Here is a 57,042-nt window from a genome sequence, read left to right as displayed (position 1 = left end):
TTCCTGGCGCTGACCAGGGGGCTGCCGGCGGCGGAAAAATCCTCAATTATCCGCCGGGCCATTGTGTCCGCGTTTATTCTTGGTCTGGTCCTGTTCTTTGCCGGCCCCCTGCTGTTCGACGCCATTGGTATTACCCTGAACTCTTTCCGCATCGGTGCCGGCTGCCTGCTGTTCCTGACCGCGGTCAGCCTCGTCAGCAGCGGCACCCGTAACCACGCGACCGGATTGCCGGAGGAAGACCGGGACGATGTAGCTGTCGTTCCCCTGGCCATCCCGGTGATGATCGGGCCGGCCACCATCGGTGCCATCATGGTCTACGGCGCCGAACTCAAGGCGGTGCCACAGGTCGCGGGCGGCTTGCTCGGTCTGGTATCGGGGTTGCTGATCCTTGGGGTCCTGCTGCATCTGTCCGGCTATCTGGAAAAGGCGCTGGGTAAGACCGGCCTGAATATCATGTCGAAGATCAGCGGCCTGATTCTGTCTGCCATGGCGGCGGAGATTGTGTTGACCGGCATCGCCGGCTTTATCGCGAGCACCCAGGCAGCCTAGAATAGTGGGCTGTCGTCCAACTCCGGCTGTCATTCATGTCCGCTAACACCATCGAACACAACCGAAAGCGCTTCAACTTCGAGGGCATCGACGCCATCTGGCTGTTCGGCTATGGCTCTCTGATCTATAAGGTGGATTTTCCGTTCCTGGAGAAACGTCCCGGCTCGATCAGGGGCTGGGCCCGTCGGTTCTGGCAGGCCTCCCATGACCACCGGGGAACCCCGGAAGCGCCCGGACGCGTGGTCACCCTGATCGAACAACCGGGTGCCGTCTGCAAGGGTATGGCTTACCGGGTGTCTCCCCACGTGTTCGAGTATCTGGATGTACGCGAAAAGAATGGCTACCTCCGGTTCTCCACCACTATGACCTTTGACGATGGCAGTCACGCTGAAGGGCTGGTTTATATTGCCACCGAGGATAACGAGGCCTTCCTCGGCGAGGCCCCGGATGTGGAAATCGCGCTGCAGATTGCTCGCGCGGAGGGGCCGAGCGGCCCCAATTCCGAGTATCTGTTGCGGCTGGCGGAGTCGCTGCGGGAGCTGGGTGCCGATTGCCCCCACACGTTTGCCCTGGAGTCCCACCTCCGTTCTGTCGACAACACCGACAGTTAAGCGTCAGTTTTGCGCGTCTCAGTGTAAAGCTTGTGCAAAGCCCGCTCCCGGGCGCTGACATTCCTCTCCCGTTCGATAACCTGAAACCAGGTAGCCCGGATATATCTCCGGGTTGTTGTCTGTCCAGTCTTGAACAGGATGGGAGAACAGCTATGAAAAAACTATTGATCAGCAGTCTTGTGGTGATTGCCCTTGGCTTCGCCGGGACGGCTGCCGCGGATAATTACCGGGGCCATGGCCTTCCGCCAGGGATCCAGAAGCAGCTGGATCGGGGCAAGGCGTTACCGCCCGGGCACCAGAAGAATCTGATGCGGGCCCATTATCGCAGGGACCACCATGAGCGGCGTCACAAGCACCGGGATCGCCGTTACCGGGATCGTGACCATCGTCACTATCATCGGCATGACCGCCACGATTATCGGGACAGGCACCGCCATTACCGGGATCGCCACGATCACTACCGCTACCGGGATGGTTACCGCACAAACCTGCGGTATGACGATCACTTGCCGCCGGAGCACCGGGTTGCCCGGATCATTCGCGACACTCATGCGCTAATCGAGGAGTCCCGTCGCTGAAGCGGGGGTGTTGTTCTTCTCCGGTCGCTCGCCGGGTGTCGGGGTTGAAGCCCCGTGCCGGTGAGCGGCGCCGGTGCTGCAATCCGATCAGGATCAGCGGAACCACGATCATCAGGCTGCCGGCCAGGAACCACAGGTCGGGCACTTCCCCGAACCAGATCCAGCCAATGGCGACAGCCCAGATCAGGCCCGTGTATTCGGCGCTGGTGACCTGGTTGGCGTCCACCTGGCGGTAGGCGAGCAGGACGGTGATGTTGTAGCCGAGGATGAACAGGGCGGAACCCAGGGCGCTGATCAGGATACTGGCATCCCAGGCAGCCCCTTCCCACCAGGCCAGCGCGCCCGCCGCCGGCAGAATCAGCAGGTAGTTCAGGAACAGTTTGTGGACGGTGGATTGCCCTTTGGGCAGCTGTCGCACCATGACCGCGTTGATGGCCAGGGCAAAGGCGGATCCCAGGGCGGCGATCGCGGCCCAGTTGAATTCCACCGGTCGCAGGATGACGACGATGCCGGCGAAGCCGCTGAAGACGGCAAAGACGCTCAGCGGGGTAAGCTGTTCTCGAAATACGATGACCGACAGCACCATGACCAGGATCGGTGCGGCGTAGAAGACGGCGTTGGCGGTGGCCAGGGGCAGGTTGCCCAGGGCGACGACCATGCACAGGATGCCCGCCAGGTGGATATGGGCGCGCAGGGTGTGGATGCCAAGGCCTGCGAACAGGTGCTCGCGGTTCAGCTGGCCGAGCAGGGGCAGCAGGAAAACCAGGGTCAGGACACAGCGCAGGAAGGCAAACTGGAAGATGGGGGTGCCCGGTTCCAGCAGTTTGATGAACACGTCCGAGGCGATGGCCATGGCATTGCCGATGACCAGCAGGAGAATCGCGCTGTTTACGGTTTTGCCTGACACGGGTGACTCCTCTCCTTAATCTTCAAGTTTGGTGCCCGGGACAGGTCGGTATGCCCCTCCGAAAACCGCTGCGAGTACGTCCATGTACGCTTGCTCTGCGCCATCCTTGGCTCCGAGCATTTTCGGAGGGGCATACCGACCTGTCCCTCAAGCTTCGGTGGTGAGTCTAATATCATGCTAATATCGGATAAAATGATCTTTATTGTTGAGCCATTAGAAATTTAGATAATGAAGCTGCCACCCCTGAAAGCGCTCCCCGTCTTTGAAGCTGTCGCCCGCCTCAACAGCTTTTCCCTTGCCGCCGAAGAACTGGCGGTCAGCCAGAGTGCCGTGAGCCACCAGATCAAACAGCTGGAAACCTACCTCGGTGAACAGTTGTTCTGGCGGAGCGGGCGGACGCTGACACTCACCGATGAGGGCCGGCAGTATCTGGATGCGGTCAGTTCCGCGCTGTTGCAGATCGAGCGGGCCAGCGAGCAATTGCTGGGGCACGAGGAGTCCCGGATCCGGCTGTCGGTGTTCAGTTCGTTTGCGGTACGTTGGCTGGTGCCCCGGTTACCGGATTTACAGCGGCTGCACCCACAGATCGATCTGGCGCTGGAGATGAGCAGTGAAAACCCGCAGTTGTCCGACCGGGTGGCGGACTGTTTCATTACCGTGCACAAGAATTCCGCGGCCTACAGCTATGAGCTGCTGTATGTGGAGCAGTTGTTCCCGGTGTGCAGCCAGGATTACTGGCAGAAGATCCGGCGGGAGCTCGGGCGGGAGGGTGCCGATGCGGACAACGAGGCGCTGACACCGGATGAGGTGTCGCGGTTTCCGCTGTTGTCGACCCACAGTATTTTTGAGAAACCGGCCGGGGACTGGGAGGTGTGGTTCAGGGCGGTGGATCGGGAAATTCCGGCGGGGGCCCGCATCCAGCATTTCAGTCACATGCTGCTGGCACTGGAGGCGGCCCGGTTCCATCAGGGTATCGCGCTGACCAACGATTACATGCTCAGTACCCGCAAGGATTCAGAAGATTTTGTCCGGCTACCCTGTCATCCGGTGATGACGGGGGATGAGTTCTATTTTGCCTGGAAGACCAGCCGGCGGCGGGAGCGGGGTATCCAGATTCTGCGGCGCTGGCTACTGGACGAGGCGATTCGGGGTGGCTTGAGGAGTAGTGGGGAGAACAGCCCGGAGGGCGGCTGAAGGAATGTTAAGGAACGCATCACGGTAACCGGTCGTCTTCGTAGTAGAGTGGGCAACAATGAGTCATTCACTTCCAACCAGGGATTCGATATGAAGCTGTTGTTGAAATCCGTTGTGCTTGTCAGTGCTATCCTGCCCGCGGCGGTGATGGCCCAGCCACCCCAAAGCAATGGGCTGCCTCCGGGCCTGGAGAAGAAGGTCGAGCGCGGTGAGCCGTTGCCCCCGGGTTGGCAGAAGAAGCTGGATTATCGTCGGGGGGACTACTTCGACCGGGACCTGCTGCACTACGGCCGGGTCTACGACATTGATGGCCGCCGTCAGCGGGTCGAGATCGAGGACACGGTCTACACCATCATCAAGGATACCCGCGAAATCGTGGATATCCTGAACGGCCGGCACTGACGTGCTGCGGCGTATGGCCTTGGGGCCATACGCCATGTTCCATTCCCGATCACTCCTGGGCTGACCGTTCCACCACTTTGCGCTTACCCTTGGCGCATCGGGACAGGGCCTTGAGTCCGTCACCATCGAATGCATCGACCCGGATGACGTCATACAGGGCGGTCAGTGCCTCCAGAAGTTTGTCGCACTCGTCTGCCTTGACGATGCCCTGTGCACAGGCCCAGTCCACCAGCTCCTTGCGCTCATGGCCCATCAGCAGGGCGATGTTGTCGAGCTCGTCCTCATCGCGGTTACGGATTGCCTCATGCAGACGGCCGCGCATGCCGGCGGTTTCGTTGGCCAGTTTGTAGGCGTTGAGCACACGGCCCAGCGGATCTTCGGGATCCATGCAGGTATAGGCGCCGCGGCTGATGCGCTGGCGCACGGGGGTGTCGTCCACAATGGCACGGGCGACTTTGGTGCCCAGGCTGTCATCCGGGCCGTTCAGGCCGGTAGCGCCGAGCGGGAACACCAGCAGGCGCAGGGGCCAGCGCAGGGCCGGGACCGGGAAGTTGATGATGGCTTCCCGCATGCTGCCCTGCAGATCCCGCATGCAGGTTCTCAGGCTCCATTCCACCAGTGGACGCTGGTCATCCGGGTACCCTTCCTCATGCCACTGTTTGATCACCGCTGTGGCGTAGTAGAGGTGCACCAGGCAGTCCGCCATCCGGCCGGACAGGCGCTGGCGCGCTTTCAGGCCACCACCCACGGTGAGCAGGGTGACGTCGGTCATCAACGCGAAGGCCGCGGAAAAACGCGCCAGTTGGCGGTAATGACGCTTGATTTCGCCATGGCGCGGCACCGATTCGATCAGCCCGCCGGTCAGTGCCAGCAGGAAGGCCCGCAGCGCGTTACGGGTGGTATGGGCCAGGTGGCGGTAGAAGATACGGTCGAATTTCTTCGCTGCCTTGTCCTCGTCCTCCATGCCCGCTGCTTCGATTTCCTCGACGATGAACGGGTGGCAGCGAATGGCGCCCTGGCCGAAGATCATCAGGCTGCGGGTGAGAATGTTGGCGCCTTCCACGGTGATGCCGATGGGCACCGCCTGGTAGGCCCGGGCCAGGAAGTTGCGGGGGCCGGTGATGACGCCGCGGCCGGCCACCACATCCATGGCGTGGTTGATGACTTCCCGCATCAGGTCGGTATTGCGGTATTTCAGCACTGCCGACGGCACGGACGGGCGCACGCCCCGATCCAGCATGCCGGAGGTCAGCAGGCGGGCGGCATCCATCATGTAGGTGTAGCCGGCGATGGGTTCGAGGGCTTCCTGTACACCCTCAAACTGGCTGATAGAGCGGCCAAACTGTTCCCGGGTGTAGGCGTAGGAGCCGGTCGCCAGGCTGGCCACCTTGCCGGCACCGGTACCCAGGGCCGGCAGCGAAATCGAGCGGCCGATGGACAGGCACTCCAGCAGCATGGTCCAGCCCTTGCCGAGCATGTCCTGGCCACCGATCACCTGTTCCATCGGGATAAACACGTCGGTCCCCCACGTGGGGCCGTTCATGAATACGGTATTCATGGGCAGGTGGCGGGCGCCGGCATTGACACCATCGGTGTCTTTGGGCACCAGAACGCAGGTGACGCCCACCTCGTCGTTTTCGCCCACCAGGTGCTCGGGATCGTAGACCTTGATGGCCAGGCCGATCAGGGTGGCGACCGGGGCCAGGGTGATGTAGCGCTTGTTCCAGGTCACCTTCAGGCCGAGGACTTCCTCGCCGTTCCACTGGCCTTTGCAGACGATGCCCTTATCGGGGATGGCACCGGCATCGGAGCCGGCCACCGGTGAGGTCAGGGCGAAGCAGGGAATTTCCTCGCCCTGGGCCAGGCGGGGCAGGTAATGCTGCTTCTGGTCGTCCGTGCCGTAGTGCATCAGCAGTTCGCCCGGGCCGAGCGAGTTGGGCACCATGACCGTGACCGCCGCCGAGACGCTGCGGGTGGAGATCTTCATGACGATCTCCGAGTGGGCCGTGTTGGAGAAGCCGAGCCCGCCGTCTTCTTTGGGAATGACCAGGCCAAAGAAGCCCTTTTCCCGGATGAACTTCCAGACCTTGTCCGGCAGGTCGTATTGCTCGTGGGTGATTTTCCAGTCGTCGAGCATGGCGCAGAGTTTTTCCACCGGGCCATCCAGGAAGGCCTGTTCCTCGCTGGTAAGGTGCGCCGGCCGGGCGTCCAGCAGTTTGTTCCAGTTCGGTTTGCCCGAGAAGAGTTCGCCGTCCCAGTCTACGGAGCCGGAGCTGAGTGCTTCCCGTTCGGTGTCGGACAGTTTGGGCAGCCGGCTGCGGACCCAGCCGAGCAGGGGCCGGCTGATCTTGTCCAGGCGCAGGTCGCCGGGGATGACCAGAATCAGCGCCAGAGCCAGGAAGATACCGCCGAAGACGATGCTGAGCAGGTGCCATTCATCCTGGAACAGACCGACAACCGTGGCAATGGCCATCACCGCCGCCGCCACGGTGCCTCCGATGCCAAGGTAGACCAGCACAAGGGCACTGATCAGTAATAGCAGAACACTCATGGGCAGACCTCCATATCATGAATGAAATCAACAAAATCTGACCTTAACCATCGGCCAAAGTCCCTGTACTTGCAAGGATCGGGATCAAGTCCCGATGAGAGAATCCGTGTCGGTCAGAGGCTGATGCCGGCAATCAGTAACGCCAGCGTTGACAGCAGGACTGCCACATTCGTTCCCAGCACGGCATTGAGGCGTTCCGGGCTGTTCAGAGCCGCGGGTAGCTGACGGGCGATCCAGAGACTGAAGGGGAGGGCTGCCAGGGCAAGGGCGGACCATGCCGGCAAGCAGCCCAGCAGCACGCCGGCCAGGACCGGCAGATAGCTGCCGAGCAGGAGCGCTGTCACCAGCCGGGCGGCTGCCCCGGGGCCAAGGGTAATGACCAGGTGACGCCGGCCGACCTTCTGATCGGCATCGGCATCGGGGATCTGGTTGATCAGCAGCAGTTCGCTCACCAGGCATTGGGCAACCAGGGTCACCAGGAGCGCGGAGGTATCGATCCGGCCACCCAGGGCGACAATGGCGCCGAGGACCATCACCGGCCCGAAACCGAGGCCGGGGGCCAGCAGGCAAAGGACAGGGCGGCGGGTAATCCAGCGGGTGTAGGTCAACACCAGCACGATACCGGTGGCGCCCAGCACCAGCATGGGCAGCCCCCGTTGCCACAGAAAATACAGGCCAATGGCCGTTACCAGGCCCAGGGTTCCCAGGGCAGCAGCGAGAACACCCTTCGCCGCAGAGGGTACTTCGGGCAGCGCACCACTGCCGCCGGAGAAAGGTGTTCTCCGGGTGATCAGATCCAGGCCGGAGACGAAGTCCTCATATTCGTTGAACAGATTGACGGCAGCGTGGGCGAGCAGGGCGCCGATGAAGACCAGCAGGGTATCCAGCAATGCTGGTGAGCCGCCTTGTTGCCAGGCGATGGCCACGCCAAGCCCGGCGCAAAGCGGTGCAAGAATAAGAAAGTTGGGGCGAAAGGCGCGAACCACCGCAGCCGCTTCGGACATGCTGTAGTTTCCTTATACGTAACCGGCGGCAAACACCAGTCCCAGCACAATCGGCATCACCACCAGGCTGCCGAGGTTACTCAGCAGGACCAGGGAGGCCACCGTGTGGGGTTCCTGCTGGTATTGTTCTGCCACCATATAGTTGAGCACCGCGGGGGGCAAGGCGGCGAACACCCACAGGGAGGCGGCTTGCAGGCCCGGCAGGTCGAGCACGGCAATCAGTGGCCAGGCCAGCAAAAGGCCGCTGGCTGGGCAGGCGATGGCCCCGAGCAAGCCCAGTTTCCAGTCGTTGAAATCGATGTCGAGCATGCGCACCCCCAGGGCGAACAGCATCAGCGGGATACACACCTCACCCAGCATGTTCATGCTCTCCAGCAGCGTGTCGGGCAGGGCAATGCCGCTCAGGTTGACGACCAGGCCGGCAACGCAGGCAAACACGATGGGCAGTTTCAGCCGCTGGATAATCGAGGTGTGGGGGTCGAGCATGTAGAGCCCGACGCTGAAATGCAGCAGCATTTCGACGATGAACAGCACGATGGCCGCCGGCAGGGCTGCATCCCCGAACGCCAGCAACAGTACCGGAATGCCCATGTTGCCGGAATTGTTGAACATCATCGGTGGCAGGAAGGTCTTCAGGTTCAGCTTGAGTACCTTGGCCAACGGGTAGAGCACGATGCCGGAACCGAGTACCACCACCGTCGCGCCCAGGGCCAGCTTGGCGTATTCCTGCAGGGGGGCCTGTTGGTCCGCCAGTACTGCAAATACCAGCAGGGGTACGAAAAGCTCCATGTTCAGCACGTTCAGGCCCTTGATATCGGGACTGCGGTAACGGCCGTAAAGCGCGCCACAGCCGGTGATCAGGAACACCGGCAACATCGTGGAAAGAATCTGGCCAAGCATTGGTGGGCTCCGGCAAACAGGGAAACTCGGATGGATAAACGGTTAGGTTCGCAAGTAAAGCAGGACTTGGCAAATGCTATTCCCGGGAATTCGACCAAAGGCCAAGGTTTGCCTGTCACCCTTGCTGTGGACACAATAGCCCTCTGTGTCCGTCCGATTTCCGACCCAGGAGAGCACCTGTGCCCCGTTTCGACCAACCCCTGTCCCGTGAAAACACCTGTTCGGTAAAGTTTGATGCCCGTAAGGCGGTCTTCGGCCGCGAAGATGTTGTCCCGGTCTGGGTGGCGGACATGGACTTTGCAGCTCCGGAGGCGGTGACCGAGGCACTGAAGAAACGGGCCGAGCATCCGGTCTACGGCTACACCCTGTTTCCCGACTCCCTGTACCAGTCCATGATCGACTGGTTCAGGCAGCGTCATGGCTGGGAGATCCGGCGGGAGTGGATCCTGATGGTGCCGGGGGTCGTCCCTTCCCTGCACGCGGCCTGTCTGGCTTATGCCGGGCCCGGCGAGGGTGTGATCATCCAGCCGCCGGTGTATCCGCCTTTCTTCAGTTCGGTGAAGCTGACCGGTAGGACGGTCGTGGAGAACCCACTGGTTGCGGACAGGACCACGGATGGCGGGATCCGCTACACCATGGACCTTGAGCATCTGGAGGCCTGTGCGGCGCGCCCGGAAAACCGGGTGCTGATGCTGTGTTCGCCGCATAATCCGGTGGGTCGGGTTTGGTCGGAGCACGAACTCAGGGCCGTGCTGGATATTGCGCGACGGCATGACCTCGTGGTGCTGAGCGACGAGATTCACTGTGACCTGGTGTTCCCCGACGCCCCTCGCCATCCGGTACTGGCCACCCTGGCTGAACCGGACGACGCCCTGATTACGGCAGTGGCGCCGAGCAAGAGCTTCAACATGCCTGGACTGGGCCTGTCGGCCCTGGTGATCCCCGACAAGTCCCGCCGTCAGGCCATGAAAGGCGTGTTTGCTCAGCTGCACCTGCCGCAGTGCAACCCCTTCAGTGTGGCCGGGTTTGAGGCGGGCTATCGGGAAGGTGGGCCCTGGCTGGACCGGTTGATGGATTACCTGCAGGAGAACCGCGATTTTGTGGTCGACGCGGTCGGCCGCTTGCCTGGCATCACGACCTTTGCGCCCGAAGGGACTTATCTGATGTGGCTGGATTGCCGGGAGCTCGGACTGGACGATGCCGGTCTGAGGCAATTTTTTGTTCAGGAGGCCGGTGTGGGCATGAATCCGGGTATCAGCTTCGGCGAGTCCGGCAGTGGCTTCATGCGCCTGAACATCGGCTGCCCGCGCCAGACTCTGGTCGAGGTGCTCGACCGCATCGGCCGGGCACTGGCCGCAGCCTCCGCCTAGTCGTAGTCGCCCGCCCTGTGAAAGGCGGGCCTCTTGACACGGGTCGCCAACAGCAAGCCCACCAGAATCAGGCCACCTCCAACGAGGTGGAACACCCCCAGCGACTCTCCCAGAAACAGGCCGGCCAGGATGGAGGCATAGACCGGTGTCAGGTACATGAAAATGGCGGCGCCACCGGGACCGATGGTATGGACGCCATGGTTCCAGAAGCCGTAGGCCAGAATTCCGGGGAAAATCGCGAAGTAGATCAGCGGCAGCACGGTCCCCCGGGACACTTCAAAGCCTCCGGCAAAGAACATCAGGTCCGTCAGGTAGAACGGCAGGATGATCAGCGTGCCGAGCAGCACCTGGGTGGTCAGGAAGGTCAGGGCGGGCAGGGGCACCGCCTGGCGGCGCAGCAGCACCGAGAACAGCCCCCAGCTGAACACGGCTGCGACCATGATCAGGTCGCCGGGCTGGGCTTGCAGGCCGGTGAGCACCGAGACCTGTCCCCGGGCGATCACCACCAGGATCCCGAGTACCGCCAGGAAGATCCCGAGGGCCTGGATGGGGCGGGTACGATCTCCCAGCATCAGCCAGGCGAGCAGCGCTACGAAAATGGGGATAGTGGCGTTGATCAGGGCAATGTTGGTGGCCGTGGTGGTGATCGCGGCGTAATACAGCAGCGAGTTGAACGCGGCCACACTGAACGTGGCCAGCGCCACCATGGAGCCCAGATGCTGGCGGATGACGCGGCGGTGTTTCAGGATGCCCGGCAGGCCAATTGGCAGCAGGATGCACAGGGCCAGGATCCAGCGCCAGAAGGACATGGACAATGGCGGAATGGCCTCGACCGTGCCTCGGGCGACCACGGCGTTGCCGGCCCAGAACAGAGGGGTCAGCACCAGACCGATATAGGCCAACACGGTGGATCTGGACAGAGACTGTGATGTTGCCAAGGGTACTACTCCCGTCGTTTCCCACGCCGTGGATGAAAAACGACTAGGATACTACTCTCCCGGCACTTCTGCCTCCGTACCAATGTGGTAGGCCGCGAAGCCCGCCATCACCACCTGATCCACGGCCATGCCGATGATCCGGCCATTGGCACTGGAGCGGATCGGATGCTGAGCGTTGGTGATCGGGTCGGCAACATATCCGAGTATTTCCCCCTCGGTGACCCTGTCTCCCAGCTTCACTTCGCTGAAGAGAATGCCGCCATGGGCCGCGCGGATCCAGTCGGAATCGTAATAGATCGGCTCCGGATCGCCCCAGACGAACATTCTGGAAATCATGCCCTGCTTTTCCATGAGGCTGGTGAGGCTGTTTACGCCGGCCTCGATCTGGTGCTCCTGGATGCGGTGGGATTCACCGGCTTCCATGGTCACGGTGGTAATGCCGGCTGCTACGGCTGCGCTGCGCAGCATGCCCGGCGACCCGCTGCTGTGGACCACGGCCATGCGGTCGAAGCCCTGGGTGAAAGTTGCCACATCCGGGTTGTTCATGTCGGCCCGGAGCTGGGGCAGGTTGGTGCGTTTCAGCGAACCGGTGTGTATATCCACCAGCATGTTGCAGCGGCGGATAATGTTCTCGAACAGGGAATGGGCAATCCGATCCGCCAGGCTGCCGTCCTCGCTGCCCGGGAAGTGCCGGTTCAGGTCCCTCCGGTCCGGGAGGTAGCGGCTGCCCTGCTGGAACCCCGGCAGGTTGACGATGGGGATGCCCACGACGCGTCCGTTGAGCTTGTCGGGATTGAGGTCATAGACGGTACGCCGGATGATCTCGATGCCATTGAGCTCATCCCCGTGGATCGCCCCGGTGAGGCAAAGAGTGGGGCCGGCATTGGCACCGTTGACCACCAGTACCGGCGTGGGCTGCGACAGCCCTGCGATCTGGATGCCGGGGGACCAGGCCAGTCGGGTCGAAGTGCCCGGTAGTACCTCGTTGCCGAGCAGCGTAAAGCTGGTGGCTTTCGCCGGCACTGGTGCAGCTTCGGTTTCCGGTTTGGGCTCTGCTTCCGCCTGCGGTTTATCGACGACCTCCTTGAGGTCGATATTGGGGGCAATCTTGCGCGCAGGCTGCTCTGCCGGGGTGGTCGAGGGGGCGGCTACGGTTTCGCTGTCAGATGGCTGTTCCGGTTCCTTGTCCGGAGCAGGAAGCTTCGACTGCAGAGGCTCGGAGCGTTCCACGTCCTCGACATCCTCGTCCTCAGCCAGTTCGGCCACAGGAATGGCCGTGGTCTCATTCTCACTCTCGGACGTTTCGGGATTGGTTGCCGCCAGGGCGGGTACCGTTGCAAGTACCAGCGCACTGGTCAGCAGCACTCGGAAACTCAGTTTTGCAGAGCCGTGATACACCATGGATCCTCAGGGTTGGTCAGATGGCGCACAAGGATATAGCCACTCGGGCCGCCGTGAATAGCGCGGTGACAAAGGTTTAATGCCCGTTTCATCAAACCCGGTCACACTGTGCCAGAGCGTGGCCGGCACAGGGGTTAATCAGGTGTGATCGTTACCGAACCACTGTCCTTCCTCTTCCCTGGCACGCCCATCGGCCTCCAGCTTCAACAGATGCGCAAGCGCCGAGCGAGCGGCCAGGCCATGAATCGCCGCCGGTACGTCATCATAGGCCCTGGCGGTAAGCTCTTTGAGGCCGCTTGGTGACAGCTCCCTGAGGGCCTTGGCGACCTTGTGTTCGCGGGAGAGGCGGTGAGTGATGAGAAAGTCGATCACCGCCTCGGGGCGGGCCATCAGGAAACCGTGGGCGGGCGCGATGTAACTCAATGGTTCCGTCAGCAGCTCATAGAGTGACTCGATGTACGCCTTCATGTCGCCGTCCGGCGGATTAATGACCACGGTGGAACCCTGCATGATGTGGTCTCCGGAAAACAACAGCTCCTGCTCCACCAACAGGTAACACAGGTGGTTCGAGGCATGGCCGGGGGTGTGCAGTACCTTGAGCAGGCCGGCCCCGGTGACAATCAGGTCTCCATGCTCCGGCTGATCGTCCGGTGCAAAGGACTGATCCTGGGAAGCACCGGTGGGCGCGGGCCAGCCGAACACACGGCAGCCGGTCTTCTGCTTCAGTGTTGCGGTGCCCGGTGAGTGGTCGATGTGTGTGTGGGTGACCACCACCTGATCGATCACGCCCCCGGTCAGCTCCAGAATCCGCTCGATATGGGCCGGATTGTCCGGACCCGGGTCCAGAACCGTAAACCGTTCGTGGCCGAGCAGATAGGTATTGGTACCCGGACCGGTCATCATCCCGGGGTTGGGGGCGGTCAGCCTCAGCACACCGGCGGCAACCTCCACCGCTTCCCCGGGCACGATCTCCGCCCGTGTCGACCCCTCACCTTCCGGATCCAGCTTGGCGGCTTCATCGTAGGCTGGTGAGCCGGGCTCCAGGGTGACGGGCTTGCCCTTCCGCACGGCCGGCCACGGTTGGCTCGGGTAGGGCTCCGGGGGATTGGCGTGGGCATAGCGCATAACCGCTTCGGTGGTGTCGAAATCGCTGAGCACCCGCAGCGTCCGAATGGTCGGCAGCCCCAGCAACCGCTTGCCGGTGCGATGTTCCTCCAGCGCCTGGGCCGGATCGATCCAGACATGATCGATGGTCTCCACCCCGTCGTGGGATGCTGCCTGTCCTTCCGGTGCCGTCGCCACAAAAAAACGGGTATCGAAACGCCTTGGGGGGCCGGGTGGTGTAATCCAGTGGCTGAGGTAAGCCATCCGGTCCAGAGGAATGGTCAAACCATGCCTGTGGCACAGATCCGCGAGTGAAACCTCCCCTTTGAACAGGGGTAGCCGCTCCTTTCTGACCGGATGATCCGCGTCGACAAGTGCTCCGTTTTCATCCAGGGCCAGCAGGATCCCGGCCTCCTCGAAACACTCCCGGACGGCCGCCAGCATATAATCCGCCCCGCCTTCATCCAGACTCATGATCTGACTGATCTCGGCATCGGCCGGACCGATGGCATGTTCACGGCCATGGAGTTCCTGAACGTCCACGGCGCCTCCGGGAAAGACGAAGTAGCCGGGCATGAAGGCGGCTTTCCACGTCCGTTGCAGGAGCAGAACCTGAAGCCCCTCGGATGTGTCTCGTAGCAGGATCAGTGTGGCGGCAGGGCGTATATCCATAGTGTTCCCGTTATGTACATTACGTCAGTGCGCGTCAGGGGGCTGGGTGGTGATCGGGGTGAGCTTTCCAAAACTGTGCGGAGCCAAGGATGGCGGAGCTCAAGCGCCACATGGACGTGCTCGAGCGGGTTTTGGAAAGCTCACCCCGATCGCCACTCGCTCCAAATGTCGATGCGCGGAGATAAGATAAAGAGCAAGATAACTGAATTTGCCACAGGGTGAACAGTAAAAGCCAAGAGCGTATGATTCGCGGCAACAGCAATCGCATCCTGACAGGTGACCACCGTGGCCAGAATCAAACTCTCCTTCCCGGACGAAGCCTTCGTCTTCGAAACCAGCTTGCCCGTCCGCATCACCGACATCAACGGCGCCAACCACCTGGGTAACGACGCCCTGATCTCCATGCTGTCCGAAGCCCGGGCCCAGTTCCTCGTGGAGTATGGCATTGAAGAAAGCGACCGCCAGGACATCGGCATCATCATCACCGACCTCGCCACCATGTACCAGTCCGAATCCTTCTACCCGGACATGCTGCGCTTCGAAGTCGGCCTGATGGACTTCAACAAGTACGGTGGCGACTTCGTATTCCGGGTCACCAAGGCGGACGGTGGCCAGCCGGTGGCTCTGGCCAAGTATGGTTTTGTCTTTTTCGACTACCAGCGCCGGGAAGTGGCACCCATGCCGGAAAGCTTCCGCGCGCGCTTCGCCGGCGGCGACTCGGGCGCTTCCTGAACCGGTTTTGTCAGCCAGCGCCCGCGATCAGGCGGGCGCCTCCTGCTGGCGGAGCTGCGTCATACCCTGACGGTACAGGAGATAGGCGGTGGTGCCGGCCAGCAGGTTGCCGATCAGTGCGCCGGACATCAGCCCGGTGAGCCCCGAGATCTGCGAGCCCAGCCACAACATCGGCAGGTACCAGGCAAACAGCCGCAGCGTGGAAATCAACAGCGCGCGCATGGGCAGACCGAGGGCATTGTTCACCGAAACCATCAGCATACAGACCCCTAGCCCGCTGTAGCTCAGCGGCACCCGCAGCAGATAGTTGACCAGGATATCCTGTACGTCCGCGTCCCGGGTAAACAGCGTCGAAATCAACCCGGAAGCGGCCAGCCAGATCAATGCCAGAGCCAGTTGCCAGACCACAATAAACCGGACTGCCATGCGTACCAGGCGGCGGATGGTTTCGAGGTCGCCGGCGCCGAGCAGGCGCCCGATCATCGGCGGCATGGACATGGTCAGGGCCAACACCACCACAATCGAAAAGAACTCCAGGCGGGTCCCCAGACCCCAGGCGGCCACCGCCGCTGACCCGAAACCGGCCACCAGTGCCGTGGCAAGCATGGCCGAGACCGGCGGCATGAGCTGGCTGACCATGGCCGGCGCCATGATGCTGCCGAGCTGCCGTAAGGCCTGGGCAAGTTTCAGCTGGAACAGATCAAAACGCAGCCATTGGCGGCGCACGAGAGTGGGATAGACCACCAGCGTACCCAGGCCGAAAGCGGTGATGGTGGCCCAGGCGGCGCCCGGCAGGCCCCAGCCGAAAACGAAGATGTAGAGCGGGTCCAGGGCGATGTTGATCAGACTGGTGGCAATCATCATGTAGCCCGGAAGCTTGGTATCACCATTGGAGCGGCAGACCGCGTAGCCAAAGTACAGCATGGCACCGGTCCAGGCGGATACCAGCCAGGGTGCCCAGTACTCCCGGATCACCGGCCGCAGGGTCGATTCCGCCCCCAGCAGATCCAGGATGACCGTCTGCAACAGCCACACGGACAGACACAGAACGAGGGCCAGACTGGCGCCGATGGTGACAACCAGCCCGCCGAGGCGCTGCGCACGGACCTCATCACCCTGACCGAGCGTACGGGAGATGATGGCCGTGGTGGCGATGCCGAGGCCCACATACATGCCGCTGACCAGCTGCTGCATGGGCACGGTGAAGCCCAGTGCCGCCAGCGGATCCCGCCCGAGCTGGCCGACGAAGGCACTGTCCGCGAGGTGGAAGGTCATCAGGGACAGGACGCCGAACAGCATGGGCCAGGTCATGTCGTAAAGCTGACGGCCGAGGCTGGCTTTTTCGGATGTCTGGTTCAAAACAGGCTGCGGTATCCGGAGTGGGTGAAAAGGCAGGAGAGTATAACGCAGATCGGCTGCCGAAGCCTGAGCGCCCCGGCAGCCGGTCGGGAGGGTATCAGAGGGCGTTCAGGGCAGCGTCGTAATCCGGCTCATTCTTGATCTCGTTCACCAGCTCGCTGTGAACCACCTTGTTGTTTTCGTCCAGAACCACCACGGCACGGGCACACAGGCCAGCCAGAGGACCGTCCTGGATGGCGACGCCATAGTCCTGCTGGAAGGCATAGTTGCGGAAGGTGGACAGGGTTTCGACGTCTTTCAGGCCTTCGGCGCCGCAGAAGCGGGAGGCAGCGAAGGGCAGGTCGGCGGAGATGACCAGCACCACGGTATTGTCCAGGTTGCCGGCTTTCTCGTTGAATTTGCGGGTGGAGGCGGCGCAGACACCGGTGTCGATACTGGGGACGATGTTGAGAATTTTGCGCTTGCCGGTCCAGTTGTCGAGTTTGACTTCCTCCAGGCCGCTGTTGGTCAGGGTGAAGGGGGGAGCGTTGTCGCCGATTTGCGGAAATTTTCCGCTCAGTTCGATGGGGTTACCGTCCAGGGTGACTGTGCTCATTTTGGCTCCTTTCTGAGTCCGGTTTGGGGTTATAGGGATGTACTCCTCCCAGACTAGTTTGGATGACTTTGATTGTCATTATCGCCGTTTTGGTTGGGTGCCGGTCCGGGCAGGGGCCTGCTTTCCAAAACACGCTCCTTCGCACCCCTCCGGGGTCCAGCCTGCAATCATAGATTGCAGTCGTTCGGCTGTCGCATGAAGCTTCGCTTCATAAACGCTCGGCCTCACCCCTGTGGCGCTTGAGCTCCGCCATCCATGGCTCCGCACAGTTTTGGAAAGCATGGCCCTGATCGGCCCCGAGCCCCGAAGTAGCCCGCCGCGGAAATCCACGCTTTATCTCGAGGACGCACCTTGCGGCTCGAAACCCGGAGCCGGGTTCCGCTGGACGAGAATGAGGTAGCAGGCCATGGCGACGGCTGCGCACACGGCGATGATGCTGGCCATGACCAGGGAAGTGCCGTCGTGGAAGTGGCCGACGAGGCCGCCTGCAACGGCAGCGAGCGCCATCTGCATGAAGCCGAACAGGGCCGAGGCGGAGCCGGCCATGGTGGGGAAGTTGGCCATTGCGCCGGCCATGGTCTGGGGGAGGACCATGCCGGTGCCGATCATGAACAGGGCCTGGGGCAGGATAACGGCCCAGACGTTGTAGATTTCCTGGTACGCCAGGATCGCCATGGCAGAGCCCCCGGAGACGGCAATGATAAGGCCGCGAACGAGGATCTGGTCGGGTGTCAGGCGGCTGCCCAGGCGCACGGCGGTGAGGTTGCCGATGATGTAGCCGGCGACCATGCAGGCAAAGTAGAGGCCGAAGTGCCGGGGATCGACGCCGAGGAAGTCGATCAGCACAAAGGATGAGCCCGACAGAAAGGCGAACAGCCCGCCGAAGATTGCGGCGTTGGTCAGCGAGTAACCCAGGAAGCTGACGTCTGTGATGATGCGCCGATAGTTCCGGAGCAGGGCGCACGGCTTGAGCGGCTGGCGGTATTCCGGGCGCATGGGCTCCGGGATGCCATAGGCGACCACGGCCGCCATCACCAGTGCATAGGCGCCCAGTGCGATGAAGATGGACGACCAGCCCAGGGTGGTGACCAATACGCCACCGATGGTTGGGGCAACCGCCGGGGCCAGGGCCATGATGCTGGCCAGGATGGCGAGGATCTTTGCGGCTTCGCGCGGGGTGTAGATGTCCCGGATCGCAGCACGGCCCAGTACCGGGCCGGCGGAACCGCCGAGGGCCTGCAGAAAGCGGCAGAGCTGAAGCGTTTCGATGTTGGTGGCCAGGGCACAACCGAGGCTGGCCAATGCGAACAGGACAAAGCCTCCGATCATGATCGGTTTGCGTCCGAATCGGTCGGCCAGTGGTCCACAGATCAGCTGTGCGATGGCAAAGCCTGCCATGTACAGGCTCAGGGTCAGCTGGACTTGATCGGTGCCGGTACCGAAGTCACTGCCGATCTGCGGCAGCGCAGGCAGGTACATGTCCGTCGCCAGGGGGCCGAGGGCGACGGCGGCGGCCAATAAAATGGTTGTCCAGACACTGGTGAGTGTGAGCATTGTGGTCCTGTTGCGTTATCAACGAAGTTCGACAGGCCGGGTTGGGATAGCCTTTCCGAAACTGTGCGGAGCCATGGATGGCGGAGCTCAAGCGTCACAGGGACGTGCCGTAAGGAGCGTGTTTCGGAAAGGCTATCCCAACCTGGCCGACCTACTGGGTATTGGAAGTCTAGAGCGGAGAAAGGTGAAAGATAACGGATCAATCGCTCATACAATGTATGAACAAAACTAATTGATCAGGGGTTGAGCTTGTTCATGGCGGCGGCAACCGCGTTTACCTGATTGCGGAGCCACTTATGGGCGGGATCGTTCTGATTGCGACGGTGCCAGAGCATCAGCAGGGTAAACGGTTTGAGCTCAAACGGAAGGGGTACCCACGCGAAGTCCCGAAGCAGGTGTTTGCTCATCAATTGTGGGGCTGTCGCCAGCATGTCCGTGCCCCGCAGAAACTCAGGCAAACCCGAGAAGTTCGATACCGTCACCACGTTACGGCGGGTCAGCCCCCTTGCATTCAGAGAGATTTCGAACGAAGGCCGTTCACCGGTGCCAAATACCAGGCTGATGTGGTCGGACTTGAGGAAATCCGCAAGGTTTTCCGGCGGTTTCCGATAGTCCGGATCGTAAAAAACCACGTTCCGATCCGCCATCAGGCCCCGTTGCATGATGTCCGTCGCCTCTGGCGCGTGCGGTGAAACGATCAGGTCGCAGGCATCCTTGCGCAGCATCTCGGCACTGGGAATCCCCGACGGAATCACCTGAAGGCTGATCCCCGGAGCTTCCCTCCGTAAGGTTTTCACCAGTCCCGGCAGCAGCAGGTCCCGCTGGTAGTCGTTGGCGGCAATGGTAAACGTAAACTCGGCGGTCGCCGGGCTGAACGGTGGGCCGGCGGAGAGAGACTGCAGGTCATCCAGGATCTGCCGTACATGCGGTCCTGCCTGCAGAGCATACCGGGTCGGCACAATGCCCCGGCCGGATTTCACGAACAGTGGGTCACCCAATGCCTGGCGCAAGCGTTCCAGCGTATGGCTGACCGCCGACTGGGTCACGCCCAGACGTACCGCAGCCCGTGACACACTGCCCTCGTCCAGAACGGCGAGGAAGGTACTGAGTGCGCGAAAATCCAGGTTCAATGTATCAATCGGGTTCATGGATGGCAGTGTAACCTGCAGCTGGAGGGCCGGCCATCTTTCCCGTTTGAATGTTTATTCAAAAATGTGGGTCTTTTGTTGTACGGTTAGCGGTAACGGGTAAACCAAACCCACTACACGAAACGAGGCTCACTTTATGACCATGCATCTGGCGTTCGATGTTTACGGTACCCTGGTGGATCCCATGGGCATGTCCGACTTGCTGGAGCAGGACGCTGGCGACCGGGCCGAATCTGTTGCTGCCCTGTGGCGGGAGAAACAGCTGGAGTTCTCCTTCCGGAAAGGGTTGATGAAAGCCTATGAAGATTTCGGGGTTTGCACCCGCCAGGCCCTGCGATACGCGATGGCCAACCACAAACTGGAACTGTCGCAAAAGCGGGAAGACGAGCTGATGGCCGCGTACCTGGCGTTACCCGCGTTCGATGATTCCCTGCCGGCGCTCCAGTCCCTGAAGGGCAAATACCCGTTATTTGCCTTCTCCAACGGCAGTTACCCGGCGCTGGAGAAGGTGCTGGGACACAACAATCTGCTGGAACAGTTCGACGGCCTGGTCTCGGTCGACGACATCAAGAGCTTCAAGCCGGACCCGGCGGTGTATACCTATGCACGGCGGGCAACGGGTGCCTGGGATCAACCGTTGTGTCTTGTTTCTAGTAATGCCTGGGACGTGATTGGTGCGAGGGCTGCGGGTTTGAAGGCGATCTGGGTGCAGCGTGACTCTGACAAGGTTTTTGAAGACTGGGGTATAGAGCCTACGGCAGTGATAAACAGCCTCTCTGAGTTGCCATCAGCGTTGGCAGGCCTCCAAAGTTAGCGGAGGTGGGTGTCGGGAAGGGCTGTCCAAAACTGTGCGGAGCCATGGATGGCGGAGCTCAAGCGCCACAGGGACGTGCTTGAGCGGGTTTTGGACAGCCCTTCCCGACATCCGCCGCCGTGCTCAGAGTTAGAGGCCTGAAAACCAAAAATTCAGTCAGACCGTTCCGCTAGCCACTCGGCCATCTCTAACCAGCTCTCCCTCGGCGCCTTACTCCCCGCGAGAATCCCCATATGCCCTCCGGGCACCACCCGAAACGTCTTGTCCCCGGAGCTCACGTGGTCCATCACCCGCTTGGCCGCCCCCGGCGTCACCATCGTGTCCTCGCTGCCGGCAATCGCCAGTAAGTTGGCACTCACGTTCTCCAGCCGGGCAATATCCTCGCCGATCTGGATCTCGCCCTTCGACAACTGGTTATCGATCCAGACCCGAACGACCGTGTCCTGAATGATTCCGCCGGGGTAAGCCACCATGCGATCCAGGAATGCCGAGGTTGTGGCATGGTTGGTGACAAACTCCCGGTCGCCCAGCCGCACGATCAGTTCCCAGTAACCCATGATGCTGCCGATGGGGTTGGTCAGCTTGAAACCGAGGGTGTTGGCCCAGCCGGGAGTATGGAACCAGTGGGGCCTGAGATTGTGCAGACGAAAGCCCGTGCGTTTGCGAACCACCTCAGCCACCTCTGCGAGTGCCTGGGAAGCCACGCCCATGAAGCCGGAAGCGTGACTGTCGATGGGCGAGCCGAGAACGACAGCATTGCGCACGTGCTGGTCGTTGCTCAGGGCCGAATAGAACAGGGTAAACATGCCCCCCATGCTCCAGCCATGGAGCGACAGTTCCTGCTCGCCGCTGTGCTCACGCACCCGGTTCAGGTAGGTGGGCAGCAGCTCGGCCACATAGGTGTGCAGGTTGTAGTGGCTGTGTTCACGCTTTGGTATGCCCCAGTCGATCAGATAGACCTCGAAGCCCTTGGCGCGCAGGAACCGGACAAGGCTGCGCTGGGGAAACAGGTCGTAGATCAGCATGTTGACCGCCAGGGGCGGGATAATGACGATCGGGGTTCGGTGGCTGGCACGCTCCACCGGAATGGTCAGATCGTCCAGTTCAATGAAGTCTTCCGCCAGCGGCGGGTAGTAGCGCAGGCTGACCAGACCATCGGAATGCAGCGTCTCAAAAGGCGTCTGACCGGCCTGGACCAGGCTGGCGGCGCGGAATACCCGGTCGAAGGCATTGCCGGCATAGATTGCGGTCTGTCGGGTCAGGCCGGAGGTTTTATCGAGCACCGACTTGAACGGATTGGGCATCGGGATTTCCATGGAGCAGTGGGTCTTGCCAGTTTAGAGAAAACAGGTGGTAAGGCTAACCCCGGGCGGTCGTTGTGCCTATGGCAAAACCGTCCATCCTGCCGGGCAAACCGGTCACATCAGGCCACTGCCCATTATCGTCTGCCCTTGCTATCATGCGGCGCCATCGGACACAAAAACCAGAAGCAGGAAAGCCATGCTCAGTTTCCTCCCGGCCCCGGTCAAGGGCGTACTCAATTCCATCCTCCTCGGCATCAATACACTGTTCTGGTGCATCCTGCTGTACATCCCGGCCATCCTGAAACTGATCATTCCGATCAAGGGGTTCCGCGTCCTGTGTACCCGCTGGATCATTGCCATCGCGGAAGCCTGGGTGGCCTGTAACATCGGCTGGATGAAGCTCACTCACGGCACCCGCTGGGAGGTGAAGGGTGCCGATGAGCTGGAACGGGAAAGCTGGTACCTGGTGCTGAGCAACCACCAGAGCTGGGTCGATATCCTGGCGATGCAACGGGTATTCAACAAGCGGGCGCCGTTCCTGAAATTCTTCCTGAAGCAGCAGCTGATCTGGGTGCCGGTGATCGGCCTGGCCTGGTGGGGGCTGGATTTTCCGTTCATGAAACGCTACACCCGGGAATACCTGATCAAGCATCCGGAAAAACGGGGTGAAGATCTGCGCGCCACGCGCCGGGCCTGCGAGAAGTTCCGCTTCACCCCGGTGAGTGTCATGAACTTTGTCGAGGGCACACGGTTCACCCAGGCCAAGCACGACAAACAGAAATCACCCTACCAGCACCTGCTCACTCCCAAGGCCGGCGGTGTGGCCTTTGTGCTCGACGCCATGGGGGATTCCATCGAGACCCTGGTGGACGTCACCATTGCCTACCCCGATGGAGCACCGACATTCTGGGCATTTCTCTGTGGCGAGGTGAAAGCCATCCGGATGGAGATTCACACCCAGACCATCCCGGAGCACCTGAAGGGCCGGGATTATTCCGCCGACGCCGAGCACCGTCGTAACGTGAAGAACTGGCTGGCGGAACTCTGGCAGGCGAAGGATGCGCGGCTGGAACGGATGCTCGGCGAGGAGTGAATCGGAGAGGACGAGTCAATGGTCTTCCTCGTCCTCCACCTCATCGGGATGTTCGCGCTTGTAACGCTCCCACTCTTCCCAGTCATGGGGGGTGCCGGCATGGGGCCGGCGCAGATGTTTCGCATGCTCCATGGCGTTATGCCGCAGACTGTGGTCGCGCTCCTCGTCTTCCGTGTCGAAACCGTATTTCTTCAGGAACTCTTGCGGGCTGATGGGCATGGCGCACCTCCAATGAAAGGCTGTGTCCTCTCTTTTACGATGCGCCCGCCCGGCCGGTTTTTCAACGCTGCGTGGCGTCTTCTTTACCGTTCTGGATTTCCTCGGCATCCACCAGTTTGAAGTTGATCTGGCGGCGCTCGTCATCCACACCGGCAAAGGTGACATTCACTCGCTGCTCCAGCTGGAAGATCCGGCCGTTCTTGTTGTGCACGAGGCGGAGGGTAACCGGATCGAAGCTGAACTTGCCGTCCAGATCCCGGCAGCTTACAAAGCCCTCCAGGCCGTTGCAGTCCAGCCGCACAAAGAAGCCGGAGGGAACGGTCCGACTGATGGTGCCGGCCATGGGTTCCTCGTCGAGGGATTTTGCGTAGTCGCTTTTTAGCCAGGCTTCCAGAGCATTGGCGGCCTGGCGGGCGCGAATCTGGCTCGCCTGCAGGGCTTCGAGCTGCTGTGGGTTCAGTGGCTTGATCGGTGTATCCCAGAGGCTGGCCTTGATCAGCCGGTGCACATAGAAGTCGGAGAACTTGCGCAGCGGCGAGGTAAACGTGGTGTACGCAGCCAGGCCCATGCCCTGGTGCGGTGCGGCCTCGAAGCCCAGCTCGGCCCGGGCCAGCTGGCGGGAGATGATTGCCTTGACCGGTACTTCCGCTTCCAGGTCCTCGGTCTGCTTCATCAGCGTCTTGAAGCCCTCAGCTGAGTTGGCATCCAGGTCTGCCAGGTGCGGAGCGTGGCTTTCAAGCAACTTGCGGATGTTCTCGGCCCGGTCGTCCCGCACGCCGGGGTGCTGGATGAACAACCCTTCGCCCCGGCCTTGCAGGAAATCGGCGGCACAACGGTTGGCAGCGACCATGCATTCCTCCACCAGACGGTGTGCCTCGTTCTGGACCGCAGGCTCGATCAGCCGGATCCGCTTGTTCTCGTCCAGGCGCAGGCGGAATTCCGGCCGGTCGGTGCTGAGCAGGGCGTGCTCGCTGCGCCATTTGCGCAGGGCCGTCGCGGCCTGATGCAGTTGGTCCAGGCTGTTGGCCACGGCATCCGGCAGGGCCTTGATCTCATCGTCTTCGCGGCCTTCGATCAGGTGGGAGACCAGATCGTAGCTGAGCTTGCCCCGGGAGCGAATCACCGCCTGATGAAAGCTGTACTCTCCGAGACTGCCATCGTTGTTGACCTGCAGGTCGCATACCAGAGCCAGGCGTTTTACGTCCGGCATCAACGAACACAGCCGGGTGCTGATGGCATCCGGCAGCATGGGCAGCGGTTCACCGGGGAAGTAGATTGCGGTGGCCCGGTTGAACGCTTCTTCTTCTGCCGGCGTGCCCGGCTTGATGACCGCCGTGGGATCGGCAATGGCGATGGACAGAGTCCAGCCGGTGGCGTTCGGCGTCGCCATCAGGGCATCGTCCATGTCCTGGGTGCCGGGACTGTCGATGGTGACGTAAGGCTGCTCGGTGCGATCCTGACGGCCTTCAAGGTGGGCCTCGAGGGTCTCCTCGTTCAGACTTTCAGCCTGCTTTCTGACTGACTCCGGCCAGGTGTCGGCCAGATCGAAGCTGGCCAAAGTGAAAGACCGCTCGATCCCGGGCTCACCCGCCTTGCCGATGATGCGCAGCACCCTGGCCTGGCCTTTGCCATCCTTGAACGGGTGGCGATGGATCTGGCAGTAAATGTAGTCATCCGGCTGCGCGCCCTTGCGTTCCTTGGGCGGGATAAAAATCCAGCGGTTGATACCCGGCGTATCCGGCGCCACGAAGTGACCCTTGCCCTTGATCAGGTAGCGGCCGACAAAAGTGGTGAGGTGGGTTTCCACTACCTCGTCCACCACACCCTGAGTCTTGCCCTTTTCCACCTCGTGCTCGGTGATGTTGATGCGATCGCCGGGCAGCACCTTCTGCATCTCCTCGGGGGGGAGAAACACATCGCGGCCCTCGTCGAGGGCAACAAAGCCGAAGCGCCCGTTGGTGGCCTTCACGGTACCGGGGAAGACCACCTTGTTTTCCTTGATGTCGGTTTTGAGCTGGCGCAATTGGCTGAGAGCGTCGGCGTTGAGCATGTAAGAGGAACCTGGCTGCAAAAAATGGATGTTGGGGCGGAGTATAACGGTTATGAAAGCAGCCGTCAGATACGGTGTGGTAACCCCGCACCTTCTAGATTTCCGCCCAGAACCGCTGAAGGTTGGCCAGTGATTTTGTCAGTAGATCAAATTCCGCCGTTTTGCCTTCCCGCTCAAAGATCTGGCGACGGGCGGTGTCGAGATCGAAGAGTACCTCACGCTGGGCGGGGTCGCGGATCGTGCTCTGGATCCAGCCGATGGCCACCCGCCGTTGGCCACGTGTCACCGGTTCGACCCGGTGCAGTGTGGAGGAGGGGTATACCACCGCGGAACCTGCCGGCAGCTTGTAGGATTGTTCACCGGCCGTGGTATCCGTTACCAGCTCGCCACCGTCGTAGCTTTCCGGGTCATCCAGAAAGAGGGTGAAGGATATGTCCGTGCGGATCCGGTTCTCGCCCCGGCCCATGACCGGATCGTCAACGTGGTTACCGTAGGTCATGCCGTCGTGGTAGCGGCTGAAAATGATGGGAGTCATCTTCCGGGCGCGAACGGCCATCTGGAAGACCGGATGGCCGGTCAGGGCCGCCTCGACTTCCGCCCTCAGTGCTTGCGCCCGATCGCTGCCGGAGGCCATCTGTTCATTATTCTTGACCAGACGCGCGTGCCATCCGGCGGTTTTGCGGCCGTCTTCGAATTGGCCCGCATCGAGTTCCGACCGGATCCGGGAGACCTGCGCCGGTGTGAGTAGGTTGCCAATGCACAGAATCATGGCTGCTCCGTTGCGTAATGGGAATAATTTGCAATTAGTTCACGATTTGAAGCATCATGCCCGAACGACTATTGATCATCAATGTTACTGTCGCTTGAGCGACGGGCAATGGTTCAAAGGAGCATTTTGCATGAAAGACCAGAAACTGAAACTCTGGATGGGGATTGGCATGGCCACCATGTTGGCTGGGTCAGGATCCGGTGCCTGGGCCGAAGAAGGCGGCGAATCCGGACATGATGACATGGTAAATGCTGCCGACCACGGCGGTGAAGGTGGCGAAAACCATGGTGGTGAAGGTGGCGAAGGCGGCGAGAACCATGGTGGTGAAATGGGCGATGCCTTCAGTTACTTTGCTGCCGGCGGAGAAGGCGGAGAAGGCGGAGAAGGCGGAGAAGGTGGCGAAGGTGGCGAAGGTGGCGAAGGTGGCGAAGGTGGAGCCACTGTCGCACCGGTTGCCTCCGATGGCGCGCACATCGCCATGATTCACATGATGCAGGGGCACCTGATGGCTGCACGGGAGCTCATCAAGGCCGGTGAGGTTGATGAGGGCCGTCCGCACCTGACCCACCCCTGGATTGAGGTCTATCCCATGGCGGAGCGTGGCCTTGAAGCCCACGGGCAGGACCGGTTGGGCAAGCAGCTGAAAACACTGGCTGAGGGAGCCGGCAAAGCCGAGAAGTGGTCCGATGTCAGTGCCGACTTCAACGCCGCCTGGAAATCACTGGATCAGGCAGTCGCGGCTATTTCCGGTGACGACGCCGAATCGCCGGCTACGGTGGCGAAAGTCATGCTGTCGCTGACCAAGCAGGCCGTGCTTGAGTACGACGAAGCCCTTGAGGACGGTCGCTTTGTTGCGGTTCATGAATACCAGGATGGTCGCGGCTTTGTCCTGGCCGCAAGGGAATACCTTGAGCGCAACAAGGCCGGCATGATGAAACAGAACAAGGAAGCCTGGCGCGATGCCAACACGGTGCTGGACGAGTTGCAGAAGGCCTGGCCAACAGCCATGCCGCCAGCAGAACCGGTGGTCAAGGTTGCCGACCTGTACGCTCGCCAGGCCCGATTGGAACTGGCATTGGCACCCTATCTGTTCTGATCCCGAACCCGCCGGGGCGAGGGCCCCGGTTCATGCCCCCGACGAGACAACGGTTTCGTCGGGGTGTGTGATGCAGACCCGGTTTCTGCCCTTTGCCTTGGCTTCATACAGGGCGCGGTCCGCCAGTCGGAGGATCGTGTCACTGTCTTCCCCTGGCTTGCAGAGATGGCCGCCGACACTGACGGTCACCGGCAATCCTGTCTTGCGGCTTTCTGCTTCTACGCCGTCACGGATGCGATTGGCAATCTGTTCCAGAGTCGCCGTATCACAGGGCGAGAGCAGCACCACAAACTCGTCACCTCCCCACCGTCCGGGGTGATCATAGGGCCGCACGTTGGCCTTGAGCCAGAGGGCGACCCGACAGAGGATTTCGTCTCCGGCCTGATGCCCGCTCTTGTCATTGATGGCCTTGAAATGGTCGATATCCAGCCAGATCAGGCCAAAAGCCTGGTTGTCCCTGCGCGCCCGCTCCATTTCCGCATCCAGCAGCTCGTCGAGCCCCCTGCGGTTCTTCAGACCGGTCAGGGCGTCAACCCTTGCCAGTCGATGCAGCTCTTCGGTGCGGTGGGCCACCTTATGCTCCAGGTCGCGGGTGTTGAGCTGGACCCGATTGGCCATGGTCTCGAAATGGTCCACCAGGCGTCCGATCTCGTTGTCCGGCTTGGGCAGATAGGGCAGGTTGAAGTTGCCCTCCCGAAGCCGTTTGACTGCGTCTTCCAGTGCCACCACGGGCCGGAGGATGCGGGACTGGATGATCAGGTGGAACAGCAGGAGTGAGATCAGCAGGCTTGCCAGAAACACGGCAACCAGGGGCCAGAGATAGCTGGTGGGGATCAGCGTGTTGAGGTCGAGCAGGGTAATCTCGAACCAGCCGATGGTAGGCAGAAAAGCGACACCGGCCAGATGCCTGCGGCCATCGACCGTCACAAACCCGCTTTCCACGGCACCGGGTTCACCACCGCCCTGTTTCAGCATCTGTAGCATACCCAGTATCTGTTGCTTGTCCTGGGGATCCTCGAACAGCAGGTCCACGGTGTTCTTCTGGCCTTCGGGCTTGATGATGCTGGCGAAATCGATGTAGTTGCGGTCCCGGTAAAGCTGGATGGCGCCGTTGTAATCGACAAACAGGGTGGTGATACCGTCCTGTCCGATATCGACGATATCCTGGAGAAAATCATCCAGGTTCAGGCCGGTCCCGACCATGCCAAGAATATCTCCCTCGTCATCACGCATGAGAACGTCGATCCAGAGCTTGGTCACGCCCAGCTCCACGTCCGGATTGACGTTCAGATGGAAGTCCCGACCTTCCTCGATGAGCTGGAAGAACCAGGCGTCCTCGGGTTTGCTGGCGTCGAGGGTATAGCGGTATTGATTGCCGGCGTACTCATTATCGGCGTTGTTGTAGTAATACTGCCCGGTCTTGCGCAGAGCAACGAAATAGCTGTTGTCCCGGAAATTGGACCGGAAACTTTCCATCTGCCGGATCGCACCGGCCTTGAGGGTCGGATCATTGGGGTTCTGCGCCCACTGGATCAGTGTCGACGAGCTGGCCATCTGCCTGGCGAGACCGATCTCACGCTCCAGCGATTGCAGCAAGCGGGCGCTGTCGTAACGGACCTGGATTTCTGCGACTTGCTGGCCCCAGCGTTCAATGATGTCTTCTGACAGCTCACGATAAGCCAGCCAGGAGGCGCTTGCCGCCACGATGATCAGTGTGGCGGCGAGGCCGAGAATTCGGGTTTTGAGACTCAAGGGGTGTCCTTGCCAATGTTCCATTTGAGACCTGGTTCTCATAATAGAACACTGGCGAGAGACAGTGTAGGAAAAGTAGACAGAAGTCGGAGCCTGCCACCTGCTGCAGGCATCCGTCGGCTATCAGTTGTATTCGGAGAAGACCCGGGTCTGGCCCGCACCATTGAACATGATCACTTTGTAGTGGTCCTTGCGGTTGCCCACGTCCATACCGGGAGAGCCAAGTGGCATGCCGGGCACACTCAGGCCCCGGGCTTTCGGTGCTTCGGCGATCAGGCGCCGAATGTCGCTGGCCGGCACATGGCCCTCGATGACGTAGTCGCCGATAAACGCCGTGTGGCAGCTTGCCAGGGCCGGGGTCAGGCCGGCCTCGATCTTGATCGGATTCAGATCGTTGGTTTCGGTAACCTTGACCTCAAACCCGTTTTCCTCCAGATGATCGACCCAGTCGGTACAGCAGCCGCAGGTCGGGGACTTGTACACATGGATATTCTGGGCCGCACCACCTGCGAGGGCCGTGGTGCTGAAGCCGAGCGCCGCGGCAAGACCGAGGGCGAGGGTGTGTTTTCTCATGTTTGTTTACCTCAATGATGTTGGTGTTCGTCAGAGCCTGGGCTGCCGGACCCGCCAAGCCAGAACCACCAGACGATGGCGGCCATCAGGGCGAGTCCTCCAGCGTTGACCAGAAAAGTTTCCATCAGTTCTGCTCCTCGTGTTTGTTACGCTCCGGATTGTGACTGGTCCGGAACAGTCGCAGGCGGTTGGCGTTCGAGACCACGGTGACCGAGGACAGGGACATGGCGGCGCCGGCGAGGATCGGGCTCATCAGGATTCCCCATAAAGGATAGAGCAGGCCCGCCGCCACGGGTATACCCAGGGAGTTGTATATGAACGCACCGAACAGGTTCTGGTGAATGTTCCTGACCGTGGCCCGGGAAATCTCGATGGCATCAGGCACACCGTGCAGGGACCCGCGCATCAGAGTGATGGCTGCACTTTCAATGGCGACGTCTGTGCCGGTGCCAATCGCGAAACCGACGTCAGCCGCAGCCAGTGCGGGCGCATCATTGATGCCGTCGCCAACCATGGCCACGGTGTAGCCCTTGCCGCGCATTTCGCTGACCACCTCGGCCTTGTCCTCTGGCAGGACTTCGGCACGGTAGTCGTCAATGCCGGCCTTGGTGGCGATGGCCCGGGCGGTGGCATCCACATCGCCGGTGACCATCATGACCTTGATACCCGATTGGTGCAGCCGGTCGATCGCGGCTTTGGAATCGGGCTTGATGGCATCGGCCACGCCGATCACACCGAGGACCTCGCTACCGAGTGCGAGGAACAGCGGTGTGCCGGCCTCCGAGGCGATGGTGTCGGCGGCCTCGGACAGACCGTCCAGGGTCAGGCCTTCGTCCTTCAGCCAGCGGCGATTGCCAAGGCGTACGGGTTGGCCGTCCAGCTCGCCCCTGACGCCCTTGCCGTTGACGGCCTCAAAGCCGGTTACCTTTTCCGGTTCGACATTCTTATCCCGGGCCTTTACCAGAATCGCCTCCGCCAGCGGATGCTCCGAATGCTGCTCCAGACCGGCGGCCAGGGCCAACAGCCGGTTTTCGTCGCCGTTGACCGCGTGGGTCCGGGTTACTGCCGGATGGCCCTCGGTGATGGTGCCGGTCTTGTCCAGAATCACCAGATCCAGTTTGCCGGCCGTTTGCAGGGCGTCCCCCTGGCGGATCAGGGCGCCGTATTCGGCGGCCTTGCCGACGCCGACCATCACTGACATCGGTGTAGCGAGTCCCAGCGCGCAGGGGCAGGCGATGATCAGCACCGTGGTGGCCGCCACCATCATGTGTACCACCGCCGGCTCCGGTCCGACGTTGTACCAGACCAGCGCAGAGGCAACGGCGATGATCATCACCGTCGGCACGAACACCGACGAGATCTTGTCCGCCAGGCGCCCGATGGCGGGTTTGGAGCCCTGGGCCTTTTTTACCAGTCGAATGATCTGGGCCAGGGCGGTCTCGCTGCCGACTCGGGTGGCTTCATAGATGATCGAACCATGGGTGTTCAGGGTGCCGGCGGAAACCTCGTCGCCTTCAGCCTTGCTCACCGGCATGGGCTCACCGGTCAGCATGCTCTCGTCCACCCGGCTGCTGCCCTCGCGGATGACGCCGTCCACGGGGATTTTCTCGCCCGGACGGACCCTGACCCGATCACCCTTGCGAACCTGTTCAACAGGGAGGTCCTGTTCCTGACCATCCCGGATAACCCGGGCGGTCTTCGCCCGCAGGTCCAGCAGGCGGCGCACCGCCTCGGAGGTCTTGCCCTTGGCGCGTAATTCCAGCGCCTGCCCCAGGTTGATCAGACCAATGATCATCGCCGAGGCCTCGAAATACACATGTCGGGCCATCTCCGGCAACAACCCCGGTACGCTCGCCACGACAATGGAATACAGCCAGGCCGTGCCGGTGCCGACCGCAATCAGGGTGTCCATATTGGCGTTATGGTGCCGGAATGCCTTCCAGGCCCCGGTGTAGAAATGCCCGCCGGTAGCTGCCATCACGATGAACGTCAGTACCCCCAGCCCCAGCCAGGTGGTCTGATTGGCCTCGGTCACCATCATCGAACCGAAGCCCATGCCCCAGATCATCAGGCCCAGGCCCAGGGACAGGCTCACGGCCATCTTGATCAGCAGGCTGCGGTACTGCTTGCGGTCCTCCGCCTGCTTGCGCTCATCGGCTTCGTCCGCATTCTCGATCACACTGGCTCCATAGCCGGCGCTCTCGATGGCCTGAGCCAGCGCCTGCGGATCCACATCGCCGGTTGCCGTGGCAGTGTTATCGGCCAGGTTCATATGGGCGTGGGTGACACCGGACACTGACAGCATCGCCTTTTCGATGGTGTTTACACACGAGGCGCAGGTGGCCCCGGAGACGGACAGACTGATCTGATCCCCCGCCGCCGGCGCCTCGGAGCCGGTGTGATCCGATTCATCGGCGTGGTGCCCGGAATGCTCGGCGTCAGCCTCCTTGCCTTTCTCCTCCGGCTGCGCCCCGGTGGCGCAGCAGCTGGCCGGTTGGTCATCCGTTTCTTTCAGCCGTTCGGCCGGGTAACCCGCGTCCGTCACGCGACGCGCGGCCTCTTCGACATCGATGCCTTCAGGCAGTGCCACGGTCTGCTCTTCCAGATCCACCTCAACCAGGCCGGTGTCACCGGTTAAAGGCTCCAGGGCATTGCGAATCTTCTTGGCACAGCCCTGACAGGAGGCCCCTGAAATGGACAATGCCCGATGCAGCTCGGTTGTCTCAGTCATATGCTTGCTCCTCCTCACTGGTGGCGAGGGCCGTATCGTCCCAATGTTCGATCAGCCGACAGATCGTATGACCGTCCGGCGTGCCATCCGGCATCTCCCGCCAGATACCGAGGGCACTTTTCATGCGCTCCCGCAGTTGCTGCAACTCGGCAATTTCCCGTTCGACCTCGGCCAGACGTTTCTCAAACACCTCCCGAACCATCGGGCACGGTGAGTGGTGGTCATCGGCCTGGTTCAGAATCGAGCGGACCTCAGGCAGCGAAAACCCGAGCTGCCTGGCCTTGCGGGCAAAGCGCAGCCGGCGCAGATCGTCAGCGTCGTACTGCTGGTAGTTGTTGTCCGGGTTACGGGTCGGATTGAGCAGACCCTCCCGGGTGTAGAAGCGGACGGTGTCAGGGTTCACACCGGCGGCCTGGGCTATATCTTTAACTTTCATAACGATTTTCCTGCCTGAGTTGGCGGAGCTCAAGCGCCACAGGGACGTGCTTGAGCGTGTTTCATGCCGACAGCCCAGCCGGACACGGCATGCACCAATAACCCAATCAACAAGGATAGCCTAAAACCTGTGAGCAACTCACAGGTCAAAGGTTTTTTGAGGAAGGAGGAGTCAGCGCCCCTTGGCGCGCAGGAAGGTTCCGCAGGTCTTGCACTGGTCAGGCGCCATCAGCTTTGCCTGCCAGCCGATCTTGTGGCCACAGGCCGGGCATCGCAAGCGCAGCTGGAGCACGATGATAGGTGAAACCAGGGCCGCGATCAGAACCCCGAGAGACCCCCAGTTCTCGCCACTGGACAGTCCGAGCTGGCTACTGAACACCAGCACAACCGTCAGCGCTACAAACGCGAAAATGAAGTAGTTGCGGTTCCAGCGCTCCCACCGCCGGATCTGCTCGTCCTGTTCGGGAGTCAGGTATTTCGCTGCCATAAATCACACGCCATTGATGGGTTCCGGGTATCATGGGGATCACCGCTGGCCATTACAATCCGGAGCGTTCCGGAGTGCCCAGGCCCAGGGTCCCCTCCGAGAGAGCTTTTTCCAGTTCTACGGCGGGAATCGGCCGACTGATCAGGTAACCCTGGACCAGGTTGCATCCGTGCTGCCTGAGAAAGGTCAGCTGCTCCTCTTTCTCGACGCCTTCGGCAATCACCTGAATGCCCAGATTGTGAGCCAGATTGATGACCGCCCGTGTGATCACCGCATCGTCATGGCGTTCGGTTACCGAGGTGATGAACGAACGGTCGATCTTCAGCAGATCCACCGGAAAATCCCGCAGGTAGCCCAGGGAGGAGTAGCCCACGCCGAAATCATCAATGGCAAGGTTGACCCCGAGGTCGTGGAGCCGGCTCAGCTGATTGCGGTTATGCTCGATGTTCTGGATGAAGATCTCTTCGGTCAACTCCACTTCCAGACGGTTGGCAGGCACGTGCTCGGCCGCCAGCGTTTCGCGGATATCATCCACCAGGCGATCATCGTCCAGTTCCCGACCGGAAAGGTTGATCGCGATGCGCAGGTTGCCGCAGGCCGTGCCCTTCCACGCTGCCAGCTGACGACACGCGGCTGCCACTACCCATCGGCCGATGTCCGTTATCCGTCCGCTTTCTTCTGCCAGGGGAATGAATTCCACCGGCGGTAACAGGCCGCGGCGCGGGTGCTGCCAGCGGATCAGCGCTTCAACACTGTATATTTCGCCGGTTCCAAGATCGACCTGGGGCTGAAAGTAGAGTACGAATTCGTTGTTCGCCAGCGCCATGTCCAGATCCTTATCCAGCTCCAGGCGGTTGACCTCCCGTTCCTGCATGCCCTCGGTATAGAACTGATAGGAGTTGCGCCCCTGTTCCTTGGCTCGATAGAGGGCAATATCGGCATTGCGCAGCAGGGTATCGGCATCCTTTCCGCTCTGCGGGTAGACGGCCACTCCCATGGTGGCGGTAATCCGGTGGTTTTCGTCCTGGACTTCGAACGGTGCCTCGAAACACTGCTTGATTTGGCCGAGCAGGTGGATGACATCGTCGACAGCCTCTACCTGCTGCTGACAGAACATGAACTCATCGCCCCCGGAGTAGGCCACCATGATCCGTTCATTGCTCAACGTGTTAAGCCGTTCGGCGACGCGGGCCAGGAGTTCGTCACCGAACTGGTGGCCCAGGGAATCGTTGAGCATCTGGAAGCGATCGAGATCCAGCATTACCAGTGCCACCTGCCGGTTCTGCCGTCTGGCAATGCCGAGGGTGTGGCTCAGGTCTTCCATGAAGAACCGGCGGTTGGCCAGCCCGGTCAGGGTATCGGTGGATTCAAGGCGGGCCAGATCCTGTTGGATGACCTTGCGCTGATCGATTTCCTGTTCCAGTTCCCGCCGTGTTTTCAGCAACGCCCGATTGCGTTTCAGAATTAACTGGGCCAGCAGGGTGGTCAGACTGGTCAGCAGGCCCATGAGCACGACCGCGGTGAACGTCACCCAGGGCCAGGCGCTGCGGTGACTGGCCACCCAGGTCTCACTGGGTCGGATGGTCAGTGTCCAGTCGAGGGTAGGGATATTGACGGTTTCCGTGTGGGCAAAGCCTTCGCTGGTCTCGGTCAGACCGTTGAGCCGGTAGCCGAGTTCGCCGTTGTCCTGAACGTCTACCTGGAAGGACTGCAGCACCCGGCTGGTGAGCAGCTGCTCGACCAACGTCTCGATCCGAAACACGCCGGCAATGAAGCCGTTGTTGCCGGCACCGGTACCGACCGGCGCGTAAATCACCAGGCCCTTGCCACCCTGTTTCAGGTCGATAATGCCGGAAATGTCGTACTGGCCGGTGGTGCGGGCAGTCTCAAGGGCCTCACGGCGACGGTCGGAGAAGGCCACGTTGTAGCCAACGACATCCTGATTTCCGGACACCGGCTCCAGCCAGCGGATGACAAAGTCACGGTCAATCCATTCGATGGCCTGGTAGACGCCGAAATCATCGAGATAGCTGCGGGCGTCGGCCCGCCAGGAGGCTTCGGTGGTTTCCGGGACTACCTTGAGGCGGGCAGCCATGCGGCTGATGGCTTCGGCATGGATGGTGAATTCCCGTTCGAGGTGGTCGACCAGGGCTACCGCCTCGTTGGCAAGGTTCGCCTGGATCTGGTTGGTGTCCTGACGGGTCATTCCATAGCGGAGACCGGATGCCAGGGCCAGGAACGCCAACAGGATGAGAGCCGCGAATACGGGGCTCAGCAGCGCACGGGCCAGAATGTTGTTGGTGGGGGGCGTTTGGGCCAATGATCACTCCGCAACTCGCTGAAATGTCCCGGAGCCGCAGTGTCCTTCCGCAGGAAGCTCCCGCAGAGCGGGAGACTGCATGGCTGGATTAATACGGAACCCCGAGGCTCTAACCAGTCCTGAATTCAACCCGGATGATTATGGCACGTCGACTCTGACCGTAACAGCGGATAGGCAGGAATGCCAATCAATTCATACTGCCCAACGGGCCATTATCGATCGTCAGTGCTTCCTGGTGATGCCCAGCCTCGGGATGTCCTGTTTCGGGCAGCGGTCCATTACCACTGTCAGGCCGGCATCCTCGGCCCGGGCGGCACCCGACGGATTGATCACCCCCAGTTGCATCCAGACTACCGGGATTTTCAGCTCAATGGCCTGATCTATCACCGCGTCGGTGCGTTCCGGCGCCAGAAACAGGTCGGCCATGTCCACCCGTTGGGGGACGGACTTCAGATCCGGGAACACCGTTTCACCCAGCAACGTCTGGCCAGCCAGTCGTGGGTTCACCGGGATTACCCGGTAGCCCTGCTCCTGGAGGAATTCCATGACTTCATGGGAGGGGCGAGTGGTTTTCTCGCTGGCGCCCACAAGGGCAATGGTATGAATGTTTTCCAGAATGGAGCGGATCTGTTCCGGGGAATTGCTGGGCATTAACGGCTCTCCAGTACGGATTAACGATGTGCCTCAAGGCACACGGAGACGGACTCGGCGTAGCGTAGCGCGTGGGGCTTGTCGATTTCCACCTGGGCCCATTGCACCGACGCATGCTCCATGACTATGCTCAGAACCTCGTGGGTCAGGCGCTCCAGCAGCGCAAACCGGTTGCCATCCACGTGGCGGATGATCTGCTTGGTGATGGTGCGGTAGTTCAGCGCCGCCTCGATCTCGTTCTGGTGAATGGCATCACTGGCATCGTAAGTCAGCTCAACGTTGATCACCACGTCCTGCTGGTTATTGATCTCTTCTTCCTTGATTCCGATGTAAGCGCGCAGTAACAGGTTCTTGATGCGTACCCGGGCCTGCTTCTTACCGATAACATCTGTCATACCGTCTCCGTTGCCCGGTCGGGGCTCAGCGGTTGTTGCCGATGAGGTTAAGGAATTCCGTGCGGGTTGCCTGGGATTTGCGGAACTGGCCCAGCATCATTGAAGTCTTCATCCGGGAGTTCTGTTTTTCCACACCGCGCATCATCATGCACATGTGCTGGGCTTCGATCACCACGGCAACGCCCTTGGCATTGGTGACGCTTTCGATGGCCTCTGCGATCTGCCGGGTCAGGTTTTCCTGGATCTGCAACCGACGGGCGTACATGTCGACGATGCGGGCGAACTTCGACAGGCCCAGAACCTTGCCCTGGGGCAGGTAGGCAATGTGGCACTTGCCGATGAAAGGCAGCATGTGATGTTCGCACATGCTGTAGAGTTCGATGTCCTGTACCACCACCATTTCATCCATGGCAGATTCGAACACGGCATTGTTGACCAGGTCGCCGAGATCCTGCTGGTAGCCGCGGGTCAGAAACTGCATAGCCTTCGCCGCGCGCATGGGAGTGTCCTGCAAACCTTCGCGGTTGGAGTCTTCGCCGAGGCCGTCAATAATGGCACGGTAGTGGCCCGCGAGGTCGTCAAGGAGTTTGGTCATAGTCATTTCCGGTTAGCTGTCACTTTTCAAGGGCCAAAGCTTAAGGGAATTTGCCCGTCATCTCTACGGTTTACGCAGCGGGCGGGCGAAAAGACCACTTTGCCGCGAAGTCGTGGGAAATGGCGCTCGCGGGCTATGGCAGGCCCGGTTACTTTGCTTTAAAGTTTCAGGGATTCAGTTACATGCCGGGGACGACGCATGGATCATGTGATATCCGGAGCCGGGGCGGGTGCCCAGGCGCGCGAGGCGGAAAGCCTCGAAGGATGGCAGCAGGGAGGCAAGTGGTTCAGCTACGGCGGCCATGCCATTTTCAGCCGGATGGCCGGTCGGGGAGAGCCACTGGTACTCCTGCACGGTTTTCCCACCGCCAGCTGGGACTGGAGCCGGATCTGGCCGATGCTGGTGCAGCAACACTCCGTGCTGGCGCTGGATATGCTGGGGTTCGGGTTTTCCGATAAGCCCACCGGCTACCAGTACAGCATCGAGGATCAGGCGGATCTGGTTCAGGGCTGGCTTGAGGGGCTGGGGCTGAGCTCGGTGCACCTTTTTGTCCATGATTACGGTTGCAGCGTGGCGCAGGAGCTGCTGGCCCGGGATCAGGAACAGCGGCTGCATTTCCGGATCGGTTCGCTCTGCTTTCTCAATGGCGCGTTGTTCCCGGAAGTTCACAATCCGCTGCTGATCCAGCGGGTATTGCGCAGTCCCCTGGGCGGGCTGATCAGTCGCGGCCTGACCCGCCGCACCTTCGAATACAACTTCCGGCGCCTGTTTGGCCCTCAAAATCCGCCGGATCGTCAGGATCTCGAGGATTTCTGGCATCTTCTGACCTACAACAACGGCCGCGGCATCCTGCATCACCTGATTCAGTTCATGGAGGAGCGGCGTTGTCATCGTAACCGTTGGGTGGGCGCCCTGCAGACGGCACGTCAGCCCATGCGGCTGATTTCGGGCACCGCCGACCCGGTGTCGGGTGTGGCCATGGCCCGGCGTTACCGGGAGCTGATCCGGGGCGCGGATGTGGTCAGTCTTCGCAATGTTGGCCATTACCCCCACTTTGAGAGCCCGTGGGACGTGTTCACCGCTTACCGGGAATTCCGTAAGCAGGTGGCCGGCAGCTAACTGGTAATCGGATCCGGAATTTCACCGTCAGGTTCCGGAGAGTTGGCGGGCTCGGGTCGGCCGGCATTGATCACCTGGTTGCGGCCGCGGGACTTCGCCTCATACAGGGCCTGATCGGCGCGGTTGAGCCACACGGACCAGGTCTCGCCCCGACTCACTTCTGCAACACTGGCGCTGGCGCTCACACTGATGTTATCCAGGAAGGGCTTGTCGCTGATACCCGCCAGGAGCTGGTGGGTCAGGGTGTGGGCATCGTGCTCGCCGGTTTCCGGCAATACGATCATGAATTCCTCGCCGCCAATCCGGAACAGTTTGTCGTTCTCCCGTAACCGCTTGCGAAGCCGCAAGGCCATTTCCTTCAGAACCTTGTCGCCGGCCAGGTGGCCCCATTGGTCGTTGATGCTCTTGAAATAGTCCAGGTCGAGCAGAACCAGGCTGGAAATACGGTCATACCGCTCCCGCATCTGGATCTGGCTGTTCAGGACATCGGAGAGCTGGGAACGGTTCAGGCACCCGGTGAGGGGATCGGTCGTGGCCAGTCGGGTGAGTTCCTGCTGGAGTTTGCCCACCAGCCAGGCAAAGATCCCGGCAAACAGGCACGTCAGTCCGAGGGAAAACGTGATACGCCAGAAATCCGCCTCCGGGAATTTCACGAACGAGACCACCGCCATGATCAGAACAAAGATGACGTTGCTGACAGTGGCCTCGTTGAGGGGCAGGAGGAAGAACAGGGCGGCAGCGGCCGGATACGCCCAATACAGGCCGGCATGACCGTTGATGCTGGTTGAGTAGGCTGCGCAGACCACAGCCAGCAGCGGGAACAGCCGTCCTTTCAGAAAATACCGGCCTCGCAAGCGCAGGAAGGCCAGCACGAGCAGGGCATTGAGGCAGAACAACAGCAGCAATCCCGACAACACATAGTGGTCCTGTTTCCATTGCACCAACACCAGCGGCGCCACGGCAACGAAGGCCCAGAAGTGCAGGTGGTAAACCAGCTGGCGCTTGAAACCCAGAACCGCAAGGGTCGGGGTTGGTGCCAGCGAACTGTCGGACGGCGTGATGTTCAAAACCTTCTCCTGGTCATTCCAGCTTACGTTCCATGAAAGCATTCAGGCCTGTGCACGGCCGTTGCCTATTAAATGAAGCAGAAAGCGCGGTTTATGGCCACCATTAGTTTTGTTCAGTTGGCCGCTGCTCACGCCTTCCGATACACTCCCCCGCATTGAAACAGGGAGCCCGCCATGACCGCTATCCACACCCGAACCCCCGCACTTGCTGTACGGGCCGGCCGTCGCGCCCTTCAGCGGCTCAAAGACAAACCACTGGCGCCGGAAGATGTCCATGTCATACCCGGCGCGGCCGGTGGCCCAAAAGCGCTTGGCATCAGCGGACTGGACAAGGCAGTTTTCGGAGACTGGCTCCCCGGTGCACCGCAGGAACGCGCGCTCATCGGCTCCTCCATTGGCAGTTGGCGCTTCGCTGCCGTGGCATCTTCCGATGATCCCAAAGCCCAGCTTGCGCGCCTGGCGGATCTCTACACATCCCAGCGGTTCTCCAAGGGGGTGAGCCCCGCGGAAGTGAGCCGGAAAAGTATCGAGTTCCTGGAGGAACTGCTGGGTGGCCGGGAGGAGTTCATCCTGAACCACCCCTGGTACCGGTTGTCTGTCGTGGTGGTTCGGAGCCTGGGCCTGCTCGAGCACGATACCCGGGGGCGGCTGGGGCTTGGGCTGATGAACGCCATCAGCGCAAACATGGTCAGTCGCCGGCACCTGGGCCGGTTCATGGAGCGGGGCATCATTCACGATGCGCGCCTGAAAACCCCGGTATCCAAACTGGTGGACTTCCCCAGTCATGAGGTGGCCCTGACCAGTGCCAACCTGTTGCCGGCACTGCTGGCATCGGCCTCCATTCCATTGGTGATGTCCGGGGTGCGCAACATTCCCGGTGCGCCGGACGGCGTTTACCGGGACGGTGGTCTGCTGGACTACCACCTGGATCTGCCCTACCAGCAGCCGGGAGTGATTCTGTACCCGCACTTCACCGACAGGATCGTGCCCGGCTGGTTCGACAAGTCCTTGCCGTGGCGCCGGGGTGACGCCACGCGATTGCAGGATGTGCTGCTGGTGGCGCCTTCCCCTGAATACCTTCAGTCTCTCCCTGACGGCAAGCTACCGGATCGCAAGGATTTCGAGAAATATGTGGGCGACGATGCCGGCCGGGAGCGGTCCTGGCGCAGGGCCATCACCGAGAGCGACCGACTGGGGGACGAGTTCCTGGAGCTGGTGGAGTCAGGTCGCCTGGCGGATGTGATCAAGCCGCTGCATTAGTCTTGGCTATACTGAGGTCCACACCTGCGAGAAACGGGAGGAACCATGCCGGACGAACAGCCGAAGATTGCCAGGAAAAGCCCTTATGCCGTGCAGGTCGAGGGTGGCAAGAACTATGTCTGGTGCGCCTGCGGGCACAGTGAAAACCAGCCGTTTTGCGACGGCTCCCACAAGGGAACCGGCTTTACTCCGGTGAAATACACGGCCGAGAAAACCGAGTGGATCTGGTTCTGTGGCTGCAAAAGAACGGGGTCTCCGCCGATGTGCGATGGCACCCACAAGACCCTGGACTAGGTGCCTGACGGGCCTGTTGGTGATGCGTTCAGACGATATCCTGTCAATCCGTGGACCGGATCCTTGAGTGCCTTCAGCCGGACGGCCACCGGCTGAGGCGTGTCCCGGTTCCTGACCTGCAGATGCAGGTCGATCCGTTGCGCCTGATTGTCGTGGCGGGCAGCCTCGAGGGTGCGGTGGAAGTTGTCCCGAAACGGGGGAGTGACCAGGTCAGCAAACGTCTTGCCCGCCAGATCCGCGGGTGCCTGTCCCAGCAGATTGGCACTATGGGCAGAGATGAAACCGATGACGCCACGTTCGTCGAGTTCCGCGATCAGGGCCCCGGACAACGCGACCAGATCGCGGCTGCGTGCCTCGCTGTCGTTGAGCGCCTGGCGCAGTATGCTCTTCTCCACTTGCAGGTTGTTGATCTGCTGATCGGCTCCTTGCTCCCTCGACGCCAGATCCAGGTTTCGCAGCTGTTGACGATGAAGCCGCCGGCACATTGCCAGCACCAGCCCGGTGATGGCGAGGGTGAGTGACAGGCCGACGAGCCAGATCCTGCTCCGGGCCTGCCTGGCGGCGTTCCCCAATAACGCGGACGTCGGCACCGTCGTCAGCATCCAGTGATGATCGCCGGGCCGGATTTCGGTGCGCAGGGCCAGTGTGGGGTCAAGCTCTCCGTCTGCCTGCATCTGCAGTATGGGGATCTTGCTGTGCCGTTGCAGGGTGTCGATGCGCAATCCCAGTTGCTCCGGCAGAGCCTCGCCGAGAATCACCGGGAGCCAGCTGGCCGGCGGCGTGTCGCGGTCCAGATAGGTTGGTGCATTGGCGAGCAAACGGTTAACGATCGCCCGGTGTTCGGCCCGGTATCGTGCATCGGCCAGTTCACGTGCCTGATCCGCTTTCAGGCTAGCGGTCACGGCGGTGGTTATCAGGCCGACGACCAGTATAAGCAGGGGAATCCAGAGCGCGGGCCATAGCATTGGCCGTGCGCCAGGGACAGAACGGCTATCCATGCGTCAGTCTCCCCGGAAGCAGCCGGTGGCTCCCGATCCAAATCGGCGTCGATCAGTTCACCATAGACCAGGCCGAAAGCCTTGGAAAGGATCAGGCGACTGTTCTGACGGTGGTGCTGTAGGTGACAAGAAACGCCAGAAAGGCGGTCACCACGACCGAGGGCCCGGCCGGTGTGTCCAGGTGCCAGGACAGCGCCAGGCCGCCGCCGACGGCGACAAAGCCGAAGACAATGGCAAGCCCGGCCATGTGCTCGGGCGTATGGGCGAGCCGCCGCGCCGAGGCCGCCGGGATGATCAGCAGGGCGGTAATCAGCAGCACACCGACAATTTTCATGGCCACGGCAATGACCAGGGAAAACATCAGCATCAGCACCAGCCGCAGTCGCTCCACAGGGAACCCCTCGACCCGCGCCAGCTCCTCGTGAATGGTGCTCATCAGCAGCCCCTGCCAGAGGGTGACCAGAAGCACGAGTATGGTCGCCGCCCCGCCATAGATCCAGAGCAGGTCATCGCGGGTCATGGCCAGCAGGTCACCGAACAGCAGGCCGGTCAGGTCAACACGCACATCCGGCATGAAACTCAGGGTGACCAGGCCGATGGCCAGGGCACTGTGGGAGAGGATGCCGAGCAGAGTATCGGTGGCCAGGGCCCGGACCCTGGAGAACACCACCAGAGCCACGGCAATGACCACACAGGTGAGAATGACCCCGACATTCAGTGGCACACTGATCAGGAAGCTCAGGGCAATGCCCAGGAGCGCGGAATGCGCCAGGGTATCGCCGAAATAGGCCATGCGGCGCCACACCACAAAGCAACCGAGAGGGCCGGCGATCAGGGCCACCCCGAGGCCGCCTATCAGGGCCCGCCAGAAGAAATCGTTCAGCAGGGTATCAATGATGGGCATGGTCGCAGCTGTCCCCGTGTGAGTCCATTGTGGGTGTCTGGCCGGAAACGACGTCTCCATGCAGGTTGTGGCTATGGTTGTGGTGGTGATGGTAAACCGCCACGGATTCGGCTACCGACCGCCCAAAGGTCTCGATGAAAGCCGGGTCGTGGGAAATGTCCGCGGGAAAGCCGCTGCAGCAGATGTGCTGGTTCAGGCAGATGACCTTGTCGGTGGCAGCCATGACCAGGTGCAGGTCATGGGAGATCATGATGACCCCGCACCTGAGCTCATCCCTCAGTGCCCGGATCAGTTCGTACAGCGCCGCCTGCCCGTTGATGTCGACTCCCTGGGCAGGCTCGTCCAGCACCAGCAGGTCCGGTTTGCGGGCCAGAGCCCGCGCCAGCAGCAGTCGTTGTTTCTCGCCCCCGGAGAGGTGATGCACCGAGGCATTGGCCAGATGTTCGATCCCGGTACGGGTCAGGGCCTGGTGGCATTCTGTCCGGTTCCTGCCGCTCAGTGCCATGAACCGACGGACGCTCAATGGCAGCGTGCCCTCCATCTGCAGATTCTGGGGGACATAGCCGATGACCAGGCCCGGCGCCCGTTGTACCGTGCCTTCGGTGACGGGCTGCAGACCAAGCAGGGCCTTGATCAGCGTGGTCTTGCCTGCCCCGTTGGGGCCAATGATGGTGATGATGTCACCCCGATGGACACTCAGGTTGACCCGATCCACCGCCGGCCGGTCGTCAAACCGGACCGTGAGGTTGTCCAGGGTGACCAGGGAATCAGTCATGGGGCGCCTCCGACTGGCACCGGGGGCACAGGCCGGCAATCTCCAGCGTGACGTCCTCGGCCCTGAAATTCTCGGCTTGCGCTGCGCCCTCGATAGCCCCGGACACTCCGGGAGCCGTGAGTTCCAGCACGTTGCCGCAGTTACGGCAGATCAGGAACATACCGGTGTGGTGTTCTCCGGCATGGGCACAGCCGATGAAGGCGTTGAGTGAGGCTATCCGGTGCACCAGTCCGTGTTGCTGGAGGAAATCGAGAGCACGGTAAACGGTCGGCGGCGCCGCGTTCTGACCCTCGGCGGTCAGCTCTGCCAGAACGTCATAAGCGCCCAGAGGCTTGTGGGATTGCCAGATCAGTTCCAGGACCCGCTCCCGGGTGGGGGTCAGGCGCGCATTCTGCTCCCGGCAAATGGCTCGGGCGTCAGCCAGCGCCTGGCTGACGCAGGCCTGATGATTATGGGGGCGATAGGGAAGTGCTTGGCTTGCCATGACAGGAATCCTGGAAAGTTTGATACATTATAACATTTCCAGTATTCCCTGCCATGAGCCGGTCGAAGCGAGAGTCAGCGGCGGGCCGAACGTGCCAGGGACTCCAGGTATTCGAGATTGGGAATCCAGGCTTCCTCGCCCTCCACTTCCACCTTCATAAGATCAGCGGGGCCGGTATCGCCCTCGAGCCGGTTTACTTCCGCCTCGGTCAGCCTTGCCTGGCTTGGAATCCCCTGGGTGACCAGGGCCATGAACGGGGTTTCATCGTGATGCTCGCCAATGGTGTTCAGTACCACGATGCGGCCCCGGTTGTCGCCCGGAACCACCAGGCTGCCGTCGTTGGCGGCATCGTAGGAGATTACCGGCAAATCGAGGCCCCGCCAGTCAAGGTAGCCCACCAGCCAGTCCGGCGTGTTCGACCCGGCCTCTTCGCTGGCAAAGTCCACAACCTCGGCGATGGAAACGTTGGGCAGTAACAATTGCCGGCCGGTCATCGGGATCATGACGCAGGGGAGGGTTTGACGGTTTTCGGGCATCGTTTCTGTCCTCAGGCGGAATCACGTTTCTGCCGGCCTCTGAGCAGGCAGGATTTTTCAATGGTTTTGATCAACTCCCGGGCCAGTTGCTCGGGAGTCCCGGTAAAGCTGGCGCATCCGGTGGCCGCTACGGAATCCGGCATGGAGCTGTTGCCGCAACTGCTGCTGTCCTGGACCCAGATCCGGCTGCCAAAGGCTTTGAGGATGGGGGCTGCCAGGGCGCCATCGTTCCCCATACCGGAAAAGAGGATAGCATGGCAGCGGGCACGGTAATGGTCGGCAACATTAAGCAGCACCTGGTCGATGGAAGGGCCGTACGGTCCGGGCCAGGGCTTGTCAACTTCCGTCAGCGCGCCGGTACTGTCCAGTCGCCACTCGTGTTCCACCGGCATCAGGACAACGTCCCCGTTACGGACCCGGTAGCCTTCCTTTGCCGGTTTGAGTTGGTAGTGAGCATCACGGCCGAGTACACGTGTCAGCACGCCGGTGAAATTGTCGTCGATGTGCTGGGCATAGATAAACCCCACAGGAAGTCCTTGGGGCAGGTGATCGAGAAAGGTCTTCACTGCTGCCGGCCCACCCAGGGAAGCGCCCAGAATCCAGACCTCCTCGGCAAGGGAACCGGGCACCGCCGGTTTGATCCAGTGGGGTAGTTCGGGTTTGGTCTGCAGTGTCGGTGTCTGTTCCTCGAGCTCTTCGAGAGCGGTCTCGGAGTCCAGTTCTTCCAGGTGCCCGAGTTGCTTTTCCAGTTTTCCCAGCAGCCGGCGCTCCCAGCGGAAGTAGTCGGTGCTGCCGGGTTTGGGGGCCTGATCAAGTCCGAACAGGACCGGAGCTTCCGTATTGCCCAGCAACAGATCGAACAGCGCGGGATGGTCGGCCTCGTCTTCCAGGGTAACCAGCCACAGGTCCGCCTCGGGAAATTGCGGCTGGTACTCCAGCCTCTGGGGGTCGCCACAGAAGGCGACCTCGAGTCCGAACTTGGCCGTTGCAGCCTGCAGCCGGTGTCGCTGCAGGACCACATCGGACACGATTCCGACCCGGGGCCGGCCTCCCTGGCCGGCCATTACTCGGTTCCGGTGAGCCGCTTGATGGTCTCAAGCAGCTCGGTTTCCTGGAACGGTTTGCCGAGGTACTCGTTGACGCCGATGGCCAGGGCGCGCTCGCGGTGTTTCTCCCCGGTCCGGGAAGTGATCATGCAGATCGGCGTTTCCCGAAGGTTGTCGTCGTGGCGGATGAAGCTGGCCACTTCGAAGCCATCCATTCTCGGCATCTCGATATCGAGCAGGATGATGTCGGGCTTGTGGTCCTGTAGTTGGGCAACCGCATCCAGACCGTCTTTGGCGGTGAGAACCTCCATGCCATTGCGTTCCAGCAGCCGGGAGGTAACTTTCCGAACGGTAACCGAATCGTCCACCACCATGACCGTCGTGATCTGTTCTTCGTAGCGGGCAGCTTCCCGGGCTTTCTCGAGGTTCGCCAGGCGCTGGCGGTCGGACAGGATGTCGGAACGGAGCATGGCCGGAAGGTCCAGGATCACGACCACGTTGCCGTCACCCAGGATGGTGGCACCGGAGACCCCACGCACCGAGCTGAACTGGGGGCCGAGGGATTTCACCACGATTTCCCGACTACCCATCAGGCTGTCCACCTGCAGGGCCATGGGCTGTTCGGCACCGCGCACCAGGATCACCGGAAGCGGCAGGGCCTGGCCCTGGAGTTTCGGCTGGTGGTCACTGTTGAGCAGGCTGCCCAGATACTGCAGGCGATACTGCTGGCCGGCATACTCGTACATCGGCGCGTCCGGCTTGTAGTACTCCTCCAGCTCGTAGGTGCTGACCCGCACGATACCTTCGATGGTGTTCAGCGGGATGGCGTAGAAATCCTCCCCGGTGGTTACCATCAGGGCGCGGTTCACCGATACCGTGAACGGGAGGCGCACGGTGAAGGTCGTGCCCCGGCCTACCGCCGAATCGATATCGAGGCTGCCGCCGAGTTGTTTGATTTCGGAGGCGACCACGTCCATGCCGACACCCCGGCCGGAAATCTGGGTGACCTGCTCGGCGGTGGAAAAGCCCGGCTGCAGGATGAACTGCAGGACTTCCCGTTCCGACAGGTCCTCATCGGCGCGCAGCAGGCCCTGGCGGATGGCCTTGTCCCGGATGACGTGGGAGGGTATCCCCTTGCCGTCATCGATCATCCGCAGCACCACGTCGCCCCCTTCCCGGGTCAGGGACAGGGTCACTTCCCCGGTTTCGGGCTTGCCGGCATTTTTCCGGTCCTCGGGGGCCTCGATACCATGGTCCAGAGCGTTCCGCAGCATGTGCTCGAGGGGCGCGACCATGCGCTCCAGGATGTTGCGATCCATCTCCCCTTCCGGGTTCCGGACATCGAAATCCACCTTTTTGCCCAGCTCGCCGCTGATCTGGCGGACGATCCGGCGCAGGCGGGGCACCATGGAGGCAAACGGAATCATTCGGGTCTTCATCAGACCCTCCTGAAGTTCCGTGTTGATCCGTGACTGCTGGACCAGCAGGGTCTCCGTGTCCCTGACCCGGTCGGCCATGGTTTCCCGGAGATCTGCCAGATCCGACGAGGACTCGGTCAGGGCCCGTGACAACTGCTGGATAGCAGAGTAGCGGTCCATTTCCAGTGGATCGAAGTCGTCGCCATAGTCGGGGCCGTGCTCCTGTTCGGCCCGGAACAGGATCTGGGCCTCGGTCTCGATTTCCATCCGCCGCAGCTGCTCCCGCAGACGCTCGATGGTGGCGGCCATTTCGTCCAGGGTGTGGCCGAAGTCACTGGTCTGCTGTTCCAGTCGGCCACGGGTGATACTGGTTTCGCCAGCCAGGTTGACCAGCTCGTCCAGCAGAGGTGCCGAAACCCGGATGGTTTCCTGGACCCGTTGCACTTCCGGAGCCTTTTTCCTGGGCTGGGAGGGTGCTTTCGCCGGCGTTTTTTCCGGTTTCGGTGTCGGGGCTGGCGTCGGCTCGGCCTCGGGTTCCGCGTGGGCGGCAGGAGCCTTCTCCTCCACCTCGGGTTCGTCGGTCCGGTCCGGAGCGGTCTCGGGAGCGGAGACGGCTTCGGGCTCTGCGTCACCCCCCTCGAAGCGGCGGCGAACCTCGCCTACCAGTGTGATGATGGCGTCGTGATCGTCGGTAATGGCCTGCCATTGTGTTGCATCCGGTGCGTTGCCACCGAGGTCGATCAGCAGGGTCTCGAAGGCATGGGCCTTGTCACCGAGTTCGCCAAGCTGGGCCAGGCGTGCACCGCCCTTGAGGGTGTGCAGCGCCCGCTGCGCCTCTTGGTTGAAGTCATGGTTGCCGGGATCTTTCCGCCAGTTCTCAAGCACCTGCTCAAGTTGGTCCATGATCTCGCCGGCTTCTTCCAGGAAGATTTCCAGTACCTCGGGATCCACTGTGTCGGCGGCTGCGGGCGCGGGCGTCTCGTCACCCTGTTCCGTGGCAGCAACGTCTGATGCGGCTGAACGGAAAGCCTCGATCAGGTCGGGGCCGGCATCCGGTTGGTTGCCTTCTTCCAGTGCCGCCAGCATGGTTTTCAGGCTCGCGTTGGCGCGTTCACTCAGGTCCAGCAGAGCCTGTTGATTGTTGGCGCCGCCAATGAGCGGGTTCAACGCTTCGGCCCAGGCTTCGGCCAACTCGGCAATGGCATCAACATCGGAGAGCCGGGCACCACCCCTCAGGGTATGGAGCTCCTGCTGCAGCTGGGTAACACCGGACAGTTCCTCGGGGTCGTCCTTCCACTGGGCCAGACACTCATCAATGGCCTCATGAATTTCCAGACCTTCGTCCAGGAAGATGCCGATCAGATCGTGATCCGATGCCGGTGCCAGGTGATCCTCCACACCGGAGTCGACTTCACGCCCCGGCTGCTCGACAGCAGTCGCCGGCGCGGGCGGGGTCTCTCCCCGAATGACGGATTTGACCTGGGCCACGAGATCCGTGGCCGGCGGGCAGGGCTTCTGGGTCGCAACCTGTTCAACCATCTGCGCCAGACGGTCATGGCAGGCGAAGAGCAGGTCTGTCATGTCCTCGGTCGCAGCCAACTGGCCTTCAGCAACCTTCTCGAACAGGTCCTCGAGCACGTGGGTGAGATCACCGATGGCGTTTACTCCGGCCATTCGTGCGCCACCCTTGAGGGTGTGCACGTCGCGCTGCAGTTCGGCGGCCACCGAGGTGTCGGACGGGTTCTCACTCCAGGTGTGCAGGGCACTGCCGGTGGAATTGATCAGGTCGTAGGCTTCTTCCAGGAAGATGCCCACCAGTTCCGGGTCGAGATGGGAGAGATCAGCGGGACTCTCTTCCGCCGAGTCACTTGAGGCCTCTGCCGACGTTTCTTCCGGCGGTGCGGTTGGTTCTTCGGGCTCCGGTTCCGCTTCGGGCGCGGCAACATCGGTTACCGGCCTCGAGCCGGAGGCAGTGCCCATGTAGGCCTGGATCTCGGCGATGAGATCCGGTGCCGGTCGTGGTGTCTCTCCGCCCTCGAGGGATTCGACCATCCCGGCAAGGCGGTCATGGCTGCGGAACAGCAGGTCGGACAGTTGATCGTTGACGGAAAGCCGCTGTTCGGTGAGACCCTCGAACAGGGTCTCCAGTTCATGGGACAGGTCCCCGACGGCGGGAATGTCGGCCAGCCTGGCGCCACCTTTGAGCGTGTGCAAATCTCGCTGCAGCAACCGCAGGATATCCAGGTTGCCGGTGCTCTCACTCCAGTTCTGCAGGGCCTCGGCAGTGCTGTCGATCAGGTCACGGGCCTCTTCCAGAAAGATTTCTGCCAGTTCCTGGTCGAGGTTGTCATCGGACTCATCGGTCTCGGGCAGCGGCGGTTGATCGGTTTCACTCGCGGCTGCGGGACCTGTCTCGGGCTCGCCCAGACCATCGTGATCGAAACTCAGGTCAATCTCTTCAAGCTCGCCGCTGAACTGTTGTTCGAAGGCATCCGGTTCACCGGAATCGGTCTCCGGTCTGTCCGGGACCGCCAGGGCCTCGATACGGGCCTGGAGTTCGGGATCCGATGCGGTCGCAAGGCCGGCGGCAACCTGATCCATCATGTTGATCAGCTGCTCGTGACCGGCACGGACGGTGCTGAAGAAATGCTCGTCCGCCGCCTGATGGTCATCGGCAACGGCCTCATAGGCCCGTTTCAGGGCGCCGGCGAGAGCCGAGACATCGTGGAGACCGGCGTCGGCCGCTCCGTCGGTCAGCTGCTCGAGTTCATTCCGGAGCTGAACGAGAGGGCCGGTTTCCACAGGGTCGGCTGCCCATTGGTCGAGAATCTGTTCGGCATCGAGGACGATGTCGAGACCTTCGTTCAGGAACAGTCGCACCAGTTGCGACTCGGCCTGCCGGGCCGGTTCCCTGGCGCTGTCGCCGGCACTGGCCAGCAGGGTGGAACGGCTGACGCTCTCGAGTTTTTCGAGGAATTCGTCGGTGCCCGCCAACGGTGCCTGCGGATTCTGTCGGATCTGGGCCAGGCCACGGGTCAGGAAATCGCAGGCCTGTTCAATCAGGTCAAGGACCTCTCGATCTCCCCGCTTGTTCTGGGCGCGAGCCTCTTTTACAAACCGCTCAAGGGGTGTGATCACCTCGGCAATCGGGGTTATGCCTGCAGTATGGGCACTGCCCTTGAGGGTGTGCAGGGCGCGCGAGAGATCATCGGTGTAGGCGATGGTGCTCTTGTCGACGGCTGCGGCGAGGTAGTCCTTCAGGGTTTGAAGGTGGGTCTCGGTCTCGCTTTCGAAAATATCCAGCAGGACCGGATCAACGCCGTTGTCGTCAGTTTCATCACTCTCGACGCCGACTGCGGTGACCTCATCGTCCGCTTCGGTCTCGGACTCTGTCGCTCCCACCGGCATGAGTTCGGCGTCGGGGATCTCGCCGTTGGCCAGGGTATTGGCGCGGGCTTCGAGGGCCGACGTGTCCATGGACGGTTCGCGACGTTTCTCGAAGTCCTCGACCAATGGAGGCAATGCTTCGGTGACGTCCTTGAGCAGGGTCGCGATGTCATCGTTCATCAATATCGAGCCGTCGATGGCCCGATTGAGCATGTTCTCCACGGACCACGCCAGCTCACCAACCACGTTGGCGCCAACCATCCGACCGCTGCCCTTGAGGGTGTGGAAGGCGCGGCGCACTTCCGTGAGTGCGCTGCGGTCATCATGCTGTCGCAACAGCATCGGCAAGTACTCACGGATGGTATCCAGGACCTCTCCGGCCTCTTCGACGAAGATTTCGAGGATTTCGTCATCGATCAGGTCGTCATCTTCGGTACTGGCGGGCGTCTCGGGTGCTGTGGCGGTTTCCGGTTGTGCCGATGTCGCGTCGATGTCCGGGGCGCCGGAGGGCCCTGGTGTTTCGGCCTCGGATGGCTGCTCGGCGTCGGTGCGCCGGGTATCGGCCATCGCTTCGGCGCGCTGAATCAGACCGTCGACATGTCCGTCCGTCTGACCATCGCGGAATTCCTGGATCAGGGATGGTATCCGGGCGTTAACCTCGTCGACCAGGGTGAACAGGTCATCGGTCGGTTTGATGGTCTGATCGATAACCCGGTTGAGCAGATTCTCCACCGACCAGGCCAGTTCCCCGATGCTGGTGGCACCCACCATGCGACCGCTACCCTTGAGGGTATGGAAGGCCCGGCGCACTTCCGTCAGGGCTTCACGGTCATCGTGATTCTGGCGCAGGCGCGGGTAGAACTCGTGGATGGTTTCCAGGACCTCCTGGGCCTCCTCAACGAAGATCTCCAGGATCTCATCGTCCAGCAGGTCTTCATCAGATCCTTTGGCCTCCCCGGTTGCCACGACAGGTTCCAGGACGACTTCCTCCTCCTCTGCCGGCATTTCAGGTTCCGGCGCCGGGGCGTTCCAGGTGGGCTCGGCACCCACGGGAAAACCAAGGGACGCGAGGCTGTCTTCGGCGACCTGCAACACAGCGTCATTTTCGCTGATACCTTCGGCCAGCCGTTCCAGGTAGTACTCAACACTGGTGACCGCATCGGCCAGGGTATCGAGCTGTTTCCAGTCCGGGACCTGTTTGCCCCCGAGCAGCACATCGGTGATGTAGCGCTCGGCAGATTCCAGCATGTCGGCTACGCGATCAAGGGGAATCAGTGCCAGACCACCGCGGATGCTGTGCAGCAATTCGGGAACGTGCTCAATCTCGCGGGTATCCCACTGGGATGCGATGAAGTTCACGATGGCCGACTTGACCTGCTCCAGGGTGTTACGGGATTCCCTCAGCAGGGCTGCGCTGGCATCGCCCAGTTCCCGGGAGCCGAGATTGATGGCATCACCGGGGCGCGCGTCATCCTGGGGCTCAACATGCCGGTCGGTATCAAGGCCCGCGAGGCTGGCTTCGACGTACAACAGGGCTCCGGCAATGTCCATCAGGGTGCCATCGTCCACCAGTTCCATCTGGTCGCTGAGTTTTTCCACCAGCTCGATCTGTTCGGTCACCACCTTGCGGGGAATGCCCAGTCCGAGCACAGCGAGGGTGTTCGCCACCTGGCGGAGCCCGGGCAGTAAATCTTCCAGTTCACTGTTCTGGCGCAGTTCAGAGCGCACGAACAGATCCAGCTGGTCCTTGAGTTTGGCCAGTTCCTCGTTCAGCGCGCTGACTACCGAATGAATGGCCTCGCGGCCAGGCCCGGATACCCGGGTGCGGGCGGCATCGACATCGTCGTCGGACGGCAGGGCCAGATTGAGCTTGTAGTCGGTGCGCAAGGCCTGCACTTGCGGCGTCTCGAGATCCCTGGCGCGTGCCACATAGTACAGCAGGTGCTTGAACAGTGCTTCCGGTGCCGGCTGTTGGAGGAGATTGGCCTGACCTTCGCTGAGCAGACGGATTTCGGAATCCAGCTCCCGCAACAGGGATTTGACGGCCGCGTTGATCGGGTTTACGTGGGACTGAAGCGTCTCCACGAACGCACTGGCGGCTTTCCACAGTTCACCGCGCGGAGTGTTCTGGCACAGGCGGGCAAGCCGCTGAATGACTTTCTGGAGGTAGCTGAACTGGGCGTCGAGATCTTCCTCGCGTACCACGCCGGCCAGGGCAAACTGGTACATCTGCCGCAGCTTGCGAATATGGCCGAGAACCTTGGGGTCCTGCAGGCGACGGGACACTGTGCCGCTGACCTGCATCTGCGCGCGACTGAGATCCGGTTTGAACAGCGAAGTATCGGAAAGCAGGGCCTCGCCCCGGGCTGCACGCAGGTCATTGAGCATCGGCAGCAGGACCATCGGGAAGTCGTCTTCGCTACTGGTCAGATGCTCCAGGTATTGGGGTAGCTGGAGAATGCCCTGCATCAGGACATCAACGGCTTCGTCCACGTTGCGGACGGACTCGTTGAGAACGGCCTGCGTGAGCTTTTCCATTTCTTCGGTGAGCAGTGCCGCACCGTAGAGTTCAACCATCTGCAGGGTGCCATGCACCTGATGGAGATAATTCAGGCAGAAGCGCAGGCGCGCGGTGTCGTCACGGTTCTCGACATACGCTTCCAGTGCATGCTGGCCTTGGGTCAGCGTGTCCTGTATTTCTCCCCGAACCCAGTCGAGGGCGATGCTGTCATGGTGATTGCCCATAACCACTCCGGTTATTCTTCGTCGGCCTGACGTTTTATCCACGCCAGAACATGTTCCGAGGGTACCCGCTGCAGGCCCGGTGGTTGCCAGTCGGTCAACTCACCCTGGCCGAGCACCAGTAATCCCCCCGGTGCCAGTCTCTCTGCTAACCGCTTCACAATCTCTCGCCGGCGCCAGCGGCGGAAATAGATCAGCAGATTCTGGCAGAAGATGATGTTCATTCCGTGCATGGGTGCAGTGTCCAGGTCCAGTACATTGAGCCTGGTGAAGCACACCCGGTCGCGGATGCTTTTTACTATTTCGACCGTATTTCGCTCGGCGGGGCGGAAATACCGGTCCTTCAATGCTTCGTCCATGCCCAGAAGCTTGCGGGCGTTGAACTGACCCTTGCCGGCCTTCTCGATCGCGGGCTTGCTGATGTCAGAGCCAGTGACTCCGAACAATGGCTGCAGTGCCAGCTGAGTCATGCACTCATTGAGCACCATGGCCAGGGTGTAAGGCTCCTCCCCCGAGGAGCAGCCCACACTCCAGACCTCCAGCGCACGCTTGCGCAACTGCTCACGCGGTCGTGTCAGGACATAGTCAGACACCAGCCGGAAGGCATCGGGATCCCGGAAGAACCGGGTCTCCTGAACGGTCAGGCGGTCCACCAGGATCGCCCACTCCACGACAGCCTCCGGGCCCGAAACGATTTTCTCGTAGTAGGCCTGGTAGCTGTTGCATCCGATTTCCCGCATCCGGATACCGATGTTGGTTTCCAGGAACGAGCGCCGGTCTGCGGACAGGGTTATCCCGGTGCGATGCTCCAGCAGGGTCTGCCACTGGTGGAACTGCGCCGAATCCATGTCCGGAAGCCGGCGCATTGACCAGATGCCTTCGGCGGGTGACAGGTTGTCATGCGTATGCGCCATAAACCGTCAGCTGCCCCGGGCCGTCTGTCAGCCCACCACCGGAACGTCGCTGTCTTCTTCTTGCTCTTCGTCCGCCACGTCCTCTTCCGGCAGGGTGAAGCCGGCCACAGAGGAGCGCAGTTCAGACGCCATTTCTGCCAGGTTACCGATAGACTTCGCGGTCGCGTTGGTACCGGAGGAAGTCTGGGAGGTGATTTCCTGGATAACGTTCATGGTGTTGGAGATGTGGGCCGCAGAGGACGACTGCTGGCGGGCGGCGTTGGAGATGTTCTGGATCAACTCCGCCAGGGACATGGATACGTTCTCGATTTCCTCGAGTGCAATACCCGCGTCCTGGGCCAGACGGGCACCACGGACCACCTCGGCGGTGGTGTGCTCCATGGAGATAACCGCCTCGTTGGTATCGGACTGGATCGTCTTAACCAGGGCTTCAATCTGCTTGGTTGCCGCAGAGGAGCGTTCCGCGAGGCGCTGAACTTCGTCCGCAACCACCGCGAAGCCCCGACCGGCATCACCGGCCATGGAGGCCTGGATCGCCGCGTTCAGGGACAGGATGTTGGTCTGGTCGGCGATGTCGTTGATCAACGATACGATGTCACCGATTTCCTGGGAGGACTCACCCAGACGCTTGATCCGCTTGGAGGTTTCCTGGATCTGCTCCCGGATGTTGTCCATGCCGCGGATGGTGTTCTGTACCACTTCCGCGCCTTTCTTCGCGATCGCAACCGACCGCTCCGCAACCGCGGAGGATTCGGCGGCGTTCGAGGATACCTGGTCGATGGACACGGCCATCTCGTTAACCGCGGCAGAAGCCCCGGCGATTTCCTGGGCCTGGTGCTCGGAAGCATCCGCAAGGTGCATCGCCGTGGACTGGGTTTCCTGGGCGGCGCCCGCTACCCGCACCGCGGTACCACGAATCGCCTGTACCAGTCCGCGCATCTGGTCGATCGCGTAGTTGATGGAGTCGGCGATGGCGCCGGTGAAGTCCTCGGTTACCGTGGCCTCGGTGGTCAGGTCGCCGTCCGCCAGGTCGGCGAGTTCGTCCAGCAGTCGAAGGATCGCATTCTGGTTCTGCTCGTTCTGTTCCTGGGTTGCAGCCAGGCGGGCCTGGGCTTCGCGGTACAGGGCAAGACCGATGAAGACAACGATGGCGACCATGGCGGCCAGGATGATAAAGGCCAGGGTCGGGCTGACCAGGCGGGAGGCCGGCTGGTTGCGGAAGTTCTCGGCGAGAACCGACAGCTCGGAGAGCAGGATCTCGGAGTTCTGGAAGATGTCGCTGGCCGCGGTGCGAACCTTGAAGAGGTCGGGAGAGGCCTCAAGGATCGCATCTACGTTCTGGGAGACGAACTCGAACAGTTCGGCTACCGCTTCCAGACCGTAGATGGCATCTTCATCCGTTACCCGGGAGATACCCATGGCTTCGTTGCCGTTGAGCTGGCCTTCGAGAACCCGGCCGAACAGGCTGGCGTCACGACCGAAACGGTCGGCCGCGATGACCGCATCCTCGTCACCGGACAGTACGTTGTTGACCGAGCGCACGATACGCTCTGCCAGCAGCGACTGGCGCTGTGCCAGGGCGATCTGTTCGGCCGGTGCGTCATTGTCCAGCAGGATCTGTACGATGTCATCGTACTCCACCTGCAGCTGGGGGATGGTTTCGTTCAGGGTCCGGGCAACCTCGTGCAGGCCCAGTACCGCGTCCTGGGTGGAGAGGATGCTGTCGGCATTCTCACGCACAATGTTCCAGTTCTGCTGTACACCGCTTTCCTGTGCCAACTCGCTCGGTGGCAGGCCGGTTTCGGGGTTACCTTCGGTGACGTAGGTCCAGAGCTTCTGGAAGTCATCGCGGGAGCGGCGCAACTGGTTGAACGCCTCGGCGGTACCGCCGGCGGCCTCGGTCGCGTTTTTCGCAATGGCCTGCGAGAGTACCCGCAGTTCCGCAGTGTGGGCGATGTATCGCTGATCGTTCTGGCTGTCACGGTTGATGATGAACAGCACGGCAACGAGCAGGACGGTAAGTGCGATCAGGGCAGCGATCAGGCCGGCAACCAGCTTGTTGCCTCCCTGTCCCATACCCAATCTTCCGGCTCTGTTTTTCATGTTCTGGCTCCCGGCCTCTTCAAAAAGTTGGCAAGTCTGTTTTAGCGGATTTCAGGCGGTCAGGGTGATGTTCCTGCCAGTGTCACCACCCTTACCACTGCGCGACGTCCAGAAAGCGCTCGTCCGCCACCAGGTCGGCGGCGGAGAACACGTTCCAGACTTCCTCGTTACGCTCGTAGCCGCCTGATACAAACGGACGAACGCTGTCGGGGACGCCTTTCGGCGTCTCCCGGAAATTGTCGGTTGCGAAATATTGCATCCCCAGGACGCTGTCCACCACCAGCCCGCTGAATACATCGCCCTGCTCCACGACCAGAACCCGACGGTCACGGTGACTGCGGGAGGAGCGGGGGATGTCAAAAAAGCTGGCCAGATCAACCAGGGGGAGCAGGCGGCCGCGCACGTTGGCGGCGCCCAACAGGAATGGCCGAACCCCCGGTATATGGGTGAAGCGGGGGACGTGGAGAATTTCTGTCACCTCGCCCATGGGGGCCACATAGTGCTCACCCGATAACACGAAGCCGATGCCGTTCCACAGCTCAACGGCTTCCTGTTGCTCCGGCAGGCCGGCGGCCATGGACCGGCTGCGCTGGGCGATATCCGTCAGAACGGCAAAAGGGGCGGCCTGGGCGGACATGCGTACTCCAAGGTTGTGAGGGTCAGGCGATCAGGCTGTTGATGGTCTTGATCAGGTCGTCTTCGTTCACCGGCTTCACCAGGTAACCCTTGGCGCCCTGGCGAGTGCCCCAAACGCGGTCGGTTTCCTGATCCTTGGTGGTGACGATGACGACCGGGATGGAGGCAGTCTCGGGTGCGCGGGTCAGCTGGCGAGTTGCCTGAAAGCCGTTCAGGCCGGGCATTACAACGTCCATCAGCACCAGGTCCGGCGTTTCGGCGCGGGCCTTGGCAACACCATCCGCGCCGTTGTCGGCGGTCAGGACATCATGCTTGTGCTTTTCCAGGATGGTGGAGATCTTCTTCACCTCGGTGGGGGAGTCATCAACAATCAGAATGCGGGCCATGGTTTCCTCGATGGTTCTTGATTTCAGCAGGTTTACTGTTCCGCCTGCGGAACGTACTGGCGGATGGTGTTGAGTAGCTCGTCCTTGCTGAACGGTTTGGTCAGATACTGGTCAGAGCCT

50 protein-coding genes (2 of these 50 only partly in view) are annotated in these 57,042 nt (G+C 61.4%); 13 read left to right on the top strand and 37 right to left on the bottom strand.

Going from position 1 to position 57,042, the window contains the following annotated elements; translation table 11 throughout:
- The 3 genes from MD273_RS10455 to MD273_RS10445 all read left to right on the top strand — a co-directional run.
- Positions 1-549, top strand: partial view of a MarC family protein gene (locus MD273_RS10455; protein WP_239037735.1) — the 3' portion only. Its footprint begins 84 nt before the window's first position; only the last 549 of its 633 coding nucleotides appear in the window; its start codon lies off the left edge, out of view; the stop codon is at positions 547-549.
- Positions 550-584: 35 nt separating this feature from the next.
- The gene (locus MD273_RS10450) at positions 585-1,160 is read left to right on the top strand and encodes a gamma-glutamylcyclotransferase (protein ID WP_239037734.1); all 576 of its coding nucleotides are present in this window, start codon (positions 585-587) and stop codon (positions 1,158-1,160) included.
- A 152-nt stretch (positions 1,161-1,312) separates the two neighbouring features.
- Positions 1,313-1,738: a hypothetical protein gene (locus tag MD273_RS10445; protein ID WP_239037733.1), complete on the top strand. Its 426-nt coding sequence runs from the start codon at positions 1,313-1,315 to the stop codon at positions 1,736-1,738.
- On the opposite strand, the gene MD273_RS10440 is transcribed toward MD273_RS10445, so the two are convergent.
- Complete coding sequence (locus MD273_RS10440; protein WP_239037732.1) at positions 1,695-2,645, bottom strand: DMT family transporter; 951 nt, start codon at positions 2,643-2,645, stop codon at positions 1,695-1,697. The genes MD273_RS10445 and MD273_RS10440 overlap by 44 nt on opposite strands.
- 228 nt (positions 2,646-2,873) lie before the next feature.
- Between MD273_RS10440 and MD273_RS10435 the strand changes: the two genes are divergently transcribed.
- Positions 2,874-3,839, top strand: a complete 966-nt coding sequence (locus MD273_RS10435; protein WP_239037731.1) for a LysR family transcriptional regulator — start codon at positions 2,874-2,876, stop codon at positions 3,837-3,839.
- 90 nt (positions 3,840-3,929) lie between these two features.
- A complete protein-coding gene (locus MD273_RS10430; RefSeq protein ID WP_239037730.1) occupies positions 3,930-4,241 on the top strand; it encodes a hypothetical protein in 312 nt (103 codons plus the stop codon).
- Between the two features lie 49 nt (positions 4,242-4,290).
- Here MD273_RS10430 and MD273_RS10425 read toward each other — a convergent pair whose 3' ends face one another.
- The 3 genes from MD273_RS10425 to MD273_RS10415 form a co-directional block, all read right to left on the bottom strand.
- Complete coding sequence (locus MD273_RS10425; protein WP_239037729.1) at positions 4,291-6,792, bottom strand: acyl-CoA dehydrogenase; 2,502 nt, start codon at positions 6,790-6,792, stop codon at positions 4,291-4,293.
- 113 nt (positions 6,793-6,905) lie between these two features.
- Positions 6,906-7,796: a prenyltransferase gene (locus MD273_RS10420; protein ID WP_239037728.1), complete on the bottom strand. Its 891-nt coding sequence runs from the start codon at positions 7,794-7,796 to the stop codon at positions 6,906-6,908.
- Between the two features lie 12 nt (positions 7,797-7,808).
- A complete protein-coding gene (locus MD273_RS10415) occupies positions 7,809-8,696 on the bottom strand; it encodes an AEC family transporter (RefSeq protein ID WP_239037727.1) in 888 nt (295 codons plus the stop codon).
- Between the two features lie 179 nt (positions 8,697-8,875).
- Here MD273_RS10415 and MD273_RS10410 point away from each other — a divergent pair, with 179 nt between their 5' ends.
- Entirely contained in the window at positions 8,876-10,066 is a 1,191-nt protein-coding gene (locus tag MD273_RS10410) for a MalY/PatB family protein (RefSeq protein WP_239037726.1), read from the top strand.
- Here MD273_RS10410 and MD273_RS10405 read toward each other — a convergent pair.
- The 3 genes from MD273_RS10405 to MD273_RS10395 all read right to left on the bottom strand — a co-directional run bounded on the left by MD273_RS10405 (position 10,063) and on the right by MD273_RS10395 (position 14,181).
- Positions 10,063-11,004, bottom strand: a complete 942-nt coding sequence (locus tag MD273_RS10405) for a DMT family transporter (RefSeq protein ID WP_239037725.1) — start codon at positions 11,002-11,004, stop codon at positions 10,063-10,065. The two genes, MD273_RS10410 and MD273_RS10405, sit on opposite strands and share 4 nt — an antisense overlap.
- 51 nt (positions 11,005-11,055) lie before the next feature.
- A complete protein-coding gene (locus tag MD273_RS10400; RefSeq protein WP_239037724.1) occupies positions 11,056-12,405 on the bottom strand; it encodes a succinylglutamate desuccinylase/aspartoacylase domain-containing protein in 1,350 nt (449 codons plus the stop codon).
- 138 nt (positions 12,406-12,543) lie between these two features.
- On the bottom strand, positions 12,544-14,181 hold the full coding sequence (locus MD273_RS10395) for an MBL fold metallo-hydrolase (RefSeq protein WP_239037723.1): 1,638 nt from the start codon (positions 14,179-14,181) through the stop codon (positions 12,544-12,546).
- Positions 14,182-14,466: 285 nt separating this feature from the next.
- Here MD273_RS10395 and MD273_RS10390 point away from each other — a divergent pair, with 285 nt between their 5' ends.
- On the top strand, positions 14,467-14,913 hold the full coding sequence (locus MD273_RS10390; protein ID WP_239037722.1) for a thioesterase family protein: 447 nt from the start codon (positions 14,467-14,469) through the stop codon (positions 14,911-14,913).
- A gap of 27 nt (positions 14,914-14,940) precedes the next feature.
- Here MD273_RS10390 and MD273_RS10385 read toward each other — a convergent pair whose 3' ends face one another.
- The 4 genes from MD273_RS10385 to MD273_RS10370 form a co-directional block, all read right to left on the bottom strand.
- Entirely contained in the window at positions 14,941-16,224 is a 1,284-nt protein-coding gene (locus tag MD273_RS10385) for an MATE family efflux transporter (RefSeq protein WP_239038470.1), read from the bottom strand.
- A gap of 145 nt (positions 16,225-16,369) precedes the next feature.
- Positions 16,370-16,867, bottom strand: a complete 498-nt coding sequence (gene tpx / locus MD273_RS10380; RefSeq protein WP_239037721.1) for a thiol peroxidase — start codon at positions 16,865-16,867, stop codon at positions 16,370-16,372.
- A 333-nt stretch (positions 16,868-17,200) separates the two neighbouring features.
- Positions 17,201-18,421 (bottom strand): Bcr/CflA family multidrug efflux MFS transporter, encoded by a 1,221-nt coding sequence (locus MD273_RS10375; RefSeq protein ID WP_239037720.1) that lies wholly within the window; start codon positions 18,419-18,421, stop codon positions 17,201-17,203.
- 236 nt (positions 18,422-18,657) lie between these two features.
- Positions 18,658-19,569, bottom strand: coding sequence for a LysR family transcriptional regulator (locus MD273_RS10370; RefSeq protein WP_239037719.1), 912 nt, complete (start codon positions 19,567-19,569; stop codon positions 18,658-18,660).
- Positions 19,570-19,705: 136 nt separating this feature from the next.
- Here MD273_RS10370 and MD273_RS10365 point away from each other — a divergent pair, with 136 nt between their 5' ends.
- Positions 19,706-20,383 carry a haloacid dehalogenase type II gene (locus tag MD273_RS10365; protein ID WP_239037718.1) on the top strand — a complete coding sequence of 226 codons (678 nt, stop codon included), beginning with the start codon at positions 19,706-19,708 and terminating at the stop codon, positions 20,381-20,383.
- Positions 20,384-20,535: 152 nt separating this feature from the next.
- On the opposite strand, the gene MD273_RS10360 is transcribed toward MD273_RS10365, so the two are convergent.
- On the bottom strand, positions 20,536-21,687 hold the full coding sequence (locus MD273_RS10360; RefSeq protein ID WP_239037717.1) for an alpha/beta fold hydrolase: 1,152 nt from the start codon (positions 21,685-21,687) through the stop codon (positions 20,536-20,538).
- A 196-nt stretch (positions 21,688-21,883) separates the two neighbouring features.
- Between MD273_RS10360 and yihG the strand changes: the two genes are divergently transcribed.
- A complete protein-coding gene (gene yihG / locus MD273_RS10355) occupies positions 21,884-22,780 on the top strand; it encodes a 1-acylglycerol-3-phosphate O-acyltransferase, YihG family (RefSeq protein WP_239037716.1) in 897 nt (298 codons plus the stop codon).
- A 15-nt stretch (positions 22,781-22,795) separates the two neighbouring features.
- Here yihG and MD273_RS10350 read toward each other — a convergent pair whose 3' ends face one another.
- The 3 genes from MD273_RS10350 to MD273_RS10340 all read right to left on the bottom strand — a co-directional run bounded on the left by MD273_RS10350 (position 22,796) and on the right by MD273_RS10340 (position 25,818).
- Entirely contained in the window at positions 22,796-22,999 is a 204-nt protein-coding gene (locus MD273_RS10350; RefSeq protein WP_239037715.1) for a hypothetical protein, read from the bottom strand.
- Positions 23,000-23,060: 61 nt separating this feature from the next.
- The gene (locus MD273_RS10345) at positions 23,061-25,049 is read right to left on the bottom strand and encodes a ribonuclease R family protein (RefSeq protein WP_239037714.1); all 1,989 of its coding nucleotides are present in this window, start codon (positions 25,047-25,049) and stop codon (positions 23,061-23,063) included.
- A gap of 94 nt (positions 25,050-25,143) precedes the next feature.
- A complete protein-coding gene (locus MD273_RS10340) occupies positions 25,144-25,818 on the bottom strand; it encodes a Fe2+-dependent dioxygenase (RefSeq protein ID WP_239037713.1) in 675 nt (224 codons plus the stop codon).
- Between the two features lie 130 nt (positions 25,819-25,948).
- Here MD273_RS10340 and MD273_RS10335 point away from each other — a divergent pair, with 130 nt between their 5' ends.
- Positions 25,949-26,914, top strand: coding sequence for a 4-helix bundle domain-containing protein (locus tag MD273_RS10335; RefSeq protein ID WP_239037712.1), 966 nt, complete (start codon positions 25,949-25,951; stop codon positions 26,912-26,914).
- A gap of 30 nt (positions 26,915-26,944) precedes the next feature.
- Here MD273_RS10335 and MD273_RS10330 read toward each other — a convergent pair whose 3' ends face one another.
- From MD273_RS10330 to folE, 9 genes are all read right to left on the bottom strand, one after another.
- Positions 26,945-28,666 carry a sensor domain-containing diguanylate cyclase gene (locus MD273_RS10330; protein ID WP_239037711.1) on the bottom strand — a complete coding sequence of 574 codons (1,722 nt, stop codon included), beginning with the start codon at positions 28,664-28,666 and terminating at the stop codon, positions 26,945-26,947.
- A gap of 123 nt (positions 28,667-28,789) precedes the next feature.
- Positions 28,790-29,239: a DUF411 domain-containing protein gene (locus MD273_RS10325; protein ID WP_239037710.1), complete on the bottom strand. Its 450-nt coding sequence runs from the start codon at positions 29,237-29,239 to the stop codon at positions 28,790-28,792.
- 124 nt (positions 29,240-29,363) lie between these two features.
- The gene (locus tag MD273_RS10320) at positions 29,364-31,970 is read right to left on the bottom strand and encodes a heavy metal translocating P-type ATPase (protein ID WP_239037709.1); all 2,607 of its coding nucleotides are present in this window, start codon (positions 31,968-31,970) and stop codon (positions 29,364-29,366) included.
- Positions 31,963-32,406 (bottom strand): MerR family transcriptional regulator, encoded by a 444-nt coding sequence (locus MD273_RS10315; protein ID WP_239037708.1) that lies wholly within the window; start codon positions 32,404-32,406, stop codon positions 31,963-31,965. The genes MD273_RS10320 and MD273_RS10315 overlap by 8 nt, the downstream gene beginning before the upstream one ends.
- A 171-nt stretch (positions 32,407-32,577) precedes the next feature.
- The gene (locus tag MD273_RS10310; protein WP_239037707.1) at positions 32,578-32,892 is read right to left on the bottom strand and encodes a hypothetical protein; all 315 of its coding nucleotides are present in this window, start codon (positions 32,890-32,892) and stop codon (positions 32,578-32,580) included.
- A 52-nt stretch (positions 32,893-32,944) separates the two neighbouring features.
- Positions 32,945-35,212, bottom strand: a complete 2,268-nt coding sequence (locus MD273_RS10305) for a putative bifunctional diguanylate cyclase/phosphodiesterase (RefSeq protein ID WP_502846053.1) — start codon at positions 35,210-35,212, stop codon at positions 32,945-32,947.
- Positions 35,213-35,434: 222 nt separating this feature from the next.
- Complete coding sequence (locus MD273_RS10300) at positions 35,435-35,863, bottom strand: CoA-binding protein (protein ID WP_239037706.1); 429 nt, start codon at positions 35,861-35,863, stop codon at positions 35,435-35,437.
- A gap of 20 nt (positions 35,864-35,883) precedes the next feature.
- Complete coding sequence (gene folX / locus MD273_RS10295; protein ID WP_239037705.1) at positions 35,884-36,258, bottom strand: dihydroneopterin triphosphate 2'-epimerase; 375 nt, start codon at positions 36,256-36,258, stop codon at positions 35,884-35,886.
- 25 nt (positions 36,259-36,283) lie between these two features.
- Positions 36,284-36,853 carry a GTP cyclohydrolase I FolE gene (folE, locus tag MD273_RS10290; RefSeq protein WP_113861619.1) on the bottom strand — a complete coding sequence of 190 codons (570 nt, stop codon included), beginning with the start codon at positions 36,851-36,853 and terminating at the stop codon, positions 36,284-36,286.
- 198 nt (positions 36,854-37,051) lie between these two features.
- Between folE and MD273_RS10285 the strand changes: the two genes are divergently transcribed.
- Positions 37,052-37,972, top strand: a complete 921-nt coding sequence (locus MD273_RS10285) for an alpha/beta fold hydrolase (RefSeq protein ID WP_239037704.1) — start codon at positions 37,052-37,054, stop codon at positions 37,970-37,972.
- On the opposite strand, the gene MD273_RS10280 is transcribed toward MD273_RS10285, so the two are convergent.
- Positions 37,969-39,039 carry a GGDEF domain-containing protein gene (locus tag MD273_RS10280; protein WP_239037703.1) on the bottom strand — a complete coding sequence of 357 codons (1,071 nt, stop codon included), beginning with the start codon at positions 39,037-39,039 and terminating at the stop codon, positions 37,969-37,971. The two genes, MD273_RS10285 and MD273_RS10280, sit on opposite strands and share 4 nt — an antisense overlap.
- 174 nt (positions 39,040-39,213) lie before the next feature.
- Here MD273_RS10280 and MD273_RS10275 point away from each other — a divergent pair, with 174 nt between their 5' ends.
- Together MD273_RS10275 and MD273_RS10270 are read left to right on the top strand one after the other, a co-directional pair.
- Positions 39,214-40,299, top strand: a complete 1,086-nt coding sequence (locus tag MD273_RS10275) for a patatin-like phospholipase family protein (protein ID WP_239037702.1) — start codon at positions 39,214-39,216, stop codon at positions 40,297-40,299.
- A gap of 45 nt (positions 40,300-40,344) precedes the next feature.
- Positions 40,345-40,593, top strand: a complete 249-nt coding sequence (locus MD273_RS10270; protein ID WP_239037701.1) for a CDGSH iron-sulfur domain-containing protein — start codon at positions 40,345-40,347, stop codon at positions 40,591-40,593.
- Here the strand turns inward: MD273_RS10270 and MD273_RS10265 are convergent.
- From MD273_RS10265 to pilG, 12 genes are all read right to left on the bottom strand, one after another.
- Positions 40,590-41,591 (bottom strand): PAS domain-containing protein, encoded by a 1,002-nt coding sequence (locus MD273_RS10265; RefSeq protein ID WP_239037700.1) that lies wholly within the window; start codon positions 41,589-41,591, stop codon positions 40,590-40,592. The two genes, MD273_RS10270 and MD273_RS10265, sit on opposite strands and share 4 nt — an antisense overlap.
- Positions 41,592-41,682: 91 nt before the next feature.
- Entirely contained in the window at positions 41,683-42,495 is an 813-nt protein-coding gene (locus MD273_RS10260) for a metal ABC transporter permease (RefSeq protein WP_239037699.1), read from the bottom strand.
- On the bottom strand, positions 42,482-43,270 hold the full coding sequence (gene znuC, locus MD273_RS10255; protein WP_239037698.1) for a zinc ABC transporter ATP-binding protein ZnuC: 789 nt from the start codon (positions 43,268-43,270) through the stop codon (positions 42,482-42,484). The genes MD273_RS10260 and znuC overlap by 14 nt, the downstream gene beginning before the upstream one ends.
- Positions 43,263-43,754, bottom strand: a complete 492-nt coding sequence (locus MD273_RS10250; RefSeq protein WP_239037697.1) for a Fur family transcriptional regulator — start codon at positions 43,752-43,754, stop codon at positions 43,263-43,265. The genes znuC and MD273_RS10250 overlap by 8 nt, the downstream gene beginning before the upstream one ends.
- A 74-nt stretch (positions 43,755-43,828) precedes the next feature.
- Positions 43,829-44,290 (bottom strand): chemotaxis protein CheW, encoded by a 462-nt coding sequence (locus MD273_RS10245; RefSeq protein ID WP_239037696.1) that lies wholly within the window; start codon positions 44,288-44,290, stop codon positions 43,829-43,831.
- Between the two features lie 11 nt (positions 44,291-44,301).
- On the bottom strand, positions 44,302-45,354 hold the full coding sequence (locus MD273_RS10240; protein ID WP_239037695.1) for a chemotaxis protein CheB: 1,053 nt from the start codon (positions 45,352-45,354) through the stop codon (positions 44,302-44,304).
- Positions 45,354-52,886: a hybrid sensor histidine kinase/response regulator gene (locus MD273_RS10235; RefSeq protein ID WP_239037694.1), complete on the bottom strand. Its 7,533-nt coding sequence runs from the start codon at positions 52,884-52,886 to the stop codon at positions 45,354-45,356. The genes MD273_RS10240 and MD273_RS10235 overlap by 1 nt, the downstream gene beginning before the upstream one ends.
- Positions 52,887-52,897: 11 nt before the next feature.
- A complete protein-coding gene (locus MD273_RS10230) occupies positions 52,898-53,797 on the bottom strand; it encodes a CheR family methyltransferase (protein ID WP_239037693.1) in 900 nt (299 codons plus the stop codon).
- A 27-nt stretch (positions 53,798-53,824) separates the two neighbouring features.
- Positions 53,825-55,900, bottom strand: coding sequence for a methyl-accepting chemotaxis protein (locus MD273_RS10225; RefSeq protein WP_239037692.1), 2,076 nt, complete (start codon positions 55,898-55,900; stop codon positions 53,825-53,827).
- Positions 55,901-55,991: 91 nt separating this feature from the next.
- Positions 55,992-56,537, bottom strand: a complete 546-nt coding sequence (locus tag MD273_RS10220; protein WP_239037691.1) for a chemotaxis protein CheW — start codon at positions 56,535-56,537, stop codon at positions 55,992-55,994.
- Between the two features lie 22 nt (positions 56,538-56,559).
- Positions 56,560-56,922: a twitching motility response regulator PilH gene (gene pilH / locus MD273_RS10215; RefSeq protein WP_239037690.1), complete on the bottom strand. Its 363-nt coding sequence runs from the start codon at positions 56,920-56,922 to the stop codon at positions 56,560-56,562.
- Between the two features lie 32 nt (positions 56,923-56,954).
- Positions 56,955-57,042: the final stretch of a twitching motility response regulator PilG gene (gene pilG, locus MD273_RS10210; RefSeq protein WP_008175635.1), read on the bottom strand. 305 nt of this gene lie beyond the right edge of the window; only the last 88 of its 393 coding nucleotides appear in the window; the start codon falls outside the window, past its right edge; it ends in the stop codon at positions 56,955-56,957.

Origin of the sequence: Marinobacter sp. C7, from assembly GCF_022343555.1 — a bacterium.
Taxonomy (GTDB): domain Bacteria; phylum Pseudomonadota; class Gammaproteobacteria; order Pseudomonadales; family Oleiphilaceae; genus Marinobacter.
This window is presented reverse-complemented; position numbering and strand designations above follow the sequence as displayed.

What these genes read in the sequence shown, in the direction of transcription:
- MD273_RS10365 (WP_239037718.1), top strand. Translation starts at nt 19,706, where the DNA reads ATGACCATGCATCTGGCGTTCGATGTTTACGGTACCCTGGTGGATCCC.
- folE (WP_113861619.1), bottom strand. Translation starts at nt 36,853, where the DNA reads ATGACCAAACTCCTTGACGACCTCGCGGGCCACTACCGTGCCATTATT.
- MD273_RS10310 (WP_239037707.1), bottom strand. Translation starts at nt 32,892, where the DNA reads ATGGCAGCGAAATACCTGACTCCCGAACAGGACGAGCAGATCCGGCGG.
- MD273_RS10235 (WP_239037694.1), bottom strand. Translation starts at nt 52,886, where the DNA reads ATGGGCAATCACCATGACAGCATCGCCCTCGACTGGGTTCGGGGAGAA.
- MD273_RS10420 (WP_239037728.1), bottom strand. Translation starts at nt 7,796, where the DNA reads ATGTCCGAAGCGGCTGCGGTGGTTCGCGCCTTTCGCCCCAACTTTCTT.
- MD273_RS10360 (WP_239037717.1), bottom strand. Translation starts at nt 21,687, where the DNA reads ATGCCCAATCCGTTCAAGTCGGTGCTCGATAAAACCTCCGGCCTGACC.
- MD273_RS10370 (WP_239037719.1), bottom strand. Translation starts at nt 19,569, where the DNA reads ATGAACCCGATTGATACATTGAACCTGGATTTTCGCGCACTCAGTACC.
- folX (WP_239037705.1), bottom strand. Translation starts at nt 36,258, where the DNA reads ATGACAGATGTTATCGGTAAGAAGCAGGCCCGGGTACGCATCAAGAAC.
- MD273_RS10430 (WP_239037730.1), top strand. Translation starts at nt 3,930, where the DNA reads ATGAAGCTGTTGTTGAAATCCGTTGTGCTTGTCAGTGCTATCCTGCCC.
- MD273_RS10450 (WP_239037734.1), top strand. Translation starts at nt 585, where the DNA reads ATGTCCGCTAACACCATCGAACACAACCGAAAGCGCTTCAACTTCGAG.
- yihG (WP_239037716.1), top strand. Translation starts at nt 21,884, where the DNA reads ATGCTCAGTTTCCTCCCGGCCCCGGTCAAGGGCGTACTCAATTCCATC.
- MD273_RS10340 (WP_239037713.1), bottom strand. Translation starts at nt 25,818, where the DNA reads ATGATTCTGTGCATTGGCAACCTACTCACACCGGCGCAGGTCTCCCGG.
- MD273_RS10220 (WP_239037691.1), bottom strand. Translation starts at nt 56,537, where the DNA reads ATGTCCGCCCAGGCCGCCCCTTTTGCCGTTCTGACGGATATCGCCCAG.
- MD273_RS10260 (WP_239037699.1), bottom strand. Translation starts at nt 42,495, where the DNA reads ATGCCCATCATTGATACCCTGCTGAACGATTTCTTCTGGCGGGCCCTG.
- MD273_RS10230 (WP_239037693.1), bottom strand. Translation starts at nt 53,797, where the DNA reads ATGGCGCATACGCATGACAACCTGTCACCCGCCGAAGGCATCTGGTCA.
- MD273_RS10325 (WP_239037710.1), bottom strand. Translation starts at nt 29,239, where the DNA reads ATGAGAAAACACACCCTCGCCCTCGGTCTTGCCGCGGCGCTCGGCTTC.
- MD273_RS10385 (WP_239038470.1), bottom strand. Translation starts at nt 16,224, where the DNA reads ATGACCTGGCCCATGCTGTTCGGCGTCCTGTCCCTGATGACCTTCCAC.
- MD273_RS10250 (WP_239037697.1), bottom strand. Translation starts at nt 43,754, where the DNA reads ATGGCAAGCCAAGCACTTCCCTATCGCCCCCATAATCATCAGGCCTGC.
- MD273_RS10425 (WP_239037729.1), bottom strand. Translation starts at nt 6,792, where the DNA reads ATGAGTGTTCTGCTATTACTGATCAGTGCCCTTGTGCTGGTCTACCTT.
- MD273_RS10315 (WP_239037708.1), bottom strand. Translation starts at nt 32,406, where the DNA reads ATGAAAGTTAAAGATATAGCCCAGGCCGCCGGTGTGAACCCTGACACC.
- MD273_RS10300 (WP_239037706.1), bottom strand. Translation starts at nt 35,863, where the DNA reads ATGCCCAGCAATTCCCCGGAACAGATCCGCTCCATTCTGGAAAACATT.
- MD273_RS10350 (WP_239037715.1), bottom strand. Translation starts at nt 22,999, where the DNA reads ATGCCCATCAGCCCGCAAGAGTTCCTGAAGAAATACGGTTTCGACACG.
- MD273_RS10335 (WP_239037712.1), top strand. Translation starts at nt 25,949, where the DNA reads ATGAAAGACCAGAAACTGAAACTCTGGATGGGGATTGGCATGGCCACC.
- MD273_RS10275 (WP_239037702.1), top strand. Translation starts at nt 39,214, where the DNA reads ATGACCGCTATCCACACCCGAACCCCCGCACTTGCTGTACGGGCCGGC.
- MD273_RS10240 (WP_239037695.1), bottom strand. Translation starts at nt 45,354, where the DNA reads ATGGCCGGCCAGGGAGGCCGGCCCCGGGTCGGAATCGTGTCCGATGTG.
- MD273_RS10400 (WP_239037724.1), bottom strand. Translation starts at nt 12,405, where the DNA reads ATGGTGTATCACGGCTCTGCAAAACTGAGTTTCCGAGTGCTGCTGACC.
- tpx (WP_239037721.1), bottom strand. Translation starts at nt 16,867, where the DNA reads ATGAGCACAGTCACCCTGGACGGTAACCCCATCGAACTGAGCGGAAAA.
- MD273_RS10245 (WP_239037696.1), bottom strand. Translation starts at nt 44,290, where the DNA reads ATGCCCGAAAACCGTCAAACCCTCCCCTGCGTCATGATCCCGATGACC.
- MD273_RS10345 (WP_239037714.1), bottom strand. Translation starts at nt 25,049, where the DNA reads ATGCTCAACGCCGACGCTCTCAGCCAATTGCGCCAGCTCAAAACCGAC.
- MD273_RS10225 (WP_239037692.1), bottom strand. Translation starts at nt 55,900, where the DNA reads ATGAAAAACAGAGCCGGAAGATTGGGTATGGGACAGGGAGGCAACAAG.
- pilH (WP_239037690.1), bottom strand. Translation starts at nt 56,922, where the DNA reads ATGGCCCGCATTCTGATTGTTGATGACTCCCCCACCGAGGTGAAGAAG.
- MD273_RS10285 (WP_239037704.1), top strand. Translation starts at nt 37,052, where the DNA reads ATGGATCATGTGATATCCGGAGCCGGGGCGGGTGCCCAGGCGCGCGAG.
- MD273_RS10265 (WP_239037700.1), bottom strand. Translation starts at nt 41,591, where the DNA reads ATGGATAGCCGTTCTGTCCCTGGCGCACGGCCAATGCTATGGCCCGCG.
- MD273_RS10415 (WP_239037727.1), bottom strand. Translation starts at nt 8,696, where the DNA reads ATGCTTGGCCAGATTCTTTCCACGATGTTGCCGGTGTTCCTGATCACC.
- MD273_RS10435 (WP_239037731.1), top strand. Translation starts at nt 2,874, where the DNA reads ATGAAGCTGCCACCCCTGAAAGCGCTCCCCGTCTTTGAAGCTGTCGCC.
- MD273_RS10320 (WP_239037709.1), bottom strand. Translation starts at nt 31,970, where the DNA reads ATGACTGAGACAACCGAGCTGCATCGGGCATTGTCCATTTCAGGGGCC.
- MD273_RS10270 (WP_239037701.1), top strand. Translation starts at nt 40,345, where the DNA reads ATGCCGGACGAACAGCCGAAGATTGCCAGGAAAAGCCCTTATGCCGTG.
- MD273_RS10445 (WP_239037733.1), top strand. Translation starts at nt 1,313, where the DNA reads ATGAAAAAACTATTGATCAGCAGTCTTGTGGTGATTGCCCTTGGCTTC.
- znuC (WP_239037698.1), bottom strand. Translation starts at nt 43,270, where the DNA reads ATGACTGATTCCCTGGTCACCCTGGACAACCTCACGGTCCGGTTTGAC.
- MD273_RS10395 (WP_239037723.1), bottom strand. Translation starts at nt 14,181, where the DNA reads ATGGATATACGCCCTGCCGCCACACTGATCCTGCTACGAGACACATCC.
- MD273_RS10375 (WP_239037720.1), bottom strand. Translation starts at nt 18,421, where the DNA reads ATGCTCACACTCACCAGTGTCTGGACAACCATTTTATTGGCCGCCGCC.